Source organism: Massilia sp. BKSP1R2A-1, from assembly GCF_050586525.1.
Lineage (GTDB): Bacteria > Pseudomonadota > Gammaproteobacteria > Burkholderiales > Burkholderiaceae_D > Telluria.
In genome coordinates this window covers 57672-114203 of record NZ_JBOBRE010000012.1, presented here as the reverse complement: position 1 = coordinate 114203, position 56532 = coordinate 57672, and the positions used below count along the sequence as shown (strand labels likewise).

The window sequence follows — 56532 nt, the reverse complement described above, 5'->3', positions numbered from 1 at the left end:
GTTCTTGCCTTAGGTCACGCCTTCGTTGTCGTGACCTAAAGCAAGCGCAAAAGTTCCACCATTAGCGCTGACGGCCATCTCGTCGCTGCTGAAGCGGTCGCCTGTGGCGGTCCGAATCGCGCGCAGTATCGGACACTGCGTCGCGATACAAAAAATACAATGCCCGGCCTGTCTCCACAGTGCGTTGACTAACAGAGCCGTCCTGCCGGGTTGGCGCACGCCTGCGAATCCACTTGCATCCTTTCTCATCCGCGCTACAATGCAAATGATAATCATTATCAATTGAGAGTGCTCCGGCGCCTCCCGCATTGAAAGGAAACGCGCATGTGCGACAAACACGCTTCCCTGCATGAATCCTGCGCCACCGGTTCACGCCGCCGCCGCGTGTGGGAACTGAGTTCCACCAGCCATTGCCCGCTGGTGGGCGTGGCCCTGCCCCTGGGTGCCCTGCGCAAGCTGGTAGAGCGGGTCACGGGCGGCCGGCTGCTGCACGACGACTACGACATCCACGTCGGCGCCGTCAGTGAGTGCGCACTGCGCAATCCCCTGTCGGAGGCGCTGCAGAAGGAGCTGGAGCGGCGCTACGCCGGCGACATCGCCCGTTTTCGCGCAGCCAGGAGCACTGAAGAAGTCGGTGCTCTCTGGGCGAAGGCGGTCGCGGCCGGCAACGTACCCGGCGCCTTCTGGGCCGGCCTGACCCATCCGCGCTGCACGGCCGACCTCGAGCAGCGCATGTGCCGCGACATCCACATGGTGCAGCACCAGGCCGGCGCCTGCGTGCGCGCCGACATGGACAAATACAATGCCCTGCTGGCGGACAACGCCCGCCTGATGCGCGAGCTGGTCCGGGCGCAGGGGCGCTGCCAGCAACTACAGCAGGACAAGGCCGAGATGGCCGACCGCCACGAGCAGCAGATGATGCAGGCGCGCGCCGCCGGGATCGCGAAGGACACCGATATCTATCAGTTGCGCAATGCGCTGGAGCGCTTGAAAGCCGAAGTGCCGGAGCTGGACGAACGCAAGCGCCTCGCGAACCGCCTGGCGCAGATGGAAGAACGCGAAGCGGCCTTGAGGTCCCAGCTGGCCGCGCTGAAGGCGGCTGCCGCCCGGCCTGCCGTGGAGCCGCCTGAAGCACCTGCGCCGGCGCACGAGGCCGCGCCGGAAGCGGTGGAGATCCCGATCCGCCTGGTCAACCGCAGCGTGCTGTGCGTGGGTGGGCGCAGCGGCAGCGTGCCGGTCTACCGCAACGTGGTCGAGCGCGTCGGCGCCCAGTTCGCCCACCACGACGGCGGGCTGGAAGACAGCGCCGGCCAGCTGGACGCCAGCCTGGCCGCGGCCGACCTGGTGATCTGCCAGACCGGCTGCATCAGCCACCATGCCTACTGGCGGGTCAAGGACCATTGCAAGCGCACGGGCAAGCGCTGCATCTTCATCGACAACCCGAGTGTGTCGAGCCTGGTGAGGGGATTGCAGGAAGCGGCAACGCCGGCATGAACGCGCGTGGGGCGGAAATGGAAAAAGCCCGTGTCCTTTGTGGACACGGGCTTTTCTAATTCTTTGGTGCCGCTGACCGGAATCGAACTGGTGACCTTCGCATTACGAATGCGCTGCTCTACCGACTGAGCTACAGCGGCTCTACGCCGGGCGAACCGGACGAAGAGCCGTATTCTAGCAAACAACTTCGCAAACTTGCTAGTCCGACTCGGCAATTTCAGGCGTCGACCGCCAAATAATCACTCCGCGTGATAGCTGGTCACCAGGTCGACCTCGGCCTTGGAGCCCAGGAAGACCGGCACGCGCTGGTGCAGCTTGGTCGGCGGGATGTCCATGATGCGTCCACGCCCGTCGGTCGCGGCGCCGCCGGCCTGTTCGACGATCATGGCCATCGGGTTGGCTTCGTACATCAGGCGCAGCTTGCCCGGCGAGGATGGGTCGCGCAGGTCGGCCGGATACATGAAGATGCCGCCGCGGTTCAGGATGCGGTGCACGTCGGCCACCATCGAGGCGATCCAGCGCATATTGAAATCCTTGCCGCGCGGGCCGGTGGAGCCCGCCAGCATCTCGTCGACGTAGCGCTGCACCGGCGGGTGCCAGTGGCGCTTGTTGGACATATTGATCGCGAATTCCTTGGTCGTCTCCGGGATCTGCATGTTCTTCTCGGTGAGGACCCAGGAACCCATCTCGCGGTCCAGGGTGAAGCAGTGCACGCCGTTGCCGGTGGTGAGCACCAGCATGGTCTGCGGGCCGTAGACCGCGTAACCGGCCGCCACCTGTTGGCTGCCCGGCTGCAGGAAGTCCTGCTCGGTCGGTTCGGCCATGCCTTCCGGGGCCTTGAGCACCGAGAAGATGGTGCCGATCGAGACGTTGACGTCGATGTTCGAGGAGCCGTCGAGCGGGTCGAACAGCAGCAGGAATTCGCCTTTCGGATAGCGGCTCGGGATCTGGCGGATGGTTTCCATCTCTTCCGACGCCATCGCCGCCAGGTGGCCGCCCCACTCGTTCGCTTCCAGCAGGATCTCGTTGGAGATCACGTCGAGCTTCTTCTGCACCTCGCCCTGGATGTTTTCGGTTTCGGCGCTGCCCAGCACCTCGCCCAGCGCACCCTTGCTGACCGAATAGCTGATGCGCTTGCAGGCGCGCGCCACGACCTCGATCAGGAGGCGCAGTTCGGCGTTGATGTTCTGGTGGAGGCGCTGCTCCTCGACCAGGTATTGGGTGAGACTGACGCGTTTCATGGACTTCCTTTGGTTTGGTTTTGAATTCGTTGTTATGTAGGGTGGGCGGCTTGTCCGCCCACGCGTTCAAACCGTGCCTGAGCAGCACGCGTCGCATCCGTGCATGCGGGAGTTGAACGCGCGGACGGCAAAGCCGTCCACCCTACGTTAATTGGCGAGTGCCTTGGTGACGATCTCGCGCACGTCGTTGGACAGGCGCTGCTGCCCCGCCACCTGCTGCAGCGCGGTCTTCATGTGCTGCTGCAGGGCCGGGGTGTAGCGGCGCCAGCGGTCCATGGCGCGGGCCAGGCGCGCGGCGACCTGCGGGTTGATCGCGTCGAGCAGGGTCACGTGCTCGGACCAGAACAGGTAGCCGCTGCCGTTCGGCGCGTGGAACTCGACCGGATTGTTCATGCAATAGGTCGCGACCAGGCTGCGCGCGCGGTTCGGGTTGCGCAGGTTGAAGGCCGGGTGGCGCATCAGTTCGCGCACCTTGGCGATGTCGGTGGTCGGCGCCGAAGCCTGCATCGCGAACCACTTGTCCACGACCAGCGCCTCGTCCTTGAACTCCTCGTAGAAGCGGGCCAGTTCTGCCTCTGCTTGCGGCGCGCGCGCGTGGATCAGGGCGTTCAGGGCGGCCGCACGGTCCGTCATGTTGTCGGCCTGCTGGCACTGGCGCAGGGCCAGGCCGATGGTTTCCTCGTCCGGCGCCGCGTTCAGGTAGGACAGCGCCAGGTTCTTCAGGGCGCGCTTGCCCGCGGACAGGGCGTCCGGGCTGTAGGCGCCCGGCGTCTGGTTGACTTCGTACTGGGCGAGCAGCTCGCCGCGCAGGCGTGCGCCGATGTTGGCGCGCATGAACTGGCGCGCCATGTGCACGGCCAGCGGGTCGACCACGTCGAGCTGCTCGGCGATCATGGTTTCGGTCGGCAGCAGCAGGGCCTGTTCGCGGAAGGCCGGGTCGAGCGACTCGTCCGTCAGCATCTTGCGCATCGCCTCGATGAAGGTGTCGTCCAGGCTCAGGCGGGTGGACACGGGGGCTTCGCCGGTGAGCTTGAGCAGGCGGCCCATGGCGAGGCGCTGTCCGGCTTCCCAGCGGTTGACCGGGTCGCTGTCATGGCTGAACAGGTGCAGCAGGTCGCTGTCGCTGTAGCCGTGCTGGAGGATCACGGGCGCCGAGAAGTCGCGCAGTACCGAGGGCACCGGCTGATCCTTCACGCCGGTGAAGACGAAGGTCTGCTCCGCTTCGGTCAGTTCCAGCACGACGGTGGTGCCGACATCCTTGCCGTCCAGGGTCAGGGGCATGTCGCGGCCCTCGCGGTCGAGCAGGCCGACCGCCACCGGGATGTGGAAGGGACGCTTTTCCGGCTGGCCGGGCGTCGGCGGGCAGGACTGGTACAGGGTGATGCCATAGGTCTGGGCGCCTTCGTCGTAGCGCGCCTCGAAGCGCAGCACCGGGGTGCCGGCCTGGTCGTACCAGCGCTCGAACTGCGTCAGGTCGCGCTCGTTGGCGTCGGCCATCGCGCGGCGGAAATCGTCGCAGGTGACGGCCTGGCCGTCATGGCGCTGGAAGTACAGGTCCATGCCCTTGCGGAAGCCCTCGACGCCCAGCAGGGTCTGGTACATGCGCACGACTTCGGCGCCCTTCTCGTACACCGTGACGGTGTAGAAGTTGTTGATCTCCACAAAGGAGTCGGGACGCACCGGGTGGGCCATCGGGCCGGCGTCCTCGGGGAACTGGGCCTGGCGCAGGGTGCGCACCTGGTCGATGCGGGTGACGGCGCGGCCGGTAGCGGTGCCGATCATGTCGGCGGTGAATTCCTGGTCGCGGAACACCGTCAGGCCTTCCTTCAGCGAGAGCTGGAACCAGTCGCGGCAGGTGACGCGGTTGCCGGTCCAGTTATGGAAGTACTCGTGCGCCACCACGGCTTCGATGCCCTGGAAGTCGATGTCGGTCGCCACGCGCGGATTGGCCAGCACGAACTTCGTGTTGAAGATGTTCAGGCCCTTGTTTTCCATCGCACCCATATTGAAGTCGCTGGTGGCGACGATCATGAAGCGGTCCAGGTCGAGCTCGAGTCCGTAGCGCTCCTCGTCCCAGCGGATGCTGTGCTTGAGCGACTGCATGGCGTAGTCGGTCTTGTCGAGGTTGCCCTCTTCCACCCAGACCTGCAGCAGCGCGTCGCGGCCGTCGGCCAGGCGGAAGGTCTCTTCCTGGCACACCAGGCGCGCGGCGACCAGGGCGAACAGGTACGAAGGTTTCTTGAACGGGTCTTCCCACTTGGCGTAGTGGCGGCCGTCGCCCAGGTCGCCCTCCTCGACCAGGTTGCCGTTACCCAGCAGCACCGGATAGCGTTCCTTGTCGGCGCGCAGCATGACCGTGTAGACGGCCATCACGTCCGGGCGGTCCGGGAAATAGGTGATGCGGCGGAAGCCCTCGGCTTCGCACTGGGTAAAGAAGTTGCCGTTCGAGGTGTACAGGCCGCTCAAGGTGGTGTTCTGCTCGGGGACGCAGACGGTCTCGATCTCCAGCACGGCTTCCTCGGGCGCGTTCGGGATCGTCAGCATGCTGCCGTTGATCGCATAGTCGCGCTCCTGCAATGCGCGGCCGTTCAGGCGCAGCGCCACCAGCTCGATGTCTTCGCCGTAGAGCTCGATCTCGCGCTGGGCGCTGTCGGGATTGCGGCGAATCGTCATGCGGTTGGCGACCACCGTGCGGGCGGGGTCGAGGTCGAAGCCGAGTTCGACGGTGTCCACCAGGTAGCTCGGCGGGGTGTAGTCACTGCGGTAGATCGTCTGGGGCGTATCGGTGCGCATAGGAAAATCCGCGAAGGCAGGTTAAGGTCTGTTGAAGACGCTTATTCTACCAACAAGATTTTCCGGCGCTTGCTCCGTTTCGGACTGTATCGGAGTGTGCGAGGCGTAACCAGGTGTAAATTATTCTGCGAGAATGCTGAACAGAACCTAATATAGACGATCGGAAAAGTCCGCACAGACAATGGAGATAGCAATGAAACGCCTGATGATCGCCGCCGGAGCAGTCTTTACGCTGCTGCTGACGGGCTGCGCCACCACGATCCGCAGCGACGTGACCACCTTCCACCAATGGCCCGCGCAGATCGAGGACAAGAGCTATGTGTTCGAAGTTCCTGCTCCCCAGGATGACACCCTGGAATGGCGTGCCTACCAGGACCTGGTGCGCGGCCAGCTGGCAGCCCTGGGCTTCCGCGACGCCAACGGCGCCACGCCTGCACTGACCGTCTCGATGCGCTTCACGACTACCGACATGCCGGTGCGCGTGGTGGAACCGGTGATGTCGCCGTTCTACCAGCCGATGTTCGCGCCGCGCTTCGCCTACTTCCGCGGCCGCAACGGCGCCATCTACCGCCGCTACGTGGGCGGAGGCTTCTACAGCCCCTTCTACGATCCCTTCTGGAACCAGGGCTACCAGGTCTCGATCGAGCACTACTATCGCCGCGAACTGCAGGTCGGCATCAAGCAGGCCCGCGACGGCAAGCGCCTGTTCGACGTCACCGTGCACAATACCAGCCGCCAGATGTCGACGCCGGCCCTGATGCCGGCACTGGTGCAGAGCGCCTTCCAGGGCTTCCCTGGCCCGTCGGGCGTGGCGCGCCAGGTCGTGCTGGAGCAGAAGGAAGGCTGAATGCTTGCTCGCTGCAGATGAGAACGGGGCTTCGGCCCCGTTTTTTATTGGGCCGTCGAAGTCACGGTTGAGGTCACGGTTGGGGTCAGGTCTGACATTGAGACACGAGCCCAGCAATGGCATGGGATTAAAGCAGAGCCCGTGTCCGAATGTCAGACCTGACACCGGGGTTGTGGTTGTCAGTTTTCGATGTACTGATCGGCGAACCCGGCGCTGGGTGGAATTGGCGCGAATAACCCTGCAGCCGAAGGCCCGACCAGCGCCGTGCTGTGATTGCGGACCTTCGTGAGCAGAATCGCCAAGTCGAAATCGAGCATCTCGGGCCCGATCCGGCCACCGACAATGTCCTCACGGAGCCACTCTCCGAACTGCATCTCACGTCGCGGCGGATAGCGCCATGGCACGACCTCGCCGATGGCGACCACCGTGACCTCCAATGCCCTCAGCAGCGTGGAGCTGCCTGGCGGGGCTGAATGATGGAGAAGCTCGTGCATGAGTGCATTGCGCGTCTGTTCCGCCAGCGGCTGCGCAACCGCCACCATCAGATCGAGGTCGCTGGATGGCTTCAGGCCGCCGTCGACGGCTGATCCGTATAGATGCACCGCCAGCAGCCGATCGGCCAGCCGTGACCGCAGCACATCGCAAACGGCGGACAGTTGCAAAGCGGCTCCTGCCGGGAGAGGCATCCTGCTGAACTTAGCTGAAGTAGGCTTCCGACCCGAAGGTAATCGCCACGATCAGGATCAGCGCGAAGGCCAGCACGATCAGCAGCCGGCCGAACTTCGGTGCGCCGTCGTTCGCGGAGGCGCCGCCGTTTTCTTCGTTCGTGTCCCTCATGGCAGCAGCACCGTCGAACCGGTGGTACGGCGCCCTTCCAGCGCGCGGTGCGCCTCGGCGGCGTCACGCAGGGCGAAGCGCTGCTTGACCTCGATCTGGATCTTGCCGCTCTCGACCATCCCGAACAGGTCGGACGCCATCGCTTCCAGCTTCTCGCGATCCGAGGCGTAGGCGAACAGGATCGGACGGGTGATATACAGGGACCCGCGCGAGGCCAGTTCGCTCAGCGCGAACGGCGGCACGGCGCCGGAGGCGTTGCCGAAGCTGACCATCAGGCCGCGCGGCTGCAGGCAGTCGAGGGAGCGGATGAAGGTGTCCTTGCCGACCGAGTCGTACACCACCGGCACCTTGGCCCCGCCGGTGATCTCCAGCACGCGCGCGACCACGTCTTCGGTGTTGTAGTTGATGACATGGGCCGCACCGTGGCTTCTTGCCAGTTCCGCCTTTTCCTCGGAACCGACGGTGCCGATCAGGTTTACGCCCAGCGCCTTCGCCCACTGGCAGGCGATCAGGCCGACGCCGCCGGCCGCGGCGTGGAACAGGATGGTCTGGCCGGCTTTGAGTTCACAGGTCTGGCGGAACAGGTACTGCACCGTCAGTCCCTGCAGCATCATGGCGGCGCCCTGCTCGAAGGAGATCGATTCCGGCAGGCGCACCAGCAGATGCGCAGGCATCACGCGCGCTTCGCTGTAGGCGCCGCCCGCGCCGCCCGCATACACGACGCGGTCGCCCGGCGCCAGGTGCGTAACGCCCTCGCCCACCGCTTCCACCACGCCCGCGCCTTCCTGGCCGAGGACGGCGGGCAGCGCCATCTTGTACAGGCCGCTGCGGTAATAGGTGTCGATGTAGTTCAGCCCGATCGCGTGGTGGCGCACGCGCGCTTCGCCCGGGCCGGGCTCACCGACCTCGACGTCCACGTACTCCAGCACTTCGGGGCCGCCGGTGGCGGCGATGCGGATGGCTTTCACCATGGTGGATTTCTCCTTCAAGCAGCTTCGCGCGCCGCGATCAGCTGCGACAGCACCAGGCGCGCGGTCGAGACATTGGTGGCGCAGGCGATGTTGTGCACGTCGCAGGCGCGCACCAGGGCGTTGATGTCGGGTTCGTGGGGCTGCGGCGTCATCGGGTCGCGGAGAAAAATCACGCAATCGATCTCGCCCTCGACCAGCTGGGCGCCGATCTGCAGGTCGCCGCCGACCGGTCCGGAATGCTTGCGCTCGACCGTGAGTCCGAGCTCGTTGGCCAGGCGTCCGCCGGTGGTGCCGGTGGCGGACAGGGTGCACTCTTTCAGGAAGTCGAGGTACTCGCCCGCGAGCGAGATCATGTCGTCCTTCTTCTTGTCGTGCGCGATCAGCGCAATCCGGGGTTTGGTAGTCGTCATTTTTTCAGCGAGAGCAAGTAAATCCCAATCAGCACGAGCCCCGTGCCGGCCAGCTGCACGCCTGTTATCGGCTCGCCGAGGATCAGCGCGCCGAGGAAGAGCGTGGACACCGGCCCGATCATGCCGGCCTGCGAGGCGGTGGCGGCGCCGATGCGCTGCACCGCGGCCATGGTCATGAACACGGGGAAGACCGTACAGAATACCGCATTCACCAGCGAGAGCCAGTAAACCTCGGCCGGCTGCACCAGCATGCTGGCCGGGCGCAGCAGGAAGAACTGCAGCAGGCAGGCCACGCTCGACACGCACATGGCGTAGGCCACCAGGCGCAGCGAGCCGATGCGGCGCACCATCTCGCCGGTGCCGAGCAGGTAGAAGGCATAGCTCAATGCCGATCCCAGCACGAACAGGGAGCCGAGCACGGTGCTGCCCGCGCCGCCGGCCAGGTCGTGCACGAAGACCAGCACGATGCCGCAATAGGCCAGCGCCAGCGCGGCCCACTCGGCGGGACGCACGCGGCGCTTGAACACCATTACGTTGATGAGCAGGACGAAAGTCGGGGTGAGGAACAGGATCAGGCGCTCGAGGCCGACCGAGATGTGCTGCAGGCCGAGGAAGTCGAGGTAGCTCGACAGGTAGTAGCCGACCAGGCCGAGGCCGGTGATGCGCCAGCGGTCCTGCGAACTGAGCGGCGGTCCGACACGCATCTTCCACACCGCCACGGCGATAAACACCGGAAGCGAGAACAGCATTCTGAACGCGATCAAAGTCACTGCATCGATGTGGTAGCGATACAGCAGTTTGGCCACGATCGCCTTGGTGGAAAAGAGGACCGCGCCGGCGATGGCGATCGACAGGCCGGCGAGGACGGTGGCGCGTGGTAAAGGCGCAGCGGAATTGGCGGAAGCAGCATCGGTCATCCGACGATTGTAGGAGGAAATGGCGGCGCTTGCCGACGACGGGCTGGAGGGGAAGGGAGAACGGCGCCGACGACGCGTTGTCGAACAGCGCAGGTCAGCTATTCAAGGGAGATATGAGATGAATGCATCCGTGCTGGAGGAGCGCGCTGGCCCTCCCCTTGCGATGGCGCTGGCCTGGCTCGTGCTGCTGACTTGCATCTGCTGGGCCTGGCTCGCCTTCCAGGGCGCCCAGCCGGAGCCGGTGCCGGCAAAGCTGTCCGGCCCTGTCCTGCATGGCCCGCTGCCCGCGCCATTGCGCTCCGGCCAGCTCATGCTGGTGTTCGCCATGTGGACCGCGCTGTACGTGGCGCTGATGCTGCCCGCCGCCGTGGGCGCCGTGGCCGCGGTCGACCGCATCGCACGGCGCCGCAGCCTGCTGGGGTCCGGCCTGGCACCCTGGCTGTTCGCGCTCGGCTGCCTGCTGGCCTGGACCGGCTTTGCGGCCATCGTCACCCTGCTGTACTCAACCCTGCACGACGCCGGCATGCTGGACGCCACGCTGGCCGTGCGCCATCCGGCGGCCACCGGCCTGGTGCTGGTGGCCGCCGGCGCCTGGCAGTGGACCTCGTCCAAGCACGCCTGCCTGCAATACTGCCGCGCGCCCTTCCCCGCCCTGCTGGCCGGCTGGGGGCGGGGCCGGCTCGACGCCCTGTGGCAGGGCGCGGAGCACGCGCGCACCGTCCTCGGCTGCTACTGGCTGATCGTGCTGCTGCCTCTGGCGGGTGGGCCGGGCAATCCGGCCATAGTGGCGGCGGTGGGCTTTTTGCTGCTGGCCGAACTGCGACTGAGGGACAGCACACTGGCGGCCTGCCTGGCCGGCCTGGGGATGGTCGCGTGGGGGACGCGACTGTTGTTTCCGTGACATCTCACACCGTTCCCTGGGCGATTTTGCAAGGGGGCCCTATGCTAGAATGTCGGCCACTCTTGCATACCAACTGGGGAATTCTCGACATGGCTGGACACAGCAAATGGGCCAATATCAAGCATAAGAAAGCCGCCACCGACGCCAAGCGCGGCAAGATCTGGACGCGCCTGATCAAGGAGATCACCGTGGCTGCGCGCATGGGCGGCAGCGACGTCAATTCGAATCCGCGCCTGCGCCTCGCAGTCGAAAAGGCGGCGGACGCGAACATGCCGAAGGATAACGTCACGCGCGCGATCCAGCGCGGCGCCGGCGAACTCGAAGGCGTCAACTATGAAGAAATCCGCTACGAAGGCTATGGCATCGGCGGCGCGGCGATCATCGTCGACTGCCTGACCGACAACCGCGTGCGTACCGTGGCCGAAGTGCGCCACGCCTTCAACAAATACGGCGGCAATATGGGCACCGAGGGTTCCGTGGCCTTCATGTTCAAGCACGTCGGCCAGTTCCAGTTCGCGCCCGGCGTGGACGAGGACAAGCTGATGGAAGCGGCGCTGGAAGCCGGCGCCGACGACGTGGTGCAGGACGAGGAAGGCGGCTTCGAAGTGCTGTGCGACCCGTTCGCCTATTCCGGCGTGAAGGAAGCGCTGGAAAAGGCCGGCTTCAAGGCCGAGGTCTCGGAAGTCATCATGAAACCGGACAACGAAACCGTGCTCACCGGCGAAGACGCCGTCAAGATGCAGAAGATCCTCGATGCGCTGGAAAACCTGGACGACGTCCAGGACGTCTACACCAACGCCATCATCGAAGAGTAATTCGGAAAACCAGTATGAAAATTCTCGTAGTCGGCTCCGGCGGCCGTGAACACGCCCTGTCCTGGAAACTCGCCCAATCGGAGCGCGTCCAGACCGTCTTCGTCGCTCCGGGCAACGGCGGCACCGCGTTAGACCCGCGCCTGGTGAACATCGAGATCACCGATCCGGCGGCCCTGGCCGACTTCGTGGTGGCGGAAAACGTCGCCCTGACCCTGGTGGGTCCGGAGGCGCCGCTGGCTGCCGGCATCGTCAACCTGTTCCGCTCGCGCGGCCTGAAGATCTTCGGGCCGACGAAAGAAGCGGCGCAGCTGGAAAGCTCGAAGGACTTCGCCAAGGCCTTCATGCAGCGCCACGGCATCCCGACCGCGAAATACCAGAGCTTCTCGGATGCGGCCCAGGCCCACGCCTACGTGATTGCTACCGGCGCGCCGATCGTCATCAAGGCCGACGGCCTGGCTGCCGGCAAGGGCGTGGTCGTGGCCATGTCGCTCGAGGAAGCGCACGCAGCCGTCGACCACATGCTGTCGGATAACGCCTTTGGCGACGCCGGCGCGCGCATCGTGATCGAGGAGTTCCTGGCCGGCGAAGAAGCCAGCTTCATCGTCATGTGCGACGGCAAGAACGTGCTGCCGCTGGCGACCAGCCAGGACCACAAGCGCCTGAAGGACAACGACGAAGGCCCGAACACCGGCGGCATGGGCGCCTACTCGCCCGCCCCGATCGTGACCCCGTCGATGCACGCCCGCGTGATGCGCGAGATCATCAACCCGACCATCCAGGGCATGGCCAAGGACGGCATCGTGTTCACCGGCTTCCTGTACGCCGGCCTGATGATCGACAGCGAAGGCAATCCGCGCACGCTGGAATTCAACTGCCGCATGGGCGACCCGGAAACCCAGCCGATCATGACGCGCCTGAAGAGCGATTACCTGGCCGTGCTGGAACATGCCTGCAACGGCACCCTGGATGCCGTCGAGCTGGAATGGGACCGCCGCACCGCGGTCGGTGTCGTGATGGCGGCAAGCGGCTACCCGGACAGCCCGCGCAAGGGCGACGTCATCGACGGCATCCCGGCCGAGACCCCGGAATGCGTGACCTTCCACGCCGGCACCCAACAGGTGGGCGGTTCGCTGCAGACCAGCGGCGGACGCGTGCTGTGCGTGGTCGGCCTGGGCGACAGCGTCAAGATGGCGCAGAAGCAGGCCTACGAGACCGTCGAGAAGATCCACTTCAACGGCGCGCAGTACCGCCGCGACATCGGCTGGCGCGGCCTGAAATAAGCATCCGCATGAGCACTCCCAACCCTTCCGCCATCAAGGCCTGGCTGCTCGACCTCCAGTCGCGCATCGTGCAGGCCCTCGAAGAAGTCGACGGCAAGCCCTTCCTGGTCGATACCTGGGAACGCCCGGAAGGCGGTGGCGGTATCTCGCGGCTGATCGAGGAAGGCAATGTGTTCGAGCGCGGCGGCGTGAACTTCTCGCACGTGACCGGTTCCAGCCTGCCGCCTTCGGCGATGGCCGCGCGCCCGGAACTGGCGGGCCGTGCCTGGGAAGCCATGGGCGTGTCGCTGGTGCTGCACCCGCGGAACCCCTACGCGCCGACCGTGCACATGAACGTGCGCTTCTTCGAGGCCACGGCGGAGGGCAAGGAGCCGGTCTGGTGGTTCGGCGGCGGCATGGACCTGACGCCCTATTACGGCAACCGGGACGACGCGCGGCACTTCCATAGGGTCTGCCACGACGCCCTGGCGCCCTACGGAGACGACCTGCACCCGCGCTTCAAGAAGTGGTGCGACGAATACTTCTACCTGAAGCACCGCAAGGAAGCGCGCGGCGTGGGCGGCATCTTCTTCGACGACTTCAACGAGCTCGGGTTCGATGCGTCCTTCGCGCTGGTGCAGGGGGTCGGCAACGGCTTCCTCGATGCCTACCTGCCGATCGTGAAGGCGCGCAAGGACCAGCCCTACGGCGAGCGCGAACGCGACTTCCAGGCCTACCGGCGCGGCCGCTATGTCGAGTTCAACCTGGTGTGGGACCGCGGCACCCTGTTCGGCCTGCAGTCGGGCGGACGGACCGAAGCGATCCTGATGTCGATGCCGCCGGTCGTGAAATGGCGCTACGACTGGCACCCGGAACCGGGCAGCCCTGAAGCGGCGCTGTATGCCGACTTCCTCCCGCACCGGGACTGGCTCGCCTCGTGACCCGCTGCATTGCCCTGCTGGGTGGGAGCTTCGACCCGGTACACCACGGCCACGTCGCGCTGGCCGCGCTGTTTGCCGGTCTCCTGCAGCCGGACGAGCTGCGCATCCTGCCGGCCCTGCCCTGGCAGAAGGCGAGCCTGCAGGCCAGCAATGACGATCGCATCCGCATGCTGGAACTGGCCTTCGCGGGCCAGCCTTTCGAAGCCGTGATCGATACCCGGGAAATCGACCGCGGCACCCCGACCTACACGGTCGAGACCCTGCGCGGCCTGCGCGAAGAACTGGGCGATGCAGCCTCGATCGTCTTCCTGATGGGAGCCGACCAGCTGCAGAAGCTCGACACCTGGCGCGACTGGCAGGACCTCTTCACCTTGTGCAACCTGGGTGTGGCGGCGCGTCCCGGCTACGCCCTGGATCAGGACCAATTGCCGCCCGCGGTGGCGCAAGCACTCGCAGGGCGGCTGGCGGCGCCCGCGGAAGTGCGCGCCAGCTCGCAGGGCAAGGTATGCTTGGCACATACACTGGCGGTAGATATTTCCGCCACCCAAATTAGAAATAGCCTCGGCAAGGAACCGGCTACCTGCGCGGACCAGGGTATGGACCTTGGCGCGCTCGTTCCACGCGGAGTGCTAGACTATATTCAACAACATAACTTATATAAAAGCTAATGGATATCAAGAAACTGCAGACCCTCGTCGTTGACGCCCTCGAAGACGTCAAGGGCCAGGAAATCGTCCTGTTCGACACGACGCACCTGACCAGCCTGTTCGATCGCATCGCGGTCGTCTCGGGTACCTCGAACCGCCAGACCAAGGCGCTGGCCGCTTCGGTGCGCGACAAGGTCAAGGCCGCAGGCGGCGACGTGGTCGGCATGGAAGGCGAAGACACCGGCGAATGGGTGCTGGTCGACCTGGGCGACATGATCGTCCACATCATGCAGCCGGCCATCCGCCAGTACTACCGCCTGGAAGAGATCTGGGGCGACAAGCCGGTCAAGCTGGGCGCGGCCAAGCGCAAGTCGACGCCGGAAGCGGCGGAGGCCGCCGAGTCGAAGGTCAAGTCGAAGCACCTGGCCGCCAACAAGGACGAGCCGGAAGCCCAGCCGGTCAAGGAGCGCAAGCCGGCGGCCAGGAAGTCTGCCACCGCGACCACCGCCGCCAAGAAACCGGCCGCCAAGAAGGTCCCAACCGGCAAGACCGTGAAGGTCGCGCCGAGCAAGAGCGAAGTGGCCGCCGTCGAGGCGACCAAGGCCAAGCCGCCGAAGCGCGCTCCGAAAGCGGCGCCTGCGGACGCCGAGCCGGTAAAGAAAGTGATCCGCCGCGTGAAGAAGGCTGCCGAGTAAACCCTTCATGCAGCTGATCATTGCCGCAGTCGGGCACAAGATGCCGGCCTGGATCGAGTCCGGCTTCGGCGAGTACACCAAGCGCATGCCGCCCGAGCTGCGCATCGTGCTCAAGGAAATCAAGCCGGTCGAGCGCTCCGGCAGCAAGACCGCCGCCACCGCCATGGCGCTCGAGCGCGAGCGCATCGAGGCCGTGCTGCCGAAAGGCGTGCGCATCATCGCGCTGGACGAGCGCGGCAAGGACCTGACCAGCGTCGGGCTGTCGCAGATGCTCGAATCCTGGCAGCAGGACGGGCGCGACACCGCCTTCCTGATCGGCGGCGCGGACGGCCTCGACCCGGCACTGAAAGCCAGGGCCGAGGGCATGATCCGCATCTCGAGCATGACGCTGCCGCACGGAATCGTGCGCGTCATGCTTGCGGAACAGTTGTACCGTGCCTGGTCGATCACCCAGAACCACCCGTACCATCGCGTCTGAACCGGCGCCTGCGCTCAATGAAACTCACCGACAAGAAAATCTACCTCGCCTCCAAGAGCCCGCGCAGGCGCGAGCTGCTGCGCCAGGTCGGCGTCGACTTCGAACTGCTGATGCTGCGCAGCGACCCGGCGCGCGGCGCCCCTGACGTGAGCGAAGACGTGCTGCCGGGCGAAGACCCGCACGTCTACGTCGCCCGGGTGGCAAAGGAAAAAGGCGCCTTCGCCTGGAACATCCTGCAGCAGCGCCGCCAGCCGCTGCGCCCGATCCTGACCGCCGACACCACCGTCACCATCGACGGCGAAATCCTCGGCAAGCCGGCCGACAAGCAGGAGGCGATCGCCATGCTCGAGCGCCTGTCGGGCCGCACCCACCAGGTGCTGACCTCGGTCGCCATCCACGCCGAGCGCGCGGCCGAGCAGATCACCCAGGTGTCCGATGTGCGCTTCGCAAAGCTCACGCCGGCCCAGATCGAGGCCTATTGCGCGACGACCGAGCCCTACGACAAGGCAGGCGGCTACGGCATCCAGGGCCTGGCGGCGCTGTTCGTCGAGCACATCGAAGGCAGCCATTCGGGCATCATGGGCCTGCCGCTGTTCGAGACCGCCAATCTCCTGCGCAAGGCCGGTTATCCCGTGTAGGGGTGATCTGGTCCAGTGGACCAGATCACGGTTCCCCGACCGCGCGTTCAAGCAGCCCGGGCATGGACGCGAACTGGTTTGCATAGGGGATTCGAACGCGCGGTCGGCATAGCCGACCACCCTACGAAAAACCGATTCCGACCGTGTATGATGTCGCTCTGAACAATACTGCGCGGCCGGCCATGAACGAAGACATCCTCATCAACATCACCCCGCAGGAAACGCGCGTCGCGCTAATCCTGCAGGGCGCGGTCCAGGAGCTGCACATCGAGCGCACCCTGACGCGCGGGTTGGCGGGGAATGTCTACCTCGGCAAGGTCGTACGCGTCCTGCCCGGCATGCAGTCGGCCTTCATCGACATCGGCCTGGAACGCGCGGCCTTCCTGCACGTCGCCGACATCTGGGAAGCGCGCAGCCACGAAGGCGCCAGCACCCCGCCCACCCCGATCGAGAAGCTGCTGTTCGACGGCCAGGTGCTGACCGTGCAGGTCATCAAGGACCCGATCGGCACCAAGGGCGCGCGCCTGTCGACCCAGATCTCGATCGCCGGCCGCATGCTGGTCTACCTGCCGCAGGACCAGCACATCGGCATCTCGCAGAAGATCGAGAAGGAAGCCGACCGCGAACTGCTGCGCACCCGCCTGGCGAACCTGCTCCCGAAGGACAGCAAGGGCGGCTTCATCGTGCGCACCCAGGCCGAGGAAGCATCGGATGCGGACCTGTCGGCCGACGTCGACTACCTGCGCAAGACCTGGGGCGCCATCGTCCAGGGCGCGCGCACCCGCCCGCCCACTTCCCTGCTCTACCAGGACCTGAACCTGGCCCAGCGCGTGCTGCGCGACTTCGTGCACGACGAGACCGCCACCATCCAGGTCGACTCGCGCGAGAACTTCAATATGCTGGTCGAGTTCGCGCAGGTCTACACCCCGAGCGTGCTCGCGCGCCTGACCCACTACACCGGCGAGCGTCCGCTGTTCGACCTCTACGGCGTCGAGGAAGAGATCCTGCGCGCCCTGGGCCGCCGGGTGGACCTGAAAAGCGGCGGCTACCTGATCGTCGACCAGACCGAGGCGATGACGACCATCGACGTCAATACCGGCGGCTACGTGGGGGGGCGCAACTTCGCCGACACGATTTTCAAGACCAACCTGGAAGCCGCGCACGCGATCGCGCGCCAGCTGCGCCTGCGCAACCTGGGCGGCATCATCATCCTCGACTTCATCGACATGGAGAACAACGAGCACCGCAACGCCGTGCTCGCGGAACTCAAGAAGACCCTGGCGCGCGACCGCACCAAGGTGTCGGTGAGCGGCTTCTCGGCCCTGGGCCTGGTGGAGATGACCCGCAAGCGCACCCGCGAGTCGCTGGCCCACATCCTGTGCGAACCCTGCCCGGCCTGCAGCGGCAAGGGGCAGGTGAAGACCTCGCGCACGATCTGCTACGAGATCCTGCGCGAGCTGCTGCGCGAAGCCAAGCAGTTCAATCCGCGCGAATTCCGCATCGTCGCCTCGCAGGAAGTGATCGACCTGTTCCTGGAAGAGGAATCGCAGCACCTGGCGATGCTGGGGGACTTCATCGGCAAGCGGATTTCCTTGCAGGTGGAGAAGGGTTACCACCAGGAGCAGTACGACGTGATCCTGATGTAGGGACGCGTCAGGCGGACAGGCCGTCGTAGAGTTCCTCTTCCTGGGCGAAGTGCATGCGCAGGATCGACTCGAGCGCGTACAGGGTACGGCGCAGCTCGATCCGGGACGCGCCGTCGTCGGCCGCGCCCAGCATGGCGTAGCGCTCGACGGCGCGGCCGAGCCGGAAGATCTCGCGATGGGTGCTGCTCATCGGGGCCATCGGGTCCTCCCCTCCCATCATGCGCGCCAGTCGGGGATACAGGGCGGCGTCGTCGCGCGACTCGTGCGGCAGCAGGTGCTCCTGCAGCGCGGCGTTGAGCTGGACGAGTTCATCGACCAATGCCGGCATCGGCATGTTGTCGGTCCTGTCCGCCAGCCAGGCGACGCGGTCGACCAGCGGCAGCAAGCGCGCATGTTCCTCCCTGAGCTTCCCGACCTCCTCCGGCCCCATGGTGCGGCCGGAGCGCGCCACGTCCAGCCGCAGCACGCGCAGCGCATTGAGGATCACGGCGACGTCGATCAGTTCCTGCAGCACGGCTCCGGCGACCGGCGGCAGGTAGCCGAATGCGGCGACGATCATGGCCACGATCGACAGGCCCATCCCCGCGGCCACGCTCTGGAGGGCGATCCTGCGCGTGCGCCTGGCGATCCGCACGGCGAAGGCGAGACGGTCCAGCCGGTCGACCAGCAGGACCACCTGGGCCGACTCGGCCGCCGCGGCGGCGCCACGCGCGCCCATCGCCACGCCGATGTCGGCGGCGGCGAGGGCCGGCGCATCGTTGATGCCGTCGCCCACCATCATCGTCACCCCGCCCGCCCGCGCGGCCGCGATGGCCTCCAGCTTCGACGCCGGCGTCTGGTCCGGCATGACGCTGTCGATGCCTAGCGACCTGGCGATCGTTTCGGCCACGTCGCCGCGGTCTCCGGTCAGCATGGCGATCCGCTTCACGCCACAGGCCTTGAGCAGCCGCAGCGCCCTGGGCGCATCCAGCCGCGCGGCATCGGCCATCTGCAATACGCCGCACAGCCTGCCGTCCACGGCCACGCAGACCACGGCGGAGCCGTCGTAGCCGGCCCGTTCCAGGATGCCGGTGGCCCAGGCGGGGCGGGGCGCATCGCCCGCCACGAAGGCGTAGCTGCCGACACGCACGTCCCTGTCCCCGACCCGGCCGCTCAATCCGGCGCCCGGCGCTTCGCTGACGCCGGCCGGGGTGTCCAGGCGCAGGCCGCGTTCGTGCGCCGCCTCCACCACGGCCTGCGCGATCGCGTGGCCCGACAGCTGCTCCAGCGAGGCGGCCAGGCCGAGCACCTGTTCCGGCCGCAGCGACGGGTCGGTCGCGCTCGCCGCCAGCCGCGCCCTGCCGCCGGTGAGGGTGCCCGTCTTGTCGAAGAAGATGGTCTCGACCTGGGCCATCTTCTCGAGCGCGGCGCCATGCTTGACCAGCACCCCGCGCTGGGCGCAGCGTGACATCGCGCTGACGATCGCGACCGGCACGGCCAGGATCAGCGGGCATGGGGTGGCGACCACGACCACGGCCAGGGCCCGGTTCGGATCCTCCGTCAGCAGCCAGGCGAGCCCCGCGGTTCCCAGGGCCAGCGGAACGAACAGCAGCGCATAGCGGTCGGCCAGCCGCGCCGCCGGCGCCTTCGATGCCTGCGCCGCCCGGACCAGGCGGATGATGCCGCTGAAGGTGCTGTTCTCGGCGGTGCTGGTGGCCAGCATGTCGAAGGCGTCTCCTGCGTTGACGACGCCGCTGCCGAGCGAGGCGCCGGCGCCATGGGCGACCGGCAGCGACTCGCCGGTCAGGCTCGACTCGTCGAGGATGGCGGGGCCGGACAGGGTACCGTCGACCGGCACCGTTTCGCCGGGCCGGACCAGCAAGCGGTCGCCCGGCGCCACCGCCGCCAGCGGCACCTGGACCACGGCCCCATCTTCATAGCGGTTGGCGTGCCGGGGCGCCCGGGCGAGCAGCGCGGACATCTCGTCGCGCGCGCGCCTTTCCGCGTAATCCTCCAGGGCCCGGCCGCTGGCGAACATCAGGGCGATCACGGCCGCCGCCAGGTTCTCGTCCAGCGCCAGTGCGCCGGCGATCGCGACGACGGCGATCAGGTCGAGCCCGAGCTGCCTGCGCCACAGGGCGACGGCGGCGTCGGCCAGCACGGCGACCAGGACGACGCCCGCCCCCACCGCCCAGGCCCAGCCGGCTGTGCGGCCGTCGCCGATGAGGAACAGCACGCCGCCGGCCGCCAGCATCGCGCCGGCGAACGTCATCAGGAGCAGATTGCTCTGGCTGTTCTGCAACTTCATCATGGATTCATCTTCCTGTTCGACGATCCACTGCATGTGACACCAACCGGGGACCAACATGACTGCAAGACAGCTTTTCCACCCGCAACAAACCGAGACGGCGACGCCGCGCCGCAGGATCCTCGTGTGGGACGCGCCGGTCCGCGTGTTCCACTGGCTGATGGTACTCGCATTTGCCGGCGCCTGGCTGACCGCGGAACAAGACGGCTGGCGCCCGCTCCACATTACCCTCGGCTACACGATGGCGGGACTGGTCGGCTTTCGCCTCGCCTGGGGCCTGGTGGGCACGCGCTACGCGCGCTTCTCGGAGTTCGTCCACGGGGTCGGCAGCGTCCGGCGCTATTTCCGCGCACTCTGGCGTGGGCAGCCGGAGCATTACACCGGCCACAATCCGGCCGGGGCCATCGCCATCGTGCTCATGCTGCTCCTGACCGTCGCGATCGCCGCCTCGGGCTGGGCCACGGAACGCGGCATCGGCGGCGATGCCATGGAAGAAGCGCACGAAATCCTTGCCGCGCTGATGCTCGGCCTCGTTGGATTCCACGTGGCGGCGGTACTGGCCAGCAGCTGGCTTCATCGCGAGAATCTCATCGGGGCCATGATCGTCGGATGCAAGGCCGGGAAGCCCGAGGACGCGATTCCGACAACCCGGCGCGGCGTCGCGGCGCTGTTGCTGTTCGTCGTGCTGGGCTTCTGGTGGCTGCAATGGCAGCAGGCCCCGGCCGGCCCGACCAGCGGCGAGGTCGATCAGCTTTCCCTCGTTGTAGATGAAGGGATGCTCGGGACTGCCGGGAACGTTCAATGCCCCGACCACAACGCCGGACTCATTGATATCGCTGACGCGGCTGTTCGTGGTCGCAAACTGCTCGAGCTTGCCCTGGCTGTACAGGAAGGGGCGGTCATACCCGCTGCCGGCGACGTCGCCGCGGTCGTTGATGAGGGTGGGCGGACCGATGTCCCGGCTGGGCGTGAATTCCTGCATCCTCCCACAGCGCCAACAGGAAGGCGGACAGTCGATTGGCAAGCATGGCGTCCTCCAGGGGGATGTGGGCTGCTATCTCGTCATCAAGATAGGCCGGAATGGCCCGTTCAATCAAGGTGAACACTGCGCTATCCCAGCAGCCAGGACCATGTCATCCCGATGTCACATGCGCGGAAGAATCCCGACAGCCCGTTGTAAGATGGCCTCGACAGAACGATGACACCGATGCGAGGACATCCATGGAAACCGAACTCAAGCTGAAAATCGCCGCGGCGGACGTGGCGCGCATGCGCGAGCATCCCCTGCTCGCGAACCTGGCCGAGGCCGACCGCCGCGAGCACGAACTCACCGACACCTATTACGACACCCCGGCGCTCGACCTATGGCGCGCCGGCCTCTCCCTGCGCGTGCGACGCGACGGCGATGCCTGGATCCAGACCGTCAAGACGGCGAGCGCTGGCGCGACCGCGCTGCACGAGCGCGGCGAATGGGAATCGCGCCTCGACGGGCCGCAACCCGATCCCGCCGACCTGGTCCGCCAGATCAAGCCGCAGCGGCTCAGCGACATCTTGCGTTCGCCGCAGATCACCGGGCAGCTCCAGCCGGTCTTCACCAGCACCACCCACCGCACGACATGGGACATCGGACTGCCCGGCGGCCAGCTGGTCGAGTGCGCCCTCGACAGCGGCAGTATCGACGCCGGGGGCCGCAGCGTGGATGTCGGCGAACTCGAGCTGGAACTCAAGCGCGGCAATCCGACCCGCCTGTTCGAGCTGGCGCTGGCGCTGCACCGGGACATACCGCTGGAAGTGGGGAACGATAGCAAAGCGGCGCGCGGCTATGCGCTGCTGCAGGACGAGGCGCCGGCGCCGGTCAAGGCGACGAAGGTGCGCCTGAAGCGCAAGATGCGCATGGAAGACGCGCTGCAGGCGATTGGCCTGAACTGCATGGCGCAGATCGAAGCCAACGTGCCGGGCGTGCTGGTGCAGGGTGTCGAAAGCCTGCACCAGATGCGGGTCGGCCTGCGCCGCCTGCGCGCCCTGCTCGATATGTATCGGAACCTGGCGCCGCTGCCGGCCGAACTCAGGAAAGGCCTGGACTGGCTCTCCGGCGAACTGGGCGCGACGCGCGACTGGGACGTGCTCGCCGGGACCACGCTGCCGGCGATCCACGGCATCCACACGGAGGCCTTGCAGGCGGCGGCAAAGGAACGTGCGCGCACCCTGCACAAGGCAATGCTGCCGACGCTGCACTCGCCACGCTACACCCAGCTCATGCTGCAGATGAACGGCTGGCTGCGCGGCCGCCAGTGGCGTCCGGCCTCCGGTCTGGCGAAAGAAGATCCGCTGGCCCAGCCGGCGCTGGACGGCCTGGTTCCCTTGATTCGCAAGGCCCAGAAGCGCCTGCGCAAGCGTATCGAGGTTCTCGACGAGCAGGACGCGCCGGCCCGCCACCGCGTACGCATTGCGGCCAAGAAGGCGCGCTACGCGGCGGGGTTCTTCGGCGACCTGCTGCCGGCGAAGGAAGTGAAGGCTTACGTCAAGTCGCTGTCCGCGCTACAGGATCGACTCGGCCACCTGAACGACCTGGCGGTCGCCGGCAAGCTGCTGCCGGTGCTGGAGAATAGCGGACATGCGCACGATGCTTCCTTTGCGCGCGGGTACGTGAGCGGGGCCTCGGATGCGTCCAGCTGCGGCCTGCGCAAAGCGCTCGGAAAGATCGCGCGCCTGAAGCTCATATGATGGATCCGCGGACGCAGGCAGGGTGGAACGACGCGTGGCGCGCACTTGGCGTCGCCGCGCCCGGTGGCCTGCACGCGCACCTGCTCGCGGCCTGGTCGGAACCGCAGCGGCACTACCACACGCTGCAACACCTTGGCGAATGCCTGGCCCTCGCCGAAGAGCTGCGTAACGTCGGTGTCAGGTCTGACATTGAGACACGAGCTCAGCTATATTTCGCAGTAACAGTCGAGCCTGTGTCCGAATGTCAGACCTGACACCTTGGGGTGCACCTCTAACCTCGGTGTCAGGTCTGACATTGAGACACGAGCTCAGCTATGTTTCGCATTAACAGCCGAGCTTGTGTCCAAATGTCAGACCTGACACCCGGGTTGTGGGTGAGGCGCAGGTTTCAAGCACCACGCCGCGCAGCCAGCGGTGGGCGGGGTCGGCGTCCATGCGCGGATGCCACAACAGCGATACCGTCAGCTGCGGCACCTCGACCGGCAGGTCGAAACTGTGCATCCCGTCGCGCAGGATGCCGGTCTGGCGTTCGGGCACGGTGGCGACCAGGTCGCTCGCACGCGCCAGGGCCAGCGCGGCTGCGAAGCTGCCGGTCGTGGCGGCGATGTTGCGCGCGGCGCCAAGTGCCTCCAGGGCCACGTCCACCGGCGCCTGCCCGCCGCCTTCTCGCGCCATCAGCACGTGAGCAGCCGCCAGGTAGCGCGCCAGCGTCATGCGCCCGCGCGTCAGGGGATGCCCCGCGCGCGCCACGCCGACGAAGCGGTCGCGAAACAGTGCGCGGGTGCGCACTTCCGGGCTGGCTTCCTTGCCGACGACACCCGTCTCGAGGTCCACCGTGCCGTCGCGCAGCAGCGTCGTTTCGCGATCCGTTTTCGGCATGAAGTGCAGGCGGACGCCGGGCGCTTCCCGGTTCACGCGTGCGAGCAGGGCCGCACCGGCATTCTCGACGAAGCCCTCGCGCGTGCGCAGCGTGAAGGTGCGGGTGAGCGTCGACAGGTCCGGCGCCGCCGCGGGACGCAGGGCGGCATGTGCTTCCTCCACCAGCCGGTGCACGGGTTCGCGCAATTCGAGCGCACGCGGGGTCGGCACCAGTCCCCGTCCGGCCCGCACCAGCAGCGGGTCGCCCGTGGTCTCGCGCAGGCGCGCCAGCGCGCGGCTCATGGCCGAGGCGCTCAGGCCCAGGCGCCGCGCGGCGCCGGCGACGCTGCCCTCGGTGAGCACGGCATCCAGGGTGATGAGCAGATTCAGGTCGGGGTGGTCCATGGGCCGATTCTAAACCATGGCGTTTCGTGCAGGTATTGATTGCAATCCATGCGTCTTCCGCCATGCCTCAAGGCGGCATAAGGTGGAGGCATGGACACCACCTCTTCTTCCCAACGCCTCACGCTCCCCGCCCTGTCGCTGTCGACCCTGCTGGGCGCGCTCGGCACCAGCATCGCCAACGTCGGCCTGCCGGCCCTGTCCGCGCACTTTGCCGCGCCCTACGCCCGCATCCAGTGGATCGTGCTGGCATACCTGGTCGCCAGCACGGCGATGGCGGTGGTGGCGGGCCGGCTCGGTGACCGCTACGGCCGGCGCCGCGTGCTGCTCGGCGGGATCGCCGTGTTCAGCATCGCATCAACGGGCTGCGCATTGGCCTCGTCGCTGCCCGTGCTGGTAGCGGCGCGGGCCTTGCAAGGCGCAGGCGCGGCCGCCATGCTGGTCCTGAGTCTGCCCTTCGCGGCAGATGCCGGCGGGCGCACGATCGGCTTGCTGGCCACTGTTTCCGCAGCCGGCACGACCCTCGGCCCCGCCATCGGCGGCGCCCTGCTGGCCGGCTTCGGCTGGCCAGCCCTGTTCCTGGCGCCCGCGCCGCTCGGCGTGCTCGCCTATGCCTGTGCATGGCGCGGCCTGCCGGCCGGGCGCAGCCAGGTAGTGCACAACGAAGCGGATACGCAAACGCCTTATGGCGCCCTGATCGGGATTGGATTGATGACGGCGGTCGTGATGGCCACCCTGGTGATCGGCCCCTTCCACCTCGCGCGCACCCTGGGATTGCGCGATGCGGCGCTCGGTCTGTCCATGGCTTGCGGACCGTTGGCCGCAGCCCTGGCCGGTGTGCCTGCTGGCCGCATGGTGGAGCGCCACGGCGCCGCTGCCGTCGGCCGCATCGGCCTGGCCTGCGCGGCGGCCGGCTGCACGCTGCTGGCGCTGCTTCCCGCGGCCTTGGGCGTGGGAGGCTACGTCCTCCCCTTGGTCCTGCTGACGAGTGGCTATGCCATATTCCAGACCGCGAACAACAGCGCCGTCATGACTGCCTGCGACGCAAGCCAGCGTGGGAGGGTATCGGGCCTGCTGACCCTGGCGCGCAACCTCGGCCTGCTGGGCGGCGCCTCCGCCATGGGCATGCTGTTCGCGGCGACCGGCATGCGCACGGCCTTCATGGCCTCCCTGTTACTCGTCGGCGCGGCGGGTCTTACCTGGCGGCGGACGGGAAGAACAGCTGCTCGCCGTCCGGCTTGAAGGCAGCGATCTTCGCCTGGCCTTCGCTCGACGTCATCCAGTCGATCAGCTGCCTGGCGCCCTTGTAGTTCACGCCCTTGTGCTTCGCCGGGTTGACCGCAATGATGCCGTAGGGGTTAACCATCCGTTTGTCGCCTTCGACCAGGATGGCCAGGCCCGTCCTGGCCTTGTAGGCGCCGTAGGTGGCGCGGTCGGTCAGGGTGTAGGCGCGCATCTCGGCCGCCATGTTCAGCACCTCGCCCATGCCCAGGCCTGCCGACACATAGCTGGCGCCGGCCGGCTTGGTTCCCGCCTGCTGCCAGTAGCCTTTCTCCATCACGTCGGTGCCGGAATTGTCGCCGCGCGAGATGAACCTGTTGCCGCTCGAAGCGATCTTCCGGAAGGCCGCGATCACGTCCTTGTTTCCCTTGATGCCAGCCGGGTCGTTTGCCGGACCGACGACGATGAAGTCGTTGTACATCACGTCGCGGCGGTCCACGCCCCAGCCATCAAGCACGAACTTGTCCTCGAGCTGGCGCGCATGCACCAGGGTGACGTCGACGTCGCCGTTCTTGCCCAGCTCGAGCGCCTTGCCGGTGCCGACCGAGATCACGCTGACCTTCATGCCGGTCTTCGCTTCGAAGGCCGGCAGCAGGTACTTGAGCAGGCCCGAGTTCTCGGTGCTGGTCGTGGTGGACAGGCGCAGCGTTTCTTGTGCCTGCGCCAGCGGGGCTGCCAGGGCAAGGCTGAGCAGCAGGGTAATGAAGGGTCGGCGTTGCATGGTTGTTCTCCTGGGTTTGGCAATCAACGGTATTCGAGGCGCCCATCGCGCAGCTTCAGGCGGTGGATGCCGGGAAGCCCGATCAGGTCGCGGTCGTGGCAGGCCATCACCACGCTGCCGCCTGCATCGAGCAGGGTGGGAATCAGGGACATCACCTGCTCACGGGCCGGGCCGTCCAGGTTGGCGGTCGGTTCGTCGAGCAGGAGCAGGCGCGGTTGCAGCACGCGCGCCCGGGCCAGCGCCACGCGTTGTTTCTCGCCGCCCGACAGGCGGGTCGGATCGGTGTCGCGCAGGTGGTCGACGCCGGCCCAGCGCATCGCCTCCTCGACCACGGGCGTGACGGCGGCGCGGCCTTCTCCGCGCGCAAGCAGGCCGTAGGCGATGTTATGGGAAACGCTGGTCGAGAACATGATCGGATGCTGGTGCACGAAAACGATGGCGCGCCGCAGGGCCGCCGGATACGGGTGCAGCGGCATGCTTTGTCCGTCGAATTCGACCGTGCAGGCCTCGCAACGTTCCAGGCCCGCGAGCATGCGCAGCAAGGTCGACTTGCCGGCGCCGTTGACGCCGGTCAGGACATAACCGGTGGCCGCCTCGATGCACAAGAGGTCGATGTCGAACAGCAGGCGCTCCCCGTGGCGCTTGCGCATGCCGTGGATGCTCAGGAGGCTCACATCCGCCCCCCTGCCGTATTCGCCTCGCCCTGCAGCAGCACCAGCACCCCGTTCATCACGAGCGCCAGCGTCACCAGCACGATGCCGAGCGCAATGCCCTGCGCGAACTCGCCCTTGCTGGTCTCCAGCGCGATCGCGGTGGTGATGGTGCGGGTCTGCCCTTCGATATTCCCGCCCACCATGAGCGCGCAGCCGACTTCCGAGATCACGCGCCCGAAGCCGCTGATCACGGCGGCCATCACGCCATAGCGCGCCTCGTGCAGCACCGTCGTCATCACGCGCCAGCGCGAGGCGCCGTGGGCGACCGCCGTCTCCGCATAGCGCGGATCGAGCGCCTGCACGGCGGCCAGCGTAAACGCCAGCAGCACCGGCAGGCCGATCACCATCTGGCCGAGGATCACGCCCTGCTGCGAGAACAGCCATTCGAGGCCGCCCATCGGTCCGCGGCGCGAAAGCAGCAGGTAGAGCAGGAGGCCGATGAGCACCGTCGGCAAGGACAGCGCGGCCTGGGCGATCCAGACGGCGATGCGCCGCCCCGGGAAGCGGTGCATGGCGATGACATAACCGAGGAAGACCGCCGGCGGCGCGGCCAGCAGCAGGCCCAGGATGCTGGTCTTGAGCGACACCCAGACGATGTGCCACAGCGCGGCGTCGCCCGAGAACAGCAGCCGGAAAGCGTGCGCGATGGCCTCTGACAGCGACATCAGGCCAGCCGGGCAGCCCGGGGAGCGTTGAGCGGTTCCAGCAGCTCGGGCTCGAACACCAGACGCGCTGAGCCGGCCAGCAGCAGGAAGTGCTTGCCCGAACAGCGCGCCAGCAGCGACATGCCGACCTTTTCGGCCACCATATGGCCCATCTGCGTGGTGCCGGAACGCGAGAGCAGGAAGGGAATCCCCATTTGCGCGCCCTTGATGACCATTTCGGAGGTCAGGCGTCCGGTGGTGTAGAAGACCTTGTCGGCGCCTTCCACGGCGTCCAGCCACATCAGGCCGGCGATCGCGTCCACCGCGTTGTGGCGGCCGACGTCCTCGACGAAGTACAGCAGCTCGCCACCGTGCGAGAACAGCGCGCAGCCGTGCACCGAGCCGGCCTGCTTGTAGATCGACTGCTGGGTGCGGATGGTGTCGACGATGCGGTAGACGACCGATTGCTGCAGGCGGGCTTCCTTCGGCAGCGCGATCTGGTCGACCTCGTCCATCAGCCCGCCGAACACCGAGCCCTGGCCGCAGCCGGTGGTGACCACCTTCTTCGCGGTGCGCTCCTCGACGTCGAGGATGCCGTTGCGGGTCACCACCGCCACCGCATCGACCGACCAGTCGACCTGGATCGACACGATGTCTTCCAATGTGCGCACCAGGCGCTGGTTGCGCAGGTAGCCCAGCACCAGGGCTTCCGGCGCCCCGCCCAGGGTCATCAGGGTGACGATCTCGCGCTTGTCCACGTAGACCGTGAGCGGGCGCTCGGCGGGAATGGCGATGAGGGACGGACGGCCACGCTCGTCCAGCGCGCTCACCTCGTGCGTGAGGCGGGCGCTGGCCTGGGACAGTTCAGGGCGGTAGCGTGGCGGTTCCTGGTGGTTCATGTTGCCAATTGTGCCATGCTGGCCAGGATTTGGCCGCCACCGTAGCTGCCCTGCGGTGCGACCTCCCCGCCCGGCGTCACCTTGATCGCGCAATACTTGAATTCCGGGATCTTGCCGAAGGGGTCGAGCGCCGCATTGGTGAGGCGGTTGATGGCCGCTTCGTAATAACAGAAGGGCACGAAGATTGCCCCCACCGGCGAGCTGTCATCCGCGCGTGCATACAGCACCACTTCGCCGCGGCGCGAGGCGATGGTGATCGCGTCGCCCGGCTTGACCCCCATGCGTTCCATGTCGAGCGGGTGCACCAGCGCCACCGGATCGGGTTCGATCGCGTCCAACACCGTGGCGCGGCGCGTCATGCTGCCCGTATGCCAGTGCTCCAGCTGGCGCCCCGTGATCAGCACCATCGGATACTCGTCATCGGGCCGCTCGTCGGCCGGGATGATGTCGGCCGGGACGAAGCGCGCCCTGCCGCCCTCGCGCGGGAACAGTTCGGTGAACACCACCGGCTGGCCGACGTCGCCCTCGTTCATGCACGGGTAGACCACGGCGCCGTTTCTCTCAAGGCGCTCCCAGGTGATGCCGCCGATGCTGGCCATGGTGCGGCGCATCTCGTCGAACACTTCCGATACATGACCGTAATTCCAGGGCAGGCCGAGACGGTTTGCCATCTGCTGGATGATCCACAGGTCCTGCTTCGCCTCGCCCGGCGGATCGATGGCCTGGCGGCCCAGCTGCACCAGGCGGTCGGTATTGGTGAAGGTGCCGGTCTTCTCGGGGAAGCTTGACGCCGGCAGGATCACGTCGGCGAGATACGCCGTCTCGGTCAGGAAGATGTCCTGCACCACAAGGTGTTCGAGCGCGGCCAGCGCGGCGCGCGCGTGGTTGGCGTCGGGGTCGGACATGGCCGGGTTCTCGCCCATGATGTACATGCCGCGCACCTGGCCGGCATTGATCGCGTCCATGATCTCGACCACGGTGAGGCCCGGCTTCGGATCGAGGGTGGCGCCCCAGGCCTGCTCGAAGCGCGCCCGCGCGGCCGGATTGTCGACGCGCTGGTAGTCCGGCAGCATCATCGGAATCAGGCCGGCATCCGAGGCGCCCTGCACATTGTTCTGGCCGCGCAGTGGATGCAGGCCGGTGCCGGGGCGGCCGATCTGCCCCGTCATCAGGCTGAGCGCGATCAGGCAGCGTGCGTTATCCGTGCCGTGCACGTGCTGCGACACGCCCATGCCCCACAGGATCATCGAGCCCTGCGAGGTGGCGTAGAGGCGCGCCACGTAGCGGATGGTCTCGGCGTCGATGCCGCAGATCGGCGCCATCGCTTCGGGGCTGTAGTCGGCCACATTGGCTTCCAGCTCGGCGTAGCCGATGGTGCGGCTGGCGATGAAGGCTTCGTCCACCAGTTTTTCGGTGACGATCACGTGCATCATCGCATTCAGCAGGGCGACGTCGGTGTCCGGCTTGAACTGGAGGAAGCGGTGGGCATGGCGCGCCAGCTCGGAGCGGCGCGGGTCCATCACGATCAGCTTCGCGCCCGTCCTGACGGCGTTCTTGATCCAGGTTGCCGCCACCGGATGGTTGACGGTCGGGTTGGCGCCGATGATCACGATCACCTCGGCGCGCGTCACGTCCATCACCGGGTTCGACACCGCGCCCGAGCCGATCCCTTCCAGCAGGGCCGACACCGAGGACGCGTGGCACAGGCGCGTGCAATGGTCGACGTTATTCGTGCGGAAGCCCGTGCGCACCAGCTTCTGGAACAGGTAGGCTTCCTCGTTGCTTCCCTTGGCCGAGCCGAAGCCGGCCAGGGCCGCGCCGCCGTGCTGGTCGCGGATCCGCGCCAGCTTGCCGCCGGCCAGTTCCAATGCCTCTTCCCAGCTCGCTTCGCGGAACACGTCCAGCACCCGGTCCGGGTCCATGGTGAAGTCGCCGCTTTTCGGCATGCCTTCGCGGCGGATCAGCGGCTTCGTCAACCGGTGCGGGTGGTGGGCGTAGTCGAAGCCGTAGCGGCCCTTCACGCACAGGCGGCCCAGGTTGGCCGGACCCTGGCGGCCCTCGACGTAGAGGATCTTGTTGTCCTTGACGTTGTAGGTCAGCTGGCAGCCGACGCCACAATAGGGGCAGACCGAATCGACCTGCTTGTCCGGAATGTTCAGCGCCACGCCGCGCGCCGGCATCAGGGCCCCGGTCGGGCAGGCCTGTACGCATTCGCCGCAGGCCACGCAAGTCGACGCTCCCATGGGGTCGTCCTGGTCGAACACGATCTTCGCACCCTCGCCACGGAAGGCCAGGCCGATCACGTCGTTGACCTGCTCGTCGCGGCAGGCGCGCACGCAGCGGGTGCACTGGATGCAGGCATCCAGGTTGACAGTGATGGCGGCATGGGTCGCATCCATCTGCGGCTGCACCCGGGTGGCGGCGAAGCGCGGCTTGCCGACGCCGAGTTTATCGGCCCACAGGTCGACCTCGTTCTTGCGGGTGTATTCCGCTTCCGGCATATCGGACAGCAGCAGTTCCAGCACCATCTTCTGGGCGCTGACAGCGCGCGGGCTGTCGGTCTTGACCTTCATGCCGGCGGACGGGTGGCGGCAGCAGGAAGGCGCCAGCACGCGCTCGCCGTCGATCTCCACCATGCAGGAGCGGCAGTTGCCGACCGCCTCGAAACCCTCCTTGTAGCACAGGCGCGGCACCTCGATGCCTTCGCGCGCGGCGACTTCGATCAGGGTTTCGTGCGCCAGGGCCTGGACTTCACGGCCGTTCAGTTCAAAAGTGACGACTGGGGTAGGAGCGTTCATGGCTGCCCTAACTCATGTGGAAAATATTTGATCACGCAATCGACCGGGTTCGGCGCGGCCTGTCCCAGGCCGCAGATCGAGGCGTCGCGCATCACCTGCGACAGCTCGCCCAGCAGCTGCGTGTCCCATTGCGGCCGGCCGATCAGGTCGAGCGCCTTGGCGGTGCCGTTGCGGCAGGGCGTGCACTGGCCGCAGGACTCGTCCTTGAAGAAGGCCATCGTGTTGCGCGCGGCGTCCACCGCGCTGTCGTGGTTCGACAGCACGACCACGGCCGCCGAGCCGATGAAGCAGCCGTGGGGCTGCAGGGTGTCGAAGTCGAGCGGGATGTCGCCCATGGAGGCCGGCAGGATGCCGCCCGAGGCGCCGCCCGGCAGGTAGGCGTAGAACGCGTGTCCTTCAGCCATGCCGCCGCAGTATTCATCGATCAGTTCGCGGATCGTGATGCCGGCGGGCGCCAGCTTCACGCCCGGCTCGCGCACCCGGCCCGACACCGAGAAGGAGCGCAGGCCGCGGCGGCCGTTGCGCCCGTGGCCGGCGAACCACTCGCCTCCCCGCTCCAGGATCTCGCGCACCCAGTACAGCGATTCGAAGTTGTGTTCCAGCGTGGGCCGGCCGAACAGGCCGACCTGGGCCACGTAGGGCGGGCGCAGGCGCGGCATGCCGCGCTTGCCCTCGATCGACTCGATCATGGCCGACTCTTCGCCGCAGATATAGGCGCCGGCGCCCCGGCGCAAGTGGATCGGCGGCATGCCGGGCACCGGCGGGTCACGGCGCAGCTTGTCCAGCTCCGCTTCCAGCATCGTGCGGCAGCCATGGTATTCGTCGCGCAGGTAGATGTAGATGGCCTCGATGCCGACCGCCCAGGCGGCGATCAGCATGCCTTCCAGGAAACGGTGCGGGTCGCGCTCGAGGTAGACGCGGTCCTTGAAGGTGCCGGGTTCGCCCTCGTCGATGTTGACGGCCATGAGGCGCGGGCCTGCTTCCGCCCGCACGATGCGCCACTTGCGGCCCAGCGGGAAGCCGGCGCCGCCCAGGCCGCGCAGGCCGGAGCTTTCCATCGTGGCGATCACGCTTTCGACGTCGCGGCAGCCGTCGAGGCAGTCGCGCAGCAGCGCGTAGCCCTTGGTGTCGCGGTAGGCCGCGTAGTCGATGTGGGTGGTGACGGCATCGCTCACCTGCCCCGTGGCGACCTTCTCGAGCACGGTCTCGAGCGTCGCCTGCGGCACCGCATGCTGTCCCACCACCGCCGCGGGCGCCTGTTCGCAGCGGCCGACGCAGGGGGCTGCCAAGACGCGCACCTCGCGCCCGAGCAGCGCAGGCAGCTTGTCCAGCAGCGCGCGCGCGCCCGCCATCTCGCAGGACAGGCCGGCGCAGACGCGCACCGTGAGCGCGGCGGGGGCGGCCTCGCCCTCCTTCACCACGTCGAAATGGTGGTAGAAGGTGGCGACTTCAAAGACCTCGGCCTGGGCCAGGCGCATCTCTTGCGCGAGCGCGGCCAGGTGCTGGCTGCTCAGGCAGCCGAAGCGGTCCTGGATCTTGTGCAGGTGCTCGATCAGGAGGTCGGGCTGGCGCGACTCGAGGCCGAGCAGGCCCTGCACTTCGAGCAGGGCCTGCGGGTCGACGCGGCGGCCTTTCGGGGCTTCGCGCTTGCGCTGGCGGCTGGCGCCGGCGGGTGCGATCGGGATGATGGGGTGGTTCATGGTGTCGTCCCTGGTTGTTCTGTGTAGCGTAACTCTTTATTGGTGCGGTGTGGCTGTTCAACTACCGGTTGGACGCGTGGTCAAGGGATTGCCCACCTACGTAGGGTGGGCGGTCCTCCGCCCACGCGTTCAACTGACATGTGCAAACAGGCTACTTGAACAGCACCGACGCCTTCTGCAAGGTCACCCAGATGCCGAACATCAGCGGAATCCCCACCAGCATCCAGGCAAATGCCGTGACCGCCGGGTTGACGGTCGCGACCGCGGCGCCGGCACGCGCGCCACCGCTGCTGGCGGCCACATCGCGCTCCTGCGCCAGTTTCTTCTCGGCAGCCAGCTCGGCATCGGTCATGAAGTATTTGTCGTCCAGCGGCCTGATCATCGCATTGAGCACGATGCCGACCACGACCAGGCCCGCCAGCACGTACATGGTGATGTCGTAGGCCTGCGCCTTCGGCACGCCGTGTTCGATCTGGTACTCGCGGATGTAGTTGATCAGGATTGGACCGAACACGCCGGCCGCGGCCCAGGCGGTGAGCAGGCGGCCGTGGATCGCGCCGACCATCTGGGTGCCGAACAGGTCGGCCAAATAGGCCGGCACGGTGGCGAAGCCGCCGCCGTACATCGAGAGGATGATGCAGATGAAGCCGACGAACAGGGCCAGGTGGCCGTTGTGCGCCATCGACGGGATCGATGCATAGAGGAAGAAGCCGAGGCCCAGGAACACGAAATACGTCGCCTTGCGGCCGATGTAGTCCGAGCACGAGGCCCAGGCGAAGCGTCCGCCGATGTTGAACAGGGACAGCAGGCCGGTGAAGCCGGCGGCGATCGCCGCGATCTGGCCCTTCTGCGCCGCATCGAGCTCGTTGAAGCCCACGTTCACACCGATCAGACGGCCGCCGAAGACTTCCTGCAGCAGCGGCGAAGCCATGCCGAGGATGCCGATGCCGGCCGAGACGTTCAGGAACAGCACGCCCCAGATCAGCCAGAACTGCGGGATGCCCCAGACCCGGCTGGCATGCACGTGGCGCGTCGTGACCATGGTGTTGGCCTTCGTCGCCGACGGGGTCCAGCCCTCCGGCTTCCAGCCGGTGGCGGGCACGCGGTAGGTCAGCGCGCCGGCCACCATGAAGACGAAGTAGATGGCGGCGAGCGCCAGGAAGGTTTCCCACACGCCGACCGAGGTCGGGGTAGCGAAGTGCTTCATGAGCTTGTCGGCCAGCGGGGCGCCGATCATGGCGCCGCCGCCGAAGCCCATGATGGCCATGCCGGTCGCCATGCCGCGGCGGTCCGGGAACCACTTGATGAGGGTCGAGACCGGCGAGATGTAGCCCAGTCCCAGTCCGATGCCGCCAATGACGCCGGAACCGAGCCACATCAGCCAGATCTGGTGGGTATGGATGCCCAGTGCGGAGATGACGAGGCCGCCGCACCAGCAGACGGCCGACACCAGGCCGGCCTTGCGCGGTCCTGCGTGTTCGAGCCAGCCGCCGAAGAGCCAGGCCGCCAGGCCCAGGAAGACGAAGAAGAGCGTGTACATCCAGCCCAGCATCGAGATCTTCCAGTCGCAGCTGGTCGACATGATCTGCGCCCAGAAACCCATGTCGGCCGGGCAGGCGATCGATTCGGTGATGCCGAGCGCTTTTGATAACGGCAGCCAGAACACCGAGAAGCCGTATGCCATGCCGATGCACAGGTGGATCGCGAGCGCCGCCGGCGGCACCAGCCAGCGGTTGAAGCCCGGCCCTGCGATCGTGTGTTCCTTGTCAAGAAAACCCAGTCCAGCCATTGTCCCCTCCTTGTTGTAGTCAGCATCGAAATATGCTCTAAAAAGCATATTATTTCGTCAAACTTTGTATTTCCAAGGAGCGTAACATGGTGTTTTTCAGCAAGAAATAGGCTATTTTTAGCATATGCTCACCATCCACATCCGCCCGCACTGGGAGATCAGCGTCAAAGGGGAAGCGCCGCTCGATACCGCCGACCTGCTCGGCCTGCTGCTGTCCATCCAGGACACCGGCTCGATTGCCCAGGCGGCGAAATCGGTGAAGCTGTCCTACCGCTACGCCTGGGGCCTGCTGCGCGCGGCCGAGGAACTGTTCGGCGAGCAGCTGCTGCATACCGGGCGCGGACGCGGCACCCAGCTCACGCCGCTGGCGCAAAAGCTCGTGTGGGCCGACCGCCGCATCGCCGCGCGCCTCTCGCCCACCCTGCAAAGCCTGGCCTCGGAACTCGAAGTGGAGCTGGGACGCATCACCGCCGGCCGCACGCGGCCGCTGCGCCTGGACGCCAGCCACGGTTTTGCGGTGGCCGCGCTGATGGGCTGCGTCGACCGCGATCTGCTCCCCATCGATTCGCGCTACCGCACCAGCACCGACGCCGTGATGGCGCTGGCACGGCGCGACTGCGACCTGGCCGGCTTCCACGTCCCCACCGGGCGCTTCCAGGCGCCGACCGTGGCCTGGTACCTGCGCTGGCTCGACCCGGAGCAGCACTGCCTGGTGCGGGTCGCGGGACGCGAGCAGGGCCTGATCACGGCGCGCGGCAATCCGCTCGGCCTGCGCGGCCTGCACGACCTCGCCCGCGCGGACGTACGTTTCGTGAACCGCCAGGCCGGCTCCGGCACCCGCATGCTGTTCGAGATGATGCTTGCCGCAGAGGGCATTGGGTTCGAGTCCATCGACGGCTTCAACAGCGCCGAGTTCACCCACTCCGCGGTGGCCGCCTATATCGCCAGCGGCATGGCCGACGCCGGCATGGGCATGCGCGCGGCGAGCGCACAGTTCAAGCTCGACTTCATTCCGCTGCTGCGCGAAACCTATTATTTCGCGTTGCGCCGCGACGCCCTCGAGGGAGCGGCCATGGGCCAGCTGCTGGAACTGATGCGCCAGCCGGCCTACCACAAGCTGGTGGCGGCGCTGCCGGGCTACGACCCCACCGGGACGGGCGAGGTGCTGTCGATCCGGGAAGCGTTCTCGCTGTAGGTCTTGCAGGCCGGCGGGCATGCGGTTATAAAGCTGGTCTTCATGATCGACCTGGCTACCGTTCCCGCGCGCATCGACGACATCGTGCGCATCCATGCGCAGCGCACGCCGCTCGCCCCCGCGCTCGTCGACGGCACGCGCACCTGGTCCTACGGCGAGCTGCAGCAGGAGGTAGAACGCCAGACAGACTGGCTGCGCCAGCTCGGCGTGCGCGCAGGCGACCGCGTCATGCTGGTCAGCGAAAACTGCGCCGCACAGGTCGCACTGCTGTTCGCGATAGCGCGCATCGACGCCTGGAGCGTCAACGTCAACGTGCGTCTCAGCGAAGGCGAGCTGGCCGCGATCCGCGCACACTGCACGCCGCGCCGCGTGATCCGTGCGACCACCGAGGGCGTGGCGGCCGGCCCGCTCGATGCCGACACGGAGCCCGAACCGGTGCGCGCGGATGGTGCGCAGATCGCCGCCCTGGTCTACACCACCGGCACCACCGGCAATCCCAAGGGCGTGATGCTGAGCCACGCGAACCTGCTTTTCGTTGCCGCCACGTCCAGCCGCCTGCGCGGCCTGGTTCCCAGCGACCGCGCGGCCGGCGTGCTGCCGATCTCGCACGTCTACGGACTCGCCTCCGTGATGCTGGGCACCCTGTATGCCGGCGCCTGCCTGCACCTGGTTGCGCGCTTCGACGCGGCGGCGCTGCTGGCGCAGATCCGTGATGGCGAACTCACCATCGTGCAGGGCGTGCCGGCCATGTACGCGCGCCTGCTGGCGCTGGCCGGGCCGGGCCCGGTCACGTCGAAGCTGCGCTTCTGCTACGCCGGCGGCTCGCCGCTCGACCCACAGCTCAAGCGCGCGGTCGAAGAATTGTTCGGACTGCCGCTGCACAACGGCTACGGCCTCACCGAAAGCGCGCCCACCGTGTGCCAGACCCGCCTGGATGCGCCGCGCGCGGACACCTCGGTCGGCCATCCGATTCCCGGTGTCGAGGTGCGCATCGAACAGTCGGGAGAGCTGTGGGTGCGCGGGCCGAACGTCATGGCCGGCTACTACCGCGACGCGGCGGCAACGAAGGCGGCGCTGAAGCCCGGTGGCTGGCTTGCGACCGGCGACCTGGCCAGCATGGGCGAGGACGGCGCCCTCTTCATCCAGGGGCGCTTGAAGGAGCTCATCATCCGCTCCGGCTTCAATGTCTATCCGCCGGAGGTCGAGGCGGCGCTGAACAGCCACCCGGCTGTGCTGCAGTCGGCGGTGGTGGGACGGCCTGCCGCGGATGGGGACGAGGAAGTGCTCGCGTTCGTCGAGACCAGGGACGAGGTCGACGCCGAGGCGCTGCAGGCTTGGCTGCTGCCACGGCTGGCGCCTTACAAGCGCCCCTCACGGATCGTCTTCATGGATGCGCTGCCGGCTGCGCCCAGCGGCAAGATACTGAAGCACCGGCTGTTGTAGGGTGGTCGGCTTCGCCGACCGCGCGTTCAACTCACGGATGAGCCGCAACGGAGCATGCCGGAGCTGGACGCGCGTTCGGCGAAGCGTGTTCCAGTCCACTGGACTGGAACACCCCTAGCGGCGGCGCTTCTTCCAGTTGTAGTCGGCCCCTGTCACATCGACGCCCGGGTGACCGACGAGATCCGGATGCTCGGAACACATGGTCACGAAGCGCACCCGCTCGCCTTCGCGCTGGCGCTTGCGCAGCTCTTCCATGAACTGCATCGCTCCTACCATCTCCGTCGTCTCGAACAGCTTTTCGTGCGGCGTGCACCTGTCTTCTTCGACGATCGTCCAATACACCATGTACATCGCACTCTCCCGTTTGCCGCATTGTCGCCCGAACGGGCTCCGTCCGGCGCACCGATTGCTCCCTGTCGAGTCAACGAAATTTCCAGTTAGCAGAAGTTAGGCGCAGAAATTAAGAACATGCACGCAGAACGTAGGACTTGTCCGAAAAATCCTTTTTATGTGGGCTATTTCACACAGTCCGTCGCAGCTGGCAATTAGGCTGGAGCCTGTTTTCATAAAAGCGGGTCAGAACATGAACACTCAGCTGGAATCCCAGACCACTTTTCTCACGAACGACGCTCCCGAACTGGCACTGTGGGGCGGACTAGAATGCACGGTCAACCGTGTACGCGACAATTACTTCAGCCAGATGGACCGCAACGGCCACGCCGGGCGCCTGCAGGACATCGAACGCTTCGCTTCGCTCGGCATCAAGGCGGTCCGCTACCCGGTACTGTGGGAGCGCACCGCGCCAGACGGCATCGAATCGGCCGACTGGACCTGGTCCGACGAGCGCCTGCCCGCGCTGCGCGACCTGGGCGTCAAGCCCATCGTCGGCCTGATCCACCATGGCAGCGGGCCGCGCCATACCAGCCTGGTCGATCCCGCATTCCCCGAAAAGCTCGCCGAGTACGCCGGCGCGGTCGCCGCACGCTACCCCTGGGTCGAGTACTACACCCCGGTCAACGAACCGTTGACCACGGCGCGCTTCTCCGGCCTGGCGGGCGTGTGGTACCCGCACGGCAGCGACGAGTCCACCTTCGTGCGCGCCCTGATCAACCAGTGCCGCGCGGTGGTGCTGTCGATGCGCGCGATCCGCGCCGTCAATCCGGACGCCAGGCTGGTCCAGACCGACGACCTGTCGAAGACCTACGGCACGCCGGAAATGGAAGAAATCACGACCTTCTTCAACGACCGCCGCTGGCTGGCCTGGGACCTGCTGTGCGGGATGGTCGACGAGAACCACGCGCTGTGGAGCTACCTGCTGGAATCGCAGGCCACGCCGGAAGAACTACTGTGGTTCCGCGACAATCCCTGCCCGCCCGACGTCATCGGCGTCAACTACTACATCACCAGCGAGCGCTGGCTCGACCACCGTCCGGAGCGCTATCCGGAATCGCACCGCCATGTCTACCGCGGCGTCCCGCACGCCGACATCGAGACCCCGCGCGCGCTGGCCACGCCGACGCCCGGCATCGCGCCCCTGCTGATGGAAACCTGGGAGCGCTACCGCCTGCCGATCGCCATCACCGAGGCCCACATCGACGCCAACCGCGAAGACCAGCTGCGCTGGCTGGTGGAGATCTGGAACGCCGCCCGCAAGGCGCGCCAGCAGGGCGCCGACATGCGCGCCGTGACGGTCTGGGCCCTGCTCGGCTCCTACGACTGGAACTGCCTGGTCACCGAATGCCGCGGCTACTACGAGCCCGGCCCCTTCGACGTGCGCGGCGGCGAACCGCGCCCGACCGCGGTGGCGACCCTGATGCGCGAGCTCGCCACCGGACGCCCGCTGTCCAGCCCGGTGCTGCAGGGCGAAGGCTGGTGGCGCCGTCCGGGACGCTTCCTGTGCAAGCCGGTGGCGACCCGCACCGCGGTGGCGGACATCGCGATCCGCAGCCAGTTCAAGTCGAATGTGGTGCAGCCGATCCTGATCACCGGCGCCACCGGGACGCTAGGGTCGGCGTTCGCGCGCATCTGCGAGAAGCGCAACCTGGCCTACCAGGTCCTGAACCGCCAGGAGATGGACATCACCGACCCCGCCTCGGTGGAGAGCGCCATCCAGCGCTACAAGCCCTGGGCCATCATCAATGCCGGCGGCTATGTCCGCGTGGACGAGGCCGAAGAGGATGCGGAACGCTGCATGCGCGAGAACACCCTCGGGCCGACGGTGCTGGCCCTGGCCTGCATCCGCCACCAGCTGCGCTTCATGACTTATTCGACCGACCTCGTGTTCGACGGCACCAAGGGCGCGCCCTACGTCGAGTCGGATGCGCTCAATCCGCTGGGCGTCTACGGCCGCAGCAAGATGGAAGCCGAGCAGCGCGTGCTGGACGCCGACCCGCAGGCCCTGGTGGTCCGCACCAGCGCCTTCTTCGGCCCCTGGGACCGCCACAACTTCGTGACCCAGGCCCTCAATCGCCTGGAAGCGGGCCAGCCCTTCCAGGCGGCCGGCGACACGGTGGTCTCGCCCACCTATGTGCCCGATCTGGTCAACGTCTCGCTCGACCTCCTGATCGACCGCGAGCGCGGCGTCTGGCACCTCAGCAATGCCGAAGCCATCACCTGGGCCGAGCTGGCGCGGCGCGCCTGCGATGCGGCGGGCGTGGATTCGTCGAAGCTGGAAGTGGTGTCCAGCGAAAGCTGCGGCCATGCGGCGCGCCGGCCGGAATTCAGCGCGCTCTCGAGCGAACGCGCGCCCATGCTGCCCTCGCTCGACGACGCGCTGCGCCGCTACGTGGAAGCGATGCAGGACCGCGCCCACGGCCGCGATGCGGAGCAGTCGGGAGAAGCTGCCCACTACGCAAGCTGAGGTTCCCAGGGCGGTCGGCACAGCGCTAACCCGGCCCGCGCCACCCTGGGGTTTACGCCTGATCGCCGGCGGCGACGAACTGCAGGCGGTACAGGTTCGCGTACATGCCGTTCGCGTCCAGCAGTTCGGCATGCGTGCCCTGCTCGACGATGCGGCCGTGCTCCATCACCACGATGCGGTCGGCCCGCTCGATGGTCGACAGGCGGTGCGCGATCACGATGGTGGTGCGGCCCGCCATCAGTGTCTCGAGCGCCGCCTGGACCGCGCGCTCGGACTCGTTGTCGAGCGCCGAAGTCGCTTCGTCGAGGATCAGGATCGGCGCGTCCTTGTAGATCGCGCGCGCGATCGCCACGCGCTGGCGCTGGCCGCCCGACAGGCGCATGCCGTTCTCGCCGATGCGGGTCTCGACGCCCTCTTCCAGCCTGGCCACCACGTCGGTCAGGTGGGCGGCCTTGACCGCCGCCGCCAGGCGTTCGTCGTCGATGGTCTCGAAGCCGTAGGCGATGTTGGCGGCCAGGGTGTCGTCGAACAGCACCACGTTCTGGCTCACCATCGCCAGCTGCGAACGCAGGCTGGCCAGCCTGATGTCCTGGTAGGGCACGCCGTCGAGCAGCAGGCGGCCGCCTTCCGGATCGTAGAAGCGGGTGACGAGGTTCACGAAGGTCGACTTGCCGCCGCCCGACACGCCCACCAGCGCCACGGTCTGGCCGGGCTGGACGTCGAGCGTCACGTCGCTCAAGGCCGGGTTCATCGCGTTCGGATAGCGGAAGGTGACGTTCTCCAGGCGCAGGTGGCCCTGGGCGCGGCCAAGCTCGCGGGTGCCGGTGTCGACTTCGGGCGGCGAGTCGATCAGGTTGAAGACCGTCTCGGCCGCGGCGATCCCGCGCTGCATCGGGCCATTCACCTCGGCCAGGGACTTGAGCGGCGTGAGCAGCATCAGCATCATCGTCACGAACTGCACGAATTCGCCTTTCGTCATGTTCGCCTGGATCGCCAGCACGACCACCAGCGACAGCGCCATGGCGGTAGCGATCTGGGTGATCGGCGTGGTGGCCGCGAAAGCGACCGTCATGCGCTGCGAGAAGCCGAGCAGGGCCTGGCTGCGCTTGTGGAAGCGGGCGCGCTCGTAGCGCTCGCCCGAGAACACGCGGATCACCTGGTGGCCGCGCGTGGCTTCCTCGACCACCTGGGTCATCTCGGCCGTCACGCGCAGGTTCTCGCGGTTCAGGCGACGCAGGCGCCCGGTGGTGGTGCGCACGATCACGGCGGTGAGCGGGACCACGACGATGGCGACCAGGGTCAGCTTCCAGTTCAGGTAGAGCAAGGTGGCGAGCAGGCCGATCACGACCAGGGTGTCGCGCACGCAGGCGACGAACACCGACTGCAGCATGTCGACCACCTGGCGCACCTCGTTCACCACGACGTTGATGATCTTGCCGGTCGACTCTTCGTGGAAGCGCGCCACCGGCAGCCGCAGGATGCGGTCGAAGACTTGCGCGCGCAGGTCGTTGAGCACGCGGCTGATGACCCAGTTGTTCAGGTAGGCGGTCGAGAAGGTGCCGATGCCGCGCAGGATGAAGATCGAGACCAGCACACCCGGGATCCACCACAGGCTGAAGGGCACCTTCTCCTCGAAGCCCTTGTCGATCAGCAGCTGCAGCGCCTTGCCCAGCAGCGGCTGGGTAGCGGCGGTGAGCGCCATCGACAGCAGCGCGAGCCAGGCCCGGGTCTGGTAGGGCTTGACGACCGCCAGCAGGCGCCTGACGATGGTCTTGTTGTCTAGCTTATTGTCCATGCTTGTTGTCTGAGTTGACTTGCGCAGCCTTCGCATTCAGGCAGAAGCCCATGAGCAGGAACACCATGAGCGTGTAGAACATGCTGCCCTTCAGGGACCAGAAAATGACCTCGGTCAGGCCGAAGCTGAAATAGCTGAGCACCACCAGCATGCCGGCCAGCGCCGGCGCGAACATCTGCGCGGCCTGGGGGCTCAGGGGCGATTCGCCGCGGTAGGCGCCGCGTCCCAGGGCGCGCGCGAAGAAGGCGAAGGGCGCGGCCAGGATGCCGATCCAGGCCGCCAGCCCGAACACGCCGCCGGTGGCCATGGCCTGCAGTGCGTCGTTGTGCAGGTGGTCGGGCGCCAGCACCACGTCCTGCAGCTTGCCCTCGTCCACCAGGCGGCGCAGTTCCTGGCGCACGGCCGTGGGGTCGCGCCCGAACAGCGGCTTTTCCTCGATCAGGTAGCGCGCGCCCGACCACAATTCGAGGCGGATGCCGACGTTGGTGAAGGCGCTGCCGCCGTCCATCCAGGTCTGCACGTCGTAGATGCCCTGCCCCACCCGCTGCGCCATGCCGGTGGCCGGGATGAAGAAGGTCGAGGCGAACAGCGCGAAGCTGCCCACCACCAGCAGGCGCACGCGGCGGCTCTTGAGCAGGCGCGCATAGGTCAGGAACAGGATGGCGGCCAGCGCCAGCGCGACCCAGCCGCCGCGGGTGCCGGTGACGATCATGGCCGCCAGGCCCGCCACGGCGCCGAGGGCCGGCAGGATCGCCTTGCGGGTGCTGTGGCGATAATCGATGGCGGCGGCCAGGGCCACCAGGCACAGGCACAGCGCCAGGTCGCCGAAGGTGATCGGATTGAGCCAGCCGCCGGGGCGCAGCACGCCGTCCACGATGCGCTGCCAGGCGACGAAGGGCAAGGCCGCCACCGCGCCGGCGGTCACGCCCCACCACAGCGTGGCGCGCTGCGGCTGCGCCAGCAGCACCAGGGCGGCCGCGCTCAGGCCCATCAGCATGCGCGCGGGCTTGTCCAGGTAGCGCAGGTCGGTTTCCGGCCGCAGCAGCACGCAGGCCAGCGCGACCAGCAGGTTGAAGACGAAGGCGGCCACTACCCAGCGGATGTCCGGCCAGTGCGGGCGCAGCGCCTGCCACGCCTTGCGCGGCACGCAAAGAAAAGCGAGCACGAAGACGATGCTGCTGAAACCGATGCCGGACGGGGTGATGAGGCTGAGGAAAGGGAACAGGAAAACCAGCACGCCGATCAAACGCTGCATCGGCGTCCCGATTTCGATCGGATTATTGTTCATTCATGTTCTTGTAGGATATTCTTGCCAGCCTTGTAGCGCGTGTTTATTGGACCCCCATGCAGCAATCCCCGACCATTTCTGTCGTGATCACCACGTACAACCGCCCCGACGCCCTGGCGGCGGTGGTGGAAGCCTGTTTCATGCAGGACGACAAGAATTTTGAAATCATTATCGCTGATGACGGCTCGACTGCCAACACGCGGGATACCATCGCGCAGCTGGCCGCAGGCGCGCCGGTGCCGGTAAAACACGTCTGGCAGCCGGACCAGGGCTTCCGCGCAGCCATGGCGCGCAACCGCGGCACGCTCGCGGCAACCGGCGACTATATCATCTTCCTGGATGGCGACTGCGTGCCGCAGCGCGACTTCATCGCCCGCCACCGCGCATTGGCCCGCCCGGGCTTCCTGGTTTCCGGCAGCCGCATCCTCCTGAGCCAGGCGCTGACCGAACGCGTGCTGCGCGAGCACATCGATGTCGCCGGCATGAGCGTCACCGAGCGCCTGCGCCATCGCCTGCGCGGCGACATGAACAAGGTGCTGCAGACGATGCTGCGCTGGCCCGACTTCGGCCGCGTGCGCCGCAGCTTCAGCTGGCGCCGCATCAAGAGCTGCAACCTGGCCGTCTGGCGCGCGGACCTGGACAAGGTCAACGGCTTCGACGAGAGCTTCGTGGGCTGGGGCCACGAGGATTCCGACCTGGTGCTGCGCCTGTTCCACGCGGGCGTAGGGCGCAAGGACGGCGCCCTGGCCACCGAAGTGCTGCACCTGTGGCACAGCGAGGCGAAGCGCGACGAGGAATCCAGCAACCGCAAGGTGGTCCTCGAACGTGCCGCGAACAAGACCATCCAGGCCGTGCGCGGCCTGCGCGAACACAGCGGCGAAGGTCCTTTCGCCCTGCCCTGAACCGCCGCCCTCAGGCTGTGGCGCGGTCCAGGCGCGTGCCGCCCGCTTCAGCAATGGCCGGCCGGGTCCGCATTTCCACGATTGTCATCGCATAGGTCGCCACGACCACGAACGCCGACGCCGTGACCGCATGGTCGGGAAACGCAAACCATACTGCGACCAGTCCGGCTGTCCGCAGCATCGCGTGGCGATAGCCGAGCGGGTGCGCGATGATCCACGAATAAACCATCCAGTGCAGTCCGAGCGCAATGCCCAGGCTCAGGGGCACGAACTGCGGCGCACGCATCAGCAATGGGATGTGGACAGCCCACAGCAGGTTTACCATCAGAACGCACACACCCATCAGGCGCGCCAGGGGATTGTCGTTTTCGATGAGCTGCTCGCCGCGCAGGCGGGCAATTGCCATGGCAAGTGGGAAGATGGCGCCGGTCGCGAACACCAGGGCGAACGTCGCGGCCTTGGGCGGCAGGATCATCCCGAACACGCCGACGACGCACCAGACGACGAGCCCGGCAATCGGCAGGGAAAGCGAGCGTTTGGAACGTGCGTCGAAGTCGGCGCGCAGCTGGTCGAGCGTCATATCAGGTGTCCCCTTTGGTGGTCTAGTAATTGCAAAAATGTACCATGCGGATATTCCCAAAGAAAGATGCCTGAATCCTTTCCGCCACGGCTATCGTCCACACATGCATAGATTGACCGTCCGCGCTCAGCCATGCAATCATCGCCTGATGAGCTAACTGTCCCGAAAGGTAGGTCAACGTGCGTCAAATGTATGCATTTCTTATCGCGACCGCGGTTTGCGGCGGCGCCGCCGCACAGGCATACCAGCCCGATTTCGCGCCCGGAAAACTGAAAGGGCCGGCCAAGGGTCCCGCCAACGAGGTGATGGTCCTCGGCTCGCCCCACCTGTCCTACTTCCCCAAGACCTTCGACCCCGCCACCCTGCGCGGCCTCGAGGACCGGCTGGCCGCGTGGCGCCCGGACATGATCAGCATCGAGGCGCTGCCGGGGACGCAGTGCGACCACGTGCGCCGCTATCCGGGCCGCTACAAGGACACCATCGAAAGCTACTGCTGGGACCCGGCGCCGGCCCGCGCCGCCACCGGGCTGGACGTTCCGGCCGCCACCGCGCAGGCCGAGGAGATGCTGGCAACGTGGCCCGCGCATCCTTCGGCCAGCCAGCGCCGCCGCCTGGCCGCCCTCTTCCTGGCGGGCGGCGAACGCGCCTCGGCCACCGTGCAGTGGCTGCGCCTGCCGGAGGCCGAGCGGCGCGCCGGCGATGGTCTCGACGACAAGCTGGTGGAGATGCTGAACAAGCTGAAGGACCGGCGCGACGAAAGCTACCTGATTGCGGCCCGCCTGGCCGCGCGCCTGGGGCACGAGCGCCTGGTCGCGATGGACGATCACACGTCCGACCGGATGGTGGCGGACGAGAAGGCATGGGGCGAAGCGATCATGAAAGCCTGGGACAACCCGGCAAGCAACAAGCGCCGCGCGGCGGGCAAGGCGCTGCAGGAAAAGCTGGGAACGTCCGAAGAAGTGCTGGCGGCGTACCGGGCCTATAACGCGCCGGAAGAGATGCGGCTCGCACACCAGGGCGACTGGGGCGCCGCACTGGAAGAGCCGTCACCGCAACGCTTCGGCCGCCAGTACGTGGGTTACTGGGAGACGCGCAACCTGCGCATGGCGGGGAATATTCGCGATGCGATGACGCCGCGGCCGGGCAGCAAGATGCTGGTGATCGTGGGAGCATCGCACAAGGGCTATTTGGAGGCGTATTTGCACCAGATGCATGATGTGCGGGTGGTCGATACTGCGTCGGTTCTGAAGTGACGCGACTTTCGTAGGGTGGTCGGCTTGCCGACCGCGCGTTCGACTCCCTTTTGAATAGCGTTATCGCTTCTCAACTGGGATTTGGACGCGCGGTCGGCAGAGCCGACCACCATACAACTGTTGTTCCTACATCCCTAGGTCAGCCAGATAGAACCCAGCCGAATCAGTACTCCACCGCCACATCCTTCGCCCCGATCACCAGCTCCAGCTGCTGCTTGAGCGTATCCGACGGCGCCACGCGCCACTCGTCGCCCAGCTGCAGCGTGGCTTCGACACCCTGCGGCTTGATGCGCAGGCTGACCGGCATGCCGTCCTGCATGCGGTGCGGCTGCAGCACTTCGGCCAGCTTGGCCGGGTTGAGGTCGCAGGACACGTCCATCTCGAGCTTGAAGCCGTACTGGATGCGCGCCGCGGCGATGTCGAAGGCTTTCTCGGCCGTGATGCGCAGGCCGCCGTTGAAGCGGTCTTCGGATACCTTGCCGACCACCAGCAGGAACTCGTCTTCCTTGAAGATATTCTTGTTCTGCTCCATCAGCTCGCTGTAGATCGTCACCTCGACCACGCCGGTCTTGTCGTCGAGCGAGACGATCAGGATCTTGCCGCGCTGGGTCATCTGGGTGCGCACGCCGGTGATCACGCCGCACAGCATGCGCGGGTCGCGCGACGGTTCCAGGTCTTTCAGCTTGGTCTTGGCGAAGCGCCGCACCTCGGCCGCATACGAGTCGAACATGTGGCCCGACAGGTAGTAGCCGAGCGCGATCTTCTCTTCGGCCAGCTTCTGGCGATCGGTCCACGGGGTCGCCTTCACGTATTCCGGCGGGGCCACCAGGTCGGAGTCAATGCCGCCGAACAGGCTCACCTGGTTGGCGGCGGCGGCGGCCTGGCCGGCCGCTTCCATCGCGAAGCTGACGGAAGCCAGCAGCACAGAACGATCAACCCCGAATGAGTCCATGGCGCCGGCGCGGATCAGCGACTCGATCGTGCGGCGGTTGATCTGCTTGCGGTCGACCCGCATGCAGAAGTCGAACAGGTCCTTGAACTTGCCGCCTTCCGACCGCGCGGCGATGATGGCCTCGATCGCGCCCTGGCCCGCGCCCTTCACGCCGCCCAGGCCGTAGCGGATGTTGGCCACCTGCTTGCCGGTGACGGAACGCGGCAGGCCTTCCGGGGTGAAGCGGAACTGCGATTCGTTGACGTCCGGCGGCAGGATCTGGAGCTTGCATACATCCTTCGCATCCTCGACCAGGATCTTGATCTTCTCCGTGTCTTCCATCGCCAGCGACATGTTGGCTGCCATGAACGCGGCGGTGTGGTGCACCTTCAGGTAGGCCGTGTGGTAGGACAGCAGCGCATACGCGGCAGCGTGCGACTTGTTGAAGCCGTAGCCCGCGAACTTCTCCATCAGGTCGAAGATCTCGTCGGCCTTCTCGGTCGACAGGCCATCCTTGGCGGCGCCGGCGCGGAAGATCTCGCGGTGCTCGGCCATTTCCTCGGCCTTCTTCTTGCCCATCGCGCGGCGCAGCATGTCCGCGCCGCCCAGCGAGTAGCCGCCGACGATCTGCGCCATCTGCATGACCTGCTCCTGGTAGACCATGATGCCGTAGGTCTCGGACAGGATGGACTCGGTACGCGGGTCCGGGTAGTCGAACTTCTCGCCGTGTTTTCGTTTGCAGAAGTCGGGGATCAGGTCCATCGGACCCGGACGGTAGAGCGCCACCAGCGCGATGATGTCCTCGAAGCGGTCGGGACGCGCATCCTTCAGCATGCCCTGCATGCCGCGCGACTCAAGCTGGAAGATCGCGACGGTCTTCGCTTCGGACAGCAGTTTATAGGACGGCCGGTCGGTCAGCGGCAGGGTCTCGAGGTTGAAGTCGGCGTCCTGCGGGTCGAGCGCGCGGATGTAGTTCACCGCGCGATCCAGGATGGTGAGCGTGGTCAGGCCCAGGAAGTCGAACTTCACCAGGCCGACGGCCTCCACGTCGTCCTTGTCGTACTGCGAGACCACGCCGGCGTCGCCGCCCTGGGTGTATAGCGGACAGAAGTCGGTGAGTTTACCCGGCGCGATCAGCACGCCGCCGGCGTGCATGCCGATGCCGCGGGTGATGCCTTCGACCTGTTGGGCGAGGTCGAGCAGCTGCTTGACCTCTTCCTCGTTCTCGAGGCGTTCCTTGAGCAGCGGTTCCTCTTCGATCGCCTCGGCGATCGAGACCGGCTTGCCCGGCTTGAACGGGATCAGCTTGGAGATGCCGTCGCAGAAGTTGTAGCCGAAGTCGAGCACGCGGCCGACGTCGCGGATCGCGCCCTTGGCCGCCATGGTGCCGAAGGTGGCGATCTGCGAGACCGCGTCGCGACCGTACAAATCCTTCACGTGCTGGATGACGAGTTCGCGCTTTTCCTGGCAGAAGTCGATGTCGAAGTCGGGCATCGAGACGCGTTCCGGGTTCAGGAAGCGCTCGAACAGCAGGTTGTATTTCAGCGGGTCGAGGTCGGTGATCTTCAAAGCATAAGCGACAAGGGAACCCGCACCCGAACCTCGGCCCGGGCCGATCGGCACGCCGTTGTTCTTGCCCCACTGGATGAACTCCGCCACGATCAGGAAGTAGCCCGGGAACTTCATCTTGATGATGGTCTGGTTCTCGAACTCGAGGCGCGCCTCGTAGCGCGGGCGTTCCTTCTCGCGCTGCTCTTCGTTCGGATACAGCTGCACCAGGCGCTCTTCCAGCCCTTTCTTGGTTTCAAGAACCAGGAAGTCGTCGATGCTCATGCCGTCCGGGGTCGGGAAATCCGGCAACTGGGGCTTGCCCAGCGTGAGGGTGACGTTGCAGCGCTTGGCGATCTCCACCGAATTGGCGAGCGCCCCCGGCAGGTCGGCGAACAGCTCGGCCATCTCCTGCTGCGACTTGAAGCACATCTCTTCGTTGAAGCGGCGCACGCGCTTGGCGTTGGCCAGCATCTCGCCTTCGGCGATACAGGTGCGCGCCTCGTGGGCGATGAATTCGTCCTTGCTGATGAACTGCACCGGATGGGTCGCCACCACCGGCAGGCCCTGGCGCGAAGCGAGGGCCACCGACTGGCGCACCACCTGTTCCTGGTTGGCCTGGCCGGCGCGCTGGATCTCGATGTAGAAGTGGCCCGGGAAGATGCGCGACCAGCGCTCGGCGGCGCGCTCGGCGCGTTCGATGTCGCCCTGCTCGAGGGCCTGGCCGACGTCCCCGAACGACGCGCCCGAGAGCACGATCAGGGCGTTGGCCTGGTCCGCGCCGGGTTCCAGGGTCGAGGTCGAGGTGGCGAGCGCTTCCAGCCATTCGACGCGGATTTCGGCGCGGCCCTTGTATTGGTTGGTGAGCCAGGCTTTCGACAGCAGCTCGCACAGCTGCAGGTAGCCGGTGCGGTTCTTCGCCAGGATCAGCAGGCGCGAAGGCTTGTCGCGGTTGTCGTCGTTGGTGATCCAGGCGTCGACGCCCACGATCGGCTTGATCCCCTTGCCGCGCGCCGCCTTGTAGAAGCGCACCAGGCAGAACATGTTCGCCAGGTCGGTCACCGCGAGCGCGGGCTGGCCGTCCTTGGCGGCGGCTGCCACCAGGTCGTCGATGCGCACGAGGCCGTCGACGATGGAGTATTCGGAATGGACGCGGAGGTGGGTGAAGATCGGGGAAGTCATCCGTGCATTTTACCGCGTCCGACGATGAACGAGGATGCCGAAATACCACGGAATCGCAGCCTGCGGGGCCGCCGGGTTCAGGCCTTCCCGCGCAGCTTCTGGAAGGGCCGGAACAGGAATTCGCGCAGGTTCTGCGCCTCGTCGTGCTCGTCGATGCCGGTATCCGGCCACTCGTGGCGCTTGGGGAAGTAGGCGGTGCCGAACAGCTTGTCCCAGATCGAGGTGAAAGAGCCGAAATTGCGGTTCCAGTGCGGCAGCTCGACCGAGTGGTGGATGCGGTGGAAGTGGTTGTCGGCCACCACGTAGCGGAGCGGCCCCAGCGAAAGGCGCGTGTGCGAGTGGATGAACTGCCCGTGCACGCCGAGCAGCAGCCAGACGATGGCCGGCGCGAAGCCCGGGTCCATCTGCACCAGCAAGCTCATCGGAATCACGATGAAGGGGATGCGGAACAGCTCCTCGGTGAAGTGGTGGTTGCTGTTCCAGGCGCTCATCTCGCGGATCGAGTGGTGCTCGGCGTGGAAGACCCACAGGAAGGCCCAGGTGTGCTGGGCGCGGTGGAACCAGTAATAGAAGAAGTCGCTCACCGCCAGGGCCAGCACCGGCGTCACGATCCAGCCAAGCATGGTCACGAGCTTGTTGTTCGAGGCGAACCACTCGCCCATGCTGATCACGACCAGGGGCTTCACGCCCAGCTTGCCCCACAACATATTGAAGGCCGTGAGCAGGGCCACGGTGATGGCGATGTAGACCGCCCAGAAGAAGGCGCCGCGCAGGCGCGACTTGAGCGAGTAGCGGTTCCAGCCGATCGCCAGCTCGAGCGCGAACAGGATCATGGAGGCGTACAGGATGCGCCATCCATAGTCGATCATGCCCTTGCCTGCCAGCGTCAGATATTCCATCGTCCTCGTCGTCCCGCTCAAAAGATGCCGGACATCATAGCCGAAAACAGACCCCCTCGCAGCGCCCGGCGGCCCGCCGGCCGGGCGCGGATGCCGCGCCGACATCAATGGCAGCCGCGGCCAGACCCTGTGCCCGAGCAATGTCGACGCCTTCATCGACTCGGCCAAGAACTTCACCCTGAGCATTGCCGGCTACACCCAGATCTCGCAGGCGACCGCCATGGGCCGCTTCAACGACGTCAACGTCGTGCTGCGCTACGACGCCCGCTCGAACACCCTGAACTACGATTTCAAGCTCGTGACCGGCGCCTATTTCACGGGCACGAACAACTGGGCCTGGGTCGAGCTGGCGCGCGCCTACATGCTGACCAAGGCGCTGATCGAGACCGGCCGCGCGTAAGAAGCGCGCCCTGCCCTCGAACGCCTGCTGCTTCTGCCCCAGACCCGCAACAACGGCGAGTTGTACTGGATGCTGCTGGACGAGCGCGCCAAGCTCGCCGTGCTCGATAAGAATCCGGCGCTGGCGCTGGCCACACCGGCACGGCGGCAGCGTCGACAAGTTCATCGGCGACGGCATGATGGCGGTGTTCGGCGTGCCGAATCCCTTGCCGGCGCGCGAAAAGGCGGCGCTGGAAGCGGCGCACGGCATGCTGGTCGAGCTGGCGGTGCTCAACGAGAAGCTGCGCGCGGAAGGCCGGGCGTCGCTCGAGATCGGCATCGGGATCCACAGCGGGGTGGCGATCGCGGGCCATATCGGCTCGCGCGAACGGCACGCCTTCACCATGGTGGGCGACACGGTGAACGTGGCGGCGCGGCTGGAAGCCTTGTCCAAGGAGGTCGGCTATTCGGTCGTGTGCTCCGGCGCGGTGGCGCAGGCCGTCGGCCATCCGGCCGTGCTCGAACCCATCGGCACGCACAAGCTGCGCGGGCGGCAGGATATCCTGATGGCCTACGGCTGGCGGCCGCGCGTCGTCCATTTTCACGCCGGTTGAACGCGTGGGCAAAGGATTGCCCACCCTACGAAACTGGCAACTGCACGTAGGGTGGACGGCTATGCCGTCCGCGCGTTCAAACCACGGGTGAATCGACGCGCGTCGTCCATTTTCACGCCGGTTGAACGCGCGGCCGGCGGAGCCGGCTGCGCGCCCCGGGCCACCCTACCGCGGCGCGGCCAGCACGTACACGCCCGCCTGCGCACCCTGGCGCGCCAGGCCCCAGTTCTTGCCCAGGTCGGTGACGGAAGGCGTCCTGCAGTCCCAGTTCGCTGCAGCCGGCGCCAGGTAGCAGATGGCCGCGCCCTGGGTGCTCGCCAGGCGGGTCTTGGACAGGATGAAGAAGGGCTGGGCATCCGGCGGCGCGAAACTGCTGACGAACTCGAAGCCGTCGATCACCGCGCCCGGCACGTTCGCCACCGGCACCGCGGCCGACCACTTGCTCTTCCAGCCGAGCGTGTACCCATTGTCCGGCATGTGGAAGCCGCCAGGAAGATTCAGCGGCGGCGTCAACTTGCCGAGGCTGCGCACGCAGGCCGCGCCGGCCGGCAGGCGGCCCTGCAGCTGGACGCCCATGCCCCACTCCGGCTCCATGTAGGCGCTCGGGATGAAGAAGCCGTTCACGCCGCGATAATCGTGCACGCCCACCTTCATCAGCAGCGTGAAGCTCAGTTCCGCGCCGCGCGGCGAGACCAGGGCGCTCGCGTCGTAGCTCGGGTTGCCGTACTTCGACGGCGAGCTGAGGGACCAGCCGCCCTGGCCGTCCGGCTCCGTGCCTTCGCAGAAGGCCATGGTCTCGGTGTAGGCGGCCATATCGGCCGGGGGCGCATCTTCCTCCCCGCCCCCGCCGCCGCAGCCGGCAAGCAGGGCAAGGCCGATCGTGATGGCGAGGCGGCGCGGGATGGGGCTGCGGTTTTGCGTGTGTTTCATTGTGTTCTTCTCCAGTTCCACTGACAAAGGCAGGCGGATGATTCCAGAGAAGCTCGTGTGGCGGCAGGGGCCTTGCGACGGACGCCCCTTTTGCGGGGATGGATGCGGCAAACGGGGCCGTGTAGGCTTGAGGGCAACACTCCACGGCGCGATGCCCCCGCAATGCTGCAGCCGCGCCCCGGACTGCCTTATAATAGCGGGTTGTCCTATCCCGCTATGCCGCCATGTCCCACGCCGCCAACCACGTCAATATCGCCGCTTATAAATTCGTCACCCTCGAGAACCTCGAGGAGATGCGCGCGCAATACCAGGCGCAGTGCCTGGAGCTCGGCCTGAAGGGCACCGTTCTCTTGACGCCGGAAGGCATCAACATGTTCGTGTCCGGCCCGCGCGAAAGCATCGACCGCTACCTGGACTGGGTGCGCAGCGATGCGCGCCTGGCCGACCTGGAATGGAAGGAAAGCCTGTCCGCCGAACAGTCGCACAAGCGCATGCTGGTGAAGATCAAGAAGGAGATCATCACCATGCGCATGCCGCTGATCAAGCCGGAACTGGGCCGCGCGCCGGCGGTGGATGCGAAGACGCTCAAGCGCTGGCTCGACCAGGGCCATGACGACGATGGCGTGCCGGTGGTGATGATGGAAACCCGCAATGCCTTCGAGGTCGACGTCGGCACCTTCGAGAACACCCTCGACTACCGCATCGAGAAGTTCAGCGAATTCCCGGACGTCGTCGCCCGGCACAAGAATGAACTCGAGGGCAAGACCGTGGTGACCTTCTGCACCGGCGGCATCCGCTGCGAGAAGGCGGCGATCCACATGAAGAACATCGGCTACGAGCGCGTCTACCAGCTCGACGGCGGCATCCTGAAATACTTCGAGGAAGTCGGCGGCGACCATTACAAGGGCGACTGCTTCGTGTTCGACTATCGCACCGCGCTGAACCCGAAACTGGAGCCGACCGAGACCGTGCAGTGCTTCGCCTGCCGCGCCGTGGTGACGCCGCGCCAGCAGCTCGCGCCCGAGTATGTGGTCGGCGTGTCCTGCCCGCATTGCTCGGGCAAGGAGAGCGTGGCGCCGGCCGAGCCTGGCGAGAACGTCGCAGCTGGTTGACTTCGTAGGGTGGTCGGCTTTGCCGACCGCCCTAGCTGTAAAAGGCAAAAAGGCCTGGGCCGCCGTGAGGCGACCTGGGCCTTTTTTGTTTTCCGCTACCGTGCCGCGTTAGGACGCTGCCTGCGTTATAGCGCGTGTGACGCCCGGTACCGGTGCTGCGTCGGTTCGCTCATGTTCTACGATGTGCGCGCCGTGGTGATGCAAGAATATTTCAAAAAACTGCTTCTACTGAAAGAATATTTCAGCCTACCAGGGCGATATCGTCGATCGTCATGCCGCTCGGGGTGCCGACGATTTTCGCGATCGTGGCATCGATCTGTCCGGCATCCATGCGCTGCGCGCCCGACATGATGTCCTTCACGCCGCTGATGTAGTCGATCGCGATCTGGTTCGCGGCCATGCCGTCGTAGGCTGCGCGCTCGGCGTCGGTATCGATGTGCTTGGTGAACTCGGTGGCAACCGACACCTTGCCGTTGATGATGATGGCGTCGTTGTTACGCGCGCCGTTGGCGATGAAGCTCACGGCGTTGTCGAAGCTGATGGTGCCGTTGTTCAGGGCGTTGACCCAGAAGTTCAGGCCGTCTGCATCCGGTGCACGGGCGAACATATTGTCGTAGATCTCGGTGACCAGGGCGCGGTTGTCCAGGCCGGCATACATCGCCTTGAACTCGTTGGACGTCGAGAACGTCGCCGAGATCGTCTGATAGAAGTTCGGATTGGTCTGGAGCTGGTTGGTCCAGAAATTCAGACCAGTCGGGTCGGCAGGACGACCGAAATACGCGACATACAGTTTCTGCACTTCGTTAGTGTAATCAGTTGCCATCACGGCCTCCATGAAAAGTGGTGCATAAAATATACCGTAATCATGAAATTCAGGCCGTTTACTGCTCATCCAATCGTGCGCGATTTCCTAAATAAATCAATTACATAGAGAAATTTGTTTCCTATTTATAAGAGAATTTCACAGCTTTCCGGGGGCGTTTTTTGTGCTGCAAAAATGGCCATAAATCAGTCGCCATGCGGCTTGTAATTGATGAGCAAACGGCGTGGAAACTCATCCGCAGACCAGTCTAAAAGTTATCATAATGAAATCTAATTGGCGGTGCTCAATGAAGCCAGTTGGAAAGATTTCGTGCAGAAGAGACAAGGCCGGCATAAAGCCGGCCTCGTGGTAGATCAACAAAAAGAACTGATCAGGAACGGAAGTAGGCGGCGATGGCGCGGATGTCCTCGCTGCCGACTTCGCCGGTATAGGCGCGCAGGCGCAGCACGGCGATGAGGTAGGCATACCTGGCCTGGGCCAGGTCGCGCTGGCTGGTGAACAGCTGCTGCTGGGCATTGAGCAGGTCGAGGTTGATGCGCACCCCGCCCTTGATGCTCTGCTCGGTCGCCGTCATCAGGAGCTTGGCCGATTCCGTTGCCTTGACCAGGGCGTCGACCTTGCGCACGCTGCTCTGCACCAGGCTGTGGGCGCGGCGTACCTCGACCAGCAGCTTGTCGGTGCGGGCGTCCAGGTCGGCGCGGGCGCGCTCGTAGTTGGCGGCGGCCTGGCGGGTCTGGGCGTTGATGGCGCCGCCCTGGTAGATCGGGATGTTGACCTGCACGCCCAGGCTGCGGTTCGTGTTGTCCTGGTTCAGGGTGTTGATGGTTTCGTTGTCGCCCTTGCCGTACGTAGCGATGAAATCGACACGCGGCAGGTGGCCTGCCTTGATACGGCCGATCTCGAGACGGGCGTTTTCGACCGCAAGGCGTGCCACCTCGAGTTCGTGGCTATTGTCGATCGCGCGTTTTTTCCAGTCCTCGAAAGAGCCCTCGATCAACCCGCCGACACGGAAGCCCTCTCCCAATTGGTCCAGCGTGCCAGCCGGTCCGCCGATGATCCCTTCAAGCACATTACGCTGGACAATGGCCTGGTCTTGCGCCTCGATCAGCTGGGCCTCGGCCAGATCGAGCCGCGCTTTCGTTTCCAGCATGTCGGTGCGGGTGCCCTCGCCTTTTTCGAACAGGCGCTCGTTGACCTTCTGCTGTTCCGCATACATGTCGCGCTGCACGCGCGACAACGCCAACTGGTCTTCGGCGAACAGGGCGTCGAGATAGGCGGTCAGCACACGCACCGCGACTTCGTTGGTGTCGACCTGGAACTGTTCGGCGCCCGCCTGAGTCTGCACCTTGCCCTGGCGGTAGCGCTGGATGGCGTCCAGGTTCAGGATCGACTGGCGCAGCTGCACGTTAGCCGAGGTGCTGGAATATCTTGGATGGTCTATGCCAGTGACCTTACCGGTCTTTGGATCCGAGAACTCGCGGTCCGTCACGTTCTTGTTGCGGCTGTAGCTGGCCGACACACTCGGCAGCAGCTGCGAGCGGCCGAGGATGCGGTTTTCCTTGGCAGACTCGTTGGTCTGGATGCTCATCCGATAGGTTGGATCATTCCTCAAGGCGGCCTCGTAGGCCTGCTGTAGCGTGATCGCGCCGGCATTGCCGGCGGCAGACAGCGCGGCCGCTGCCAGTGCGCAGGCGCGCAAGGCGCCCGGGAAGCGTGTCGTCATCGTCATCAGTCTCCACCCACGGCCGATTTGGCGCGGTCGAATACAGGCTTGAGCAGGTAATTCATCATGGTGCGTTCGCCGGTCTTGACGAACAGTTCCACCGGCATGCCAGATACAATGTTCATCTTGTTTGCGGCGACCTTCTTCGCGCCTTCCGGCGAGACCTTCACGCGCACCACGTAGTAGGGCATGCCGGTATGCTGGTCGACCGAACGGTCGGCCGAGACCTGCGTGACTTCGCCTTCGATGTGCGGTGTCTGGTTGGTGTTGAATGCCGAGAACATCAGTTCCACCGGCAGGCCAGGATGCACCTTGTCCACCAGGTTGACCGGCAACTGGCCCTCGACCACCAGCGGATCGCCGCTCGGGACGATGTCCATCATCTTGTGGCCCGGCGGAACCACGCCGCCGTTGGTGAACACGGTCGAGCCGACCACCACACCGTCCGCAGGCGCTTTCACTTCAACATTGCCGAGTTCAAATTTCTGCGCATCCAGACGCGCCGCCAGCGCCTCGGCTTCCTTCTGTGCCTCGGTCAGCTGGGTACGCACTTCTTTCTGGTAGTCGGACATGCGCTGGGTGCGACGCAGGCTCAGTTCCATCACCTGACGCTGCGAGCGGCCGATATTGCCGATGTCTTCCGAAATGGCGCCGCCCAGCTGGGCGTAGGTGCGCTCGAGGTCGAGCAGGCGGTTGCGAGCGACATAACCCTCCTTGGCGAGGTCGCGCA

The 56532-nt window shown here is 66.3% G+C and carries 47 protein-coding genes, 1 tRNA gene and 2 pseudogenes (1 of these 50 cut by a window edge); 23 read left to right on the top strand and 27 right to left on the bottom strand.

Going from position 1 to position 56532, the window contains the following annotated elements; translation table 11 throughout:
- The first annotated feature begins 324 nt into the window (after positions 1 to 324).
- Positions 325 to 1494 (top strand): DUF2325 domain-containing protein, encoded by a 1170-nt coding sequence (locus ACQ7JA_RS18355; protein ID WP_430900314.1) that lies wholly within the window; start codon positions 325 to 327, stop codon positions 1492 to 1494.
- A gap of 64 nt (positions 1495 to 1558) precedes the next feature.
- Here ACQ7JA_RS18355 and ACQ7JA_RS18350 read toward each other — a convergent pair.
- The 3 genes from ACQ7JA_RS18350 to pepN form a co-directional block, all read right to left on the bottom strand.
- Positions 1559 to 1634 (bottom strand) — tRNA-Thr (locus tag ACQ7JA_RS18350).
- 99 nt (positions 1635 to 1733) lie between these two features.
- On the bottom strand, positions 1734 to 2735 hold the full coding sequence (locus tag ACQ7JA_RS18345) for a class 1 fructose-bisphosphatase (protein WP_430900312.1): 1002 nt from the start codon (positions 2733 to 2735) through the stop codon (positions 1734 to 1736).
- Positions 2736 to 2882: 147 nt separating this feature from the next.
- Positions 2883 to 5528 (bottom strand): aminopeptidase N, encoded by a 2646-nt coding sequence (gene pepN, locus ACQ7JA_RS18340; RefSeq protein WP_430900310.1) that lies wholly within the window; start codon positions 5526 to 5528, stop codon positions 2883 to 2885.
- Positions 5529 to 5721: 193 nt separating this feature from the next.
- Between pepN and ACQ7JA_RS18335 the strand changes: the two genes are divergently transcribed.
- On the top strand, positions 5722 to 6375 hold the full coding sequence (locus ACQ7JA_RS18335) for a DUF4136 domain-containing protein (protein WP_430900308.1): 654 nt from the start codon (positions 5722 to 5724) through the stop codon (positions 6373 to 6375).
- A gap of 218 nt (positions 6376 to 6593) precedes the next feature.
- On the opposite strand, the pseudogene ACQ7JA_RS18330 reads toward ACQ7JA_RS18335, so the two are convergent.
- The 5 genes and pseudogenes from ACQ7JA_RS18330 to ACQ7JA_RS18310 all read right to left on the bottom strand — a co-directional run.
- Positions 6594 to 7061 (bottom strand): annotated as a pseudogene (locus ACQ7JA_RS18330) (aminoglycoside adenylyltransferase family protein); the annotation flags it as partial.
- Between the two features lie 10 nt (positions 7062 to 7071).
- Entirely contained in the window at positions 7072 to 7212 is a 141-nt protein-coding gene (locus ACQ7JA_RS18325; protein ID WP_430900306.1) for a hypothetical protein, read from the bottom strand.
- On the bottom strand, positions 7209 to 8183 hold the full coding sequence (locus ACQ7JA_RS18320; RefSeq protein WP_430900304.1) for a quinone oxidoreductase family protein: 975 nt from the start codon (positions 8181 to 8183) through the stop codon (positions 7209 to 7211). Before ACQ7JA_RS18320 ends, ACQ7JA_RS18325 begins: the two co-directional genes overlap by 4 nt.
- Before the next feature lie 14 nt (positions 8184 to 8197).
- Positions 8198 to 8593: a methylglyoxal synthase gene (locus ACQ7JA_RS18315; protein ID WP_430900302.1), complete on the bottom strand. Its 396-nt coding sequence runs from the start codon at positions 8591 to 8593 to the stop codon at positions 8198 to 8200.
- A complete protein-coding gene (locus tag ACQ7JA_RS18310) occupies positions 8590 to 9510 on the bottom strand; it encodes a DMT family transporter (RefSeq protein ID WP_258828271.1) in 921 nt (306 codons plus the stop codon). Before ACQ7JA_RS18310 ends, ACQ7JA_RS18315 begins: the two co-directional genes overlap by 4 nt.
- Positions 9511 to 9628: 118 nt before the next feature.
- Here ACQ7JA_RS18310 and ACQ7JA_RS18305 point away from each other — a divergent pair, with 118 nt between their 5' ends.
- The 9 genes from ACQ7JA_RS18305 to rng all read left to right on the top strand — a co-directional run bounded on the left by ACQ7JA_RS18305 (position 9629) and on the right by rng (position 17530).
- Positions 9629 to 10411 carry a DUF2182 domain-containing protein gene (locus tag ACQ7JA_RS18305; protein ID WP_430900300.1) on the top strand — a complete coding sequence of 261 codons (783 nt, stop codon included), beginning with the start codon at positions 9629 to 9631 and terminating at the stop codon, positions 10409 to 10411.
- Between the two features lie 89 nt (positions 10412 to 10500).
- The gene (locus ACQ7JA_RS18300) at positions 10501 to 11226 is read left to right on the top strand and encodes a YebC/PmpR family DNA-binding transcriptional regulator (protein ID WP_430900298.1); all 726 of its coding nucleotides are present in this window, start codon (positions 10501 to 10503) and stop codon (positions 11224 to 11226) included.
- Positions 11227 to 11240: 14 nt separating this feature from the next.
- Positions 11241 to 12506, top strand: a complete 1266-nt coding sequence (purD, locus tag ACQ7JA_RS18295; RefSeq protein ID WP_430900296.1) for a phosphoribosylamine--glycine ligase — start codon at positions 11241 to 11243, stop codon at positions 12504 to 12506.
- Positions 12507 to 12514: 8 nt separating this feature from the next.
- Positions 12515 to 13426, top strand: a complete 912-nt coding sequence (gene hemF / locus ACQ7JA_RS18290; RefSeq protein ID WP_430900294.1) for an oxygen-dependent coproporphyrinogen oxidase — start codon at positions 12515 to 12517, stop codon at positions 13424 to 13426.
- Positions 13423 to 14094 carry a nicotinate (nicotinamide) nucleotide adenylyltransferase gene (gene nadD / locus ACQ7JA_RS18285; protein WP_430900292.1) on the top strand — a complete coding sequence of 224 codons (672 nt, stop codon included), beginning with the start codon at positions 13423 to 13425 and terminating at the stop codon, positions 14092 to 14094. The genes hemF and nadD overlap by 4 nt, the downstream gene beginning before the upstream one ends.
- Positions 14094 to 14768, top strand: coding sequence for a ribosome silencing factor (gene rsfS / locus ACQ7JA_RS18280; protein ID WP_430900290.1), 675 nt, complete (start codon positions 14094 to 14096; stop codon positions 14766 to 14768). The genes nadD and rsfS overlap by 1 nt, the downstream gene beginning before the upstream one ends.
- Before the next feature lie 7 nt (positions 14769 to 14775).
- The gene (gene rlmH, locus ACQ7JA_RS18275; protein ID WP_258828278.1) at positions 14776 to 15246 is read left to right on the top strand and encodes a 23S rRNA (pseudouridine(1915)-N(3))-methyltransferase RlmH; all 471 of its coding nucleotides are present in this window, start codon (positions 14776 to 14778) and stop codon (positions 15244 to 15246) included.
- 17 nt (positions 15247 to 15263) lie between these two features.
- Positions 15264 to 15884: a Maf family protein gene (locus ACQ7JA_RS18270; RefSeq protein ID WP_430900288.1), complete on the top strand. Its 621-nt coding sequence runs from the start codon at positions 15264 to 15266 to the stop codon at positions 15882 to 15884.
- Positions 15885 to 16066: 182 nt separating this feature from the next.
- Positions 16067 to 17530, top strand: a complete 1464-nt coding sequence (gene rng / locus ACQ7JA_RS18265; RefSeq protein WP_430900286.1) for a ribonuclease G — start codon at positions 16067 to 16069, stop codon at positions 17528 to 17530.
- Between the two features lie 7 nt (positions 17531 to 17537).
- On the opposite strand, the gene ACQ7JA_RS18260 is transcribed toward rng, so the two are convergent.
- Positions 17538 to 19820, bottom strand: coding sequence for a heavy metal translocating P-type ATPase (locus tag ACQ7JA_RS18260; protein ID WP_430900284.1), 2283 nt, complete (start codon positions 19818 to 19820; stop codon positions 17538 to 17540).
- A gap of 55 nt (positions 19821 to 19875) precedes the next feature.
- Here ACQ7JA_RS18260 and ACQ7JA_RS18255 point away from each other — a divergent pair, with 55 nt between their 5' ends.
- The 3 genes and pseudogenes from ACQ7JA_RS18255 to ACQ7JA_RS18245 all read left to right on the top strand — a co-directional run.
- Entirely contained in the window at positions 19876 to 20919 is a 1044-nt protein-coding gene (locus tag ACQ7JA_RS18255; RefSeq protein WP_430900282.1) for a cytochrome b/b6 domain-containing protein, read from the top strand.
- Positions 20920 to 21038: 119 nt separating this feature from the next.
- The gene (locus ACQ7JA_RS18250; RefSeq protein ID WP_430900280.1) at positions 21039 to 22541 is read left to right on the top strand and encodes a CHAD domain-containing protein; all 1503 of its coding nucleotides are present in this window, start codon (positions 21039 to 21041) and stop codon (positions 22539 to 22541) included.
- A pseudogene (locus ACQ7JA_RS18245) lies at positions 22538 to 22699 on the top strand (N-methyl-D-aspartate receptor NMDAR2C subunit); the annotation flags it as partial. The gene ACQ7JA_RS18250 and the pseudogene ACQ7JA_RS18245, both read left to right, overlap by 4 nt.
- Positions 22700 to 22865: 166 nt before the next feature.
- Here the strand turns inward: ACQ7JA_RS18245 and ACQ7JA_RS18240 are convergent.
- Positions 22866 to 23804: a LysR family transcriptional regulator gene (locus ACQ7JA_RS18240; protein WP_430900278.1), complete on the bottom strand. Its 939-nt coding sequence runs from the start codon at positions 23802 to 23804 to the stop codon at positions 22866 to 22868.
- Between the two features lie 90 nt (positions 23805 to 23894).
- Here ACQ7JA_RS18240 and ACQ7JA_RS18235 point away from each other — a divergent pair, with 90 nt between their 5' ends.
- Complete coding sequence (locus ACQ7JA_RS18235; protein WP_430900276.1) at positions 23895 to 25043, top strand: MFS transporter; 1149 nt, start codon at positions 23895 to 23897, stop codon at positions 25041 to 25043.
- Here ACQ7JA_RS18235 and ACQ7JA_RS18230 read toward each other — a convergent pair.
- From ACQ7JA_RS18230 to ACQ7JA_RS18200, 7 genes are all read right to left on the bottom strand, one after another.
- Positions 24997 to 25803: an extracellular solute-binding protein gene (locus ACQ7JA_RS18230; RefSeq protein WP_430900274.1), complete on the bottom strand. Its 807-nt coding sequence runs from the start codon at positions 25801 to 25803 to the stop codon at positions 24997 to 24999. The two genes, ACQ7JA_RS18235 and ACQ7JA_RS18230, sit on opposite strands and share 47 nt — an antisense overlap.
- Before the next feature lie 23 nt (positions 25804 to 25826).
- On the bottom strand, positions 25827 to 26453 hold the full coding sequence (locus tag ACQ7JA_RS18225; protein ID WP_430900437.1) for an energy-coupling factor ABC transporter ATP-binding protein: 627 nt from the start codon (positions 26451 to 26453) through the stop codon (positions 25827 to 25829).
- Positions 26454 to 26473: 20 nt separating this feature from the next.
- Positions 26474 to 27181, bottom strand: coding sequence for an ABC transporter permease (locus ACQ7JA_RS18220; RefSeq protein ID WP_430900272.1), 708 nt, complete (start codon positions 27179 to 27181; stop codon positions 26474 to 26476).
- A complete protein-coding gene (locus ACQ7JA_RS18215) occupies positions 27181 to 28059 on the bottom strand; it encodes a formate dehydrogenase accessory sulfurtransferase FdhD (protein WP_430900270.1) in 879 nt (292 codons plus the stop codon). Before ACQ7JA_RS18215 ends, ACQ7JA_RS18220 begins: the two co-directional genes overlap by 1 nt.
- Positions 28056 to 30857: a formate dehydrogenase subunit alpha gene (fdhF, locus tag ACQ7JA_RS18210; protein WP_430900268.1), complete on the bottom strand. Its 2802-nt coding sequence runs from the start codon at positions 30855 to 30857 to the stop codon at positions 28056 to 28058. Before fdhF ends, ACQ7JA_RS18215 begins: the two co-directional genes overlap by 4 nt.
- Positions 30854 to 32557 carry an NADH-ubiquinone oxidoreductase-F iron-sulfur binding region domain-containing protein gene (locus tag ACQ7JA_RS18205; RefSeq protein ID WP_430900266.1) on the bottom strand — a complete coding sequence of 568 codons (1704 nt, stop codon included), beginning with the start codon at positions 32555 to 32557 and terminating at the stop codon, positions 30854 to 30856. Before ACQ7JA_RS18205 ends, fdhF begins: the two co-directional genes overlap by 4 nt.
- A gap of 151 nt (positions 32558 to 32708) precedes the next feature.
- Positions 32709 to 34346 carry an OFA family MFS transporter gene (locus tag ACQ7JA_RS18200; RefSeq protein WP_430900264.1) on the bottom strand — a complete coding sequence of 546 codons (1638 nt, stop codon included), beginning with the start codon at positions 34344 to 34346 and terminating at the stop codon, positions 32709 to 32711.
- Positions 34347 to 34470: 124 nt separating this feature from the next.
- Between ACQ7JA_RS18200 and ACQ7JA_RS18195 the strand changes: the two genes are divergently transcribed.
- Together ACQ7JA_RS18195 and ACQ7JA_RS18190 are read left to right on the top strand one after the other, a co-directional pair.
- Positions 34471 to 35541 (top strand): substrate-binding domain-containing protein, encoded by a 1071-nt coding sequence (locus ACQ7JA_RS18195; RefSeq protein WP_430900262.1) that lies wholly within the window; start codon positions 34471 to 34473, stop codon positions 35539 to 35541.
- Positions 35542 to 35583: 42 nt separating this feature from the next.
- Positions 35584 to 36984, top strand: coding sequence for a class I adenylate-forming enzyme family protein (locus tag ACQ7JA_RS18190; protein ID WP_430900260.1), 1401 nt, complete (start codon positions 35584 to 35586; stop codon positions 36982 to 36984).
- 114 nt (positions 36985 to 37098) lie between these two features.
- Here the strand turns inward: ACQ7JA_RS18190 and ACQ7JA_RS18185 are convergent, their stop codons facing one another.
- Positions 37099 to 37335, bottom strand: a complete 237-nt coding sequence (locus tag ACQ7JA_RS18185) for a hypothetical protein (RefSeq protein WP_430900258.1) — start codon at positions 37333 to 37335, stop codon at positions 37099 to 37101.
- Between the two features lie 232 nt (positions 37336 to 37567).
- Between ACQ7JA_RS18185 and rfbD the strand changes: the two genes are divergently transcribed.
- The gene (gene rfbD, locus ACQ7JA_RS18180; RefSeq protein ID WP_430900256.1) at positions 37568 to 39844 is read left to right on the top strand and encodes a dTDP-4-dehydrorhamnose reductase; all 2277 of its coding nucleotides are present in this window, start codon (positions 37568 to 37570) and stop codon (positions 39842 to 39844) included.
- Between the two features lie 52 nt (positions 39845 to 39896).
- Here rfbD and msbA read toward each other — a convergent pair whose 3' ends face one another.
- Together msbA and ACQ7JA_RS18170 are read right to left on the bottom strand one after the other, a co-directional pair.
- Positions 39897 to 41639, bottom strand: a complete 1743-nt coding sequence (gene msbA, locus ACQ7JA_RS18175; protein ID WP_430900254.1) for a lipid A export permease/ATP-binding protein MsbA — start codon at positions 41637 to 41639, stop codon at positions 39897 to 39899.
- Positions 41629 to 42927: an O-antigen ligase family protein gene (locus ACQ7JA_RS18170; RefSeq protein ID WP_430900252.1), complete on the bottom strand. Its 1299-nt coding sequence runs from the start codon at positions 42925 to 42927 to the stop codon at positions 41629 to 41631. The genes msbA and ACQ7JA_RS18170 overlap by 11 nt, the downstream gene beginning before the upstream one ends.
- Before the next feature lie 56 nt (positions 42928 to 42983).
- Between ACQ7JA_RS18170 and ACQ7JA_RS18165 the strand changes: the two genes are divergently transcribed.
- The gene (locus ACQ7JA_RS18165; protein WP_430900250.1) at positions 42984 to 43829 is read left to right on the top strand and encodes a glycosyltransferase family 2 protein; all 846 of its coding nucleotides are present in this window, start codon (positions 42984 to 42986) and stop codon (positions 43827 to 43829) included.
- A gap of 10 nt (positions 43830 to 43839) precedes the next feature.
- Here the strand turns inward: ACQ7JA_RS18165 and ACQ7JA_RS18160 are convergent, their stop codons facing one another.
- Positions 43840 to 44409: a DUF7010 family protein gene (locus ACQ7JA_RS18160; RefSeq protein WP_430900248.1), complete on the bottom strand. Its 570-nt coding sequence runs from the start codon at positions 44407 to 44409 to the stop codon at positions 43840 to 43842.
- Between the two features lie 188 nt (positions 44410 to 44597).
- Here ACQ7JA_RS18160 and ACQ7JA_RS18155 point away from each other — a divergent pair, with 188 nt between their 5' ends.
- The gene (locus ACQ7JA_RS18155) at positions 44598 to 45662 is read left to right on the top strand and encodes a DUF5694 domain-containing protein (protein WP_430900246.1); all 1065 of its coding nucleotides are present in this window, start codon (positions 44598 to 44600) and stop codon (positions 45660 to 45662) included.
- A 163-nt stretch (positions 45663 to 45825) separates the two neighbouring features.
- Here the strand turns inward: ACQ7JA_RS18155 and dnaE are convergent, their stop codons facing one another.
- Together dnaE and ACQ7JA_RS18145 are read right to left on the bottom strand one after the other, a co-directional pair.
- Positions 45826 to 49323, bottom strand: coding sequence for a DNA polymerase III subunit alpha (dnaE, locus tag ACQ7JA_RS18150; RefSeq protein ID WP_430900244.1), 3498 nt, complete (start codon positions 49321 to 49323; stop codon positions 45826 to 45828).
- Between the two features lie 77 nt (positions 49324 to 49400).
- Positions 49401 to 50222, bottom strand: a complete 822-nt coding sequence (locus tag ACQ7JA_RS18145; protein ID WP_430900242.1) for a sterol desaturase family protein — start codon at positions 50220 to 50222, stop codon at positions 49401 to 49403.
- Positions 50223 to 50442: 220 nt separating this feature from the next.
- Between ACQ7JA_RS18145 and ACQ7JA_RS18140 the strand changes: the two genes are divergently transcribed.
- The gene (locus ACQ7JA_RS18140) at positions 50443 to 50622 is read left to right on the top strand and encodes a hypothetical protein (RefSeq protein ID WP_430900240.1); all 180 of its coding nucleotides are present in this window, start codon (positions 50443 to 50445) and stop codon (positions 50620 to 50622) included.
- A 10-nt stretch (positions 50623 to 50632) separates the two neighbouring features.
- Positions 50633 to 51214: an adenylate/guanylate cyclase domain-containing protein gene (locus ACQ7JA_RS18135; RefSeq protein WP_430900435.1), complete on the top strand. Its 582-nt coding sequence runs from the start codon at positions 50633 to 50635 to the stop codon at positions 51212 to 51214.
- A 165-nt stretch (positions 51215 to 51379) separates the two neighbouring features.
- Here ACQ7JA_RS18135 and ACQ7JA_RS18130 read toward each other — a convergent pair whose 3' ends face one another.
- Positions 51380 to 52144 carry a hypothetical protein gene (locus tag ACQ7JA_RS18130; RefSeq protein ID WP_430900238.1) on the bottom strand — a complete coding sequence of 255 codons (765 nt, stop codon included), beginning with the start codon at positions 52142 to 52144 and terminating at the stop codon, positions 51380 to 51382.
- Between the two features lie 224 nt (positions 52145 to 52368).
- Here ACQ7JA_RS18130 and ACQ7JA_RS18125 point away from each other — a divergent pair, with 224 nt between their 5' ends.
- A complete protein-coding gene (locus ACQ7JA_RS18125; protein ID WP_430900236.1) occupies positions 52369 to 53256 on the top strand; it encodes a sulfurtransferase in 888 nt (295 codons plus the stop codon).
- Positions 53257 to 53497: 241 nt separating this feature from the next.
- On the opposite strand, the gene ACQ7JA_RS18120 is transcribed toward ACQ7JA_RS18125, so the two are convergent.
- From ACQ7JA_RS18120 to ACQ7JA_RS18110, 3 genes are all read right to left on the bottom strand, one after another.
- A complete protein-coding gene (locus tag ACQ7JA_RS18120) occupies positions 53498 to 54079 on the bottom strand; it encodes a DUF4214 domain-containing protein (RefSeq protein WP_430900234.1) in 582 nt (193 codons plus the stop codon).
- A 370-nt stretch (positions 54080 to 54449) separates the two neighbouring features.
- Entirely contained in the window at positions 54450 to 55808 is a 1359-nt protein-coding gene (locus tag ACQ7JA_RS18115) for a TolC family outer membrane protein (RefSeq protein ID WP_430900232.1), read from the bottom strand.
- A protein-coding gene (locus ACQ7JA_RS18110; RefSeq protein WP_430900230.1) for an HlyD family type I secretion periplasmic adaptor subunit crosses the window boundary here: on the bottom strand, positions 55808 to 56532 show its 3' portion. 628 nt of this gene lie beyond the right edge of the window; 725 of the gene's 1353 nt are visible here — the last part of the coding sequence; the start codon falls outside the window, past its right edge — the gene reads right to left on this strand; it ends in the stop codon at positions 55808 to 55810. Before ACQ7JA_RS18110 ends, ACQ7JA_RS18115 begins: the two co-directional genes overlap by 1 nt.

Bases quoted from the DNA above. Each gene is read 5' to 3' on its own strand.
- ACQ7JA_RS18355 (WP_430900314.1), top strand. From the start codon at position 325: ATGTGCGACAAACACGCTTCCCTGCATGAATCCTGCGCCACCGGTTCA.
- ACQ7JA_RS18345 (WP_430900312.1), bottom strand. From the start codon at position 2,735: ATGAAACGCGTCAGTCTCACCCAATACCTGGTCGAGGAGCAGCGCCTC.
- pepN (WP_430900310.1), bottom strand. From the start codon at position 5,528: ATGCGCACCGATACGCCCCAGACGATCTACCGCAGTGACTACACCCCG.
- ACQ7JA_RS18335 (WP_430900308.1), top strand. From the start codon at position 5,722: ATGAAACGCCTGATGATCGCCGCCGGAGCAGTCTTTACGCTGCTGCTG.
- ACQ7JA_RS18325 (WP_430900306.1), bottom strand. From the start codon at position 7,212: ATGAGGGACACGAACGAAGAAAACGGCGGCGCCTCCGCGAACGACGGC.
- ACQ7JA_RS18320 (WP_430900304.1), bottom strand. From the start codon at position 8,183: ATGGTGAAAGCCATCCGCATCGCCGCCACCGGCGGCCCCGAAGTGCTG.
- ACQ7JA_RS18315 (WP_430900302.1), bottom strand. From the start codon at position 8,593: ATGACGACTACCAAACCCCGGATTGCGCTGATCGCGCACGACAAGAAG.
- ACQ7JA_RS18310 (WP_258828271.1), bottom strand. From the start codon at position 9,510: ATGACCGATGCTGCTTCCGCCAATTCCGCTGCGCCTTTACCACGCGCC.
- ACQ7JA_RS18305 (WP_430900300.1), top strand. From the start codon at position 9,629: ATGAATGCATCCGTGCTGGAGGAGCGCGCTGGCCCTCCCCTTGCGATG.
- ACQ7JA_RS18300 (WP_430900298.1), top strand. From the start codon at position 10,501: ATGGCTGGACACAGCAAATGGGCCAATATCAAGCATAAGAAAGCCGCC.
- purD (WP_430900296.1), top strand. From the start codon at position 11,241: ATGAAAATTCTCGTAGTCGGCTCCGGCGGCCGTGAACACGCCCTGTCC.
- hemF (WP_430900294.1), top strand. From the start codon at position 12,515: ATGAGCACTCCCAACCCTTCCGCCATCAAGGCCTGGCTGCTCGACCTC.
- rsfS (WP_430900290.1), top strand. From the start codon at position 14,094: ATGGATATCAAGAAACTGCAGACCCTCGTCGTTGACGCCCTCGAAGAC.
- rlmH (WP_258828278.1), top strand. From the start codon at position 14,776: ATGCAGCTGATCATTGCCGCAGTCGGGCACAAGATGCCGGCCTGGATC.
- ACQ7JA_RS18270 (WP_430900288.1), top strand. From the start codon at position 15,264: ATGAAACTCACCGACAAGAAAATCTACCTCGCCTCCAAGAGCCCGCGC.
- rng (WP_430900286.1), top strand. From the start codon at position 16,067: ATGAACGAAGACATCCTCATCAACATCACCCCGCAGGAAACGCGCGTC.
- ACQ7JA_RS18260 (WP_430900284.1), bottom strand. From the start codon at position 19,820: ATGATGAAGTTGCAGAACAGCCAGAGCAATCTGCTCCTGATGACGTTC.
- ACQ7JA_RS18255 (WP_430900282.1), top strand. From the start codon at position 19,876: ATGACTGCAAGACAGCTTTTCCACCCGCAACAAACCGAGACGGCGACG.
- ACQ7JA_RS18250 (WP_430900280.1), top strand. From the start codon at position 21,039: ATGGAAACCGAACTCAAGCTGAAAATCGCCGCGGCGGACGTGGCGCGC.
- ACQ7JA_RS18240 (WP_430900278.1), bottom strand. From the start codon at position 23,804: ATGGACCACCCCGACCTGAATCTGCTCATCACCCTGGATGCCGTGCTC.
- ACQ7JA_RS18235 (WP_430900276.1), top strand. From the start codon at position 23,895: ATGGACACCACCTCTTCTTCCCAACGCCTCACGCTCCCCGCCCTGTCG.
- ACQ7JA_RS18230 (WP_430900274.1), bottom strand. From the start codon at position 25,803: ATGCAACGCCGACCCTTCATTACCCTGCTGCTCAGCCTTGCCCTGGCA.
- ACQ7JA_RS18225 (WP_430900437.1), bottom strand. From the start codon at position 26,453: ATGCGCAAGCGCCACGGGGAGCGCCTGCTGTTCGACATCGACCTCTTG.
- ACQ7JA_RS18220 (WP_430900272.1), bottom strand. From the start codon at position 27,181: ATGTCGCTGTCAGAGGCCATCGCGCACGCTTTCCGGCTGCTGTTCTCG.
- ACQ7JA_RS18215 (WP_430900270.1), bottom strand. From the start codon at position 28,059: ATGAACCACCAGGAACCGCCACGCTACCGCCCTGAACTGTCCCAGGCC.
- fdhF (WP_430900268.1), bottom strand. From the start codon at position 30,857: ATGAACGCTCCTACCCCAGTCGTCACTTTTGAACTGAACGGCCGTGAA.
- ACQ7JA_RS18205 (WP_430900266.1), bottom strand. From the start codon at position 32,557: ATGAACCACCCCATCATCCCGATCGCACCCGCCGGCGCCAGCCGCCAG.
- ACQ7JA_RS18200 (WP_430900264.1), bottom strand. From the start codon at position 34,346: ATGGCTGGACTGGGTTTTCTTGACAAGGAACACACGATCGCAGGGCCG.
- ACQ7JA_RS18195 (WP_430900262.1), top strand. From the start codon at position 34,471: ATGCTCACCATCCACATCCGCCCGCACTGGGAGATCAGCGTCAAAGGG.
- ACQ7JA_RS18190 (WP_430900260.1), top strand. From the start codon at position 35,584: ATGATCGACCTGGCTACCGTTCCCGCGCGCATCGACGACATCGTGCGC.
- ACQ7JA_RS18185 (WP_430900258.1), bottom strand. From the start codon at position 37,335: ATGTACATGGTGTATTGGACGATCGTCGAAGAAGACAGGTGCACGCCG.
- rfbD (WP_430900256.1), top strand. From the start codon at position 37,568: ATGAACACTCAGCTGGAATCCCAGACCACTTTTCTCACGAACGACGCT.
- msbA (WP_430900254.1), bottom strand. From the start codon at position 41,639: ATGGACAATAAGCTAGACAACAAGACCATCGTCAGGCGCCTGCTGGCG.
- ACQ7JA_RS18170 (WP_430900252.1), bottom strand. From the start codon at position 42,927: ATGAACAATAATCCGATCGAAATCGGGACGCCGATGCAGCGTTTGATC.
- ACQ7JA_RS18165 (WP_430900250.1), top strand. From the start codon at position 42,984: ATGCAGCAATCCCCGACCATTTCTGTCGTGATCACCACGTACAACCGC.
- ACQ7JA_RS18160 (WP_430900248.1), bottom strand. From the start codon at position 44,409: ATGACGCTCGACCAGCTGCGCGCCGACTTCGACGCACGTTCCAAACGC.
- ACQ7JA_RS18155 (WP_430900246.1), top strand. From the start codon at position 44,598: ATGTATGCATTTCTTATCGCGACCGCGGTTTGCGGCGGCGCCGCCGCA.
- dnaE (WP_430900244.1), bottom strand. From the start codon at position 49,323: ATGACTTCCCCGATCTTCACCCACCTCCGCGTCCATTCCGAATACTCC.
- ACQ7JA_RS18145 (WP_430900242.1), bottom strand. From the start codon at position 50,222: ATGGAATATCTGACGCTGGCAGGCAAGGGCATGATCGACTATGGATGG.
- ACQ7JA_RS18140 (WP_430900240.1), top strand. From the start codon at position 50,443: ATGGGCCGCTTCAACGACGTCAACGTCGTGCTGCGCTACGACGCCCGC.
- ACQ7JA_RS18130 (WP_430900238.1), bottom strand. From the start codon at position 52,144: ATGAAACACACGCAAAACCGCAGCCCCATCCCGCGCCGCCTCGCCATC.
- ACQ7JA_RS18125 (WP_430900236.1), top strand. From the start codon at position 52,369: ATGTCCCACGCCGCCAACCACGTCAATATCGCCGCTTATAAATTCGTC.
- ACQ7JA_RS18120 (WP_430900234.1), bottom strand. From the start codon at position 54,079: ATGGCAACTGATTACACTAACGAAGTGCAGAAACTGTATGTCGCGTAT.
- ACQ7JA_RS18115 (WP_430900232.1), bottom strand. From the start codon at position 55,808: ATGACGATGACGACACGCTTCCCGGGCGCCTTGCGCGCCTGCGCACTG.